Below are 57671 nucleotides of genomic sequence, written 5' to 3' on the forward strand. Positions count from 1 at the left end.
CTTACAATCCCAGCAATCCCATCATCAGCCTCCCCAGCCTCTTTGCACAATGGGGCGCAGCGGATGGGCAACAAAACAATCTGAACGGAGCTTTATCTAATGCCAAACCCCTCATCAATGCCCGTCGCTTAGCGTTTGAGCCGCTCGACATACTCATCACCCGCACGTTGAATGCTCTCAAGGCTTCGAACGTGGACAAAGAAATTATTGCGGATGCCAAAGGATTGGCAGATAAAATCAGGGGACACAAAGTAGAGCATCCTCAACCCGAAAACCCGGAAAATCCCGAAAATCCAAACCCGGAATGGGTGAGCAACAGCCACTTGAGCTTCGTGCAGCGCGTCAATAATTTCCGTCAGTATATTGATTTGCTGCTCGCAACACCAAACTATATTCCCAACGAAAGCGACCTGATGACCAGCAGCCTCAACACACTTTACACCACGCTCAAAACCATGAACGATGATTTTGGTACGAATGTGGTGGTGCCGGTTGAAACAGTGCGCAACAGCCGTAACCATTTACTCTATGACCATGAAACCGGTGTGGTGGATGTTTCTTTGAAAGTTAAAGATTATATCAAAAGTATTTTTGGCGCTACGGCCAACGAGACACATCAGTTTACGAGTATTAAATTGACCAGAATCGGCAAAAACAATCAATAAGCAGGACATCATCTGATTTGAAAAATACGGCAGCCTTTCTGTATCAACAGAAGGGCTGTTTCTTTTTAGCGAATGGAGAAACGACTAAACCTTTCAGCAGTTTGGAAGGCGCAGTTGGCAGTTTGAAAGACCCAGCAGGCAATTTGAAAGCACAGGTAAGCAATTTGAGAGGTGCGGTAGGGAGTTTGATAGAATGTGTAAGCTATTTGATAAGTGTTGTTGTGAGTTTGATAGAACATGCAGGCTCTTTGATAAAACATGTAGCCTATTTAATAGATCATGTAGGCAGTTTGAACGGTGCAACCGCCAAAATGACAGGTTATGTTGCCTGTTTGAAAGAAAAACAGGGGGGGGCAGAAAAAAAGGGGACATTTTGGCAAGGAATGGGGGTATAGGGATATTGACGAACCAGCTCCGTCTTTTCCTCTGGAATGTGGCTCGTATTTGGTTTGATGATGAGTGGCTCAAACCTTACATCAAATCCTTCGACTTCATCCTCCTCCCCTGCTTTTTTTCGGAATGAAGTTTCTTGTTTTTGCGAATCCTTGCTTTCACCGCTTTGGGAACTTTGGTGGCGATGCGCTTCTTTTCTTTTTTGAGCGCTTTTTCAAGCAGCGTATAAAATTTGAGGATGGCTCTTTCTTTGTTGGTGGATTGGGAGCGGGTTTCGCTGTTGGTGAGGCGCAATTCGCCTTCGTCGTTGATATAGGTTTTCAGCTTTATGAAAACCTTTTCTTTTTCGGCATCGCTGAGCAAGGTGGTGGCTTGCACATCAAAAATCAACTCCACCTTGGTTTCGGTTTTGTTCACATGCTGTCCGCCCGCGCCGCCGCTGCGGCTGGTGCGAAAGCTAAATTCGGGAAGAAAGTTCCGGTTCTTCAAAAGCATGGTGCAAAAATAACAGATGCCAAATTTAATCTCGAACTTAAAACTTTATCCTTTAATCTCGTGCTGTGAAATATCTCACCCGCACCATTTGGGTTCTGTCGCTCGTCAGTTTGTTTAACGACGTTTCGAGCGAAATGCTGTATCCGGTGATGCCTTTGTTTTTGGCCAGCATTGGTTTCTCGTCGGTCATGATTGGTTTCTTAGAAGGTTTGGCCGAAGCCACCGCCGGATTGAGCAAAGGTTATTTCGGGCGTTGGAGCGATGCCAGCGGAAAACGATTGCCTTTTGTGCAGATTGGATATTTGATGAGTTCGGTATCTAAACCTATGATGGTGTTGTTTACAAATCCGCTATGGATTTTCAGCACCCGCACCACCGACCGCTTGGGCAAGGGCGTGCGCACCGCCGCCCGCGATGCTTTGTTGTCGGACGAAAGCAGCGCGGCAAACAAAGGCAAGGTGTTTGGTTTTCATCGCGCGTTGGATACCACCGGTGCAGCTATCGGCCCGGCTTTTGCCTTGGTGTTTCTGATTTATTTTCCCGGCCAATACAAATGGTTGTTTTTGCTGGCTTTTATTCCTGCGCTGCTCAGCGTGTCGCTCACTTTTTTTATCAAAGAAAAAAAGCGGGCGCCGAAACAGGTTTCTTCGTTTCGCTTATCGCAGGTGTATGATTATCTAAAAGAATCCTCCACCGATTACCGAAAGATGCTGACGGTATTGTTGCTGTTTGCACTCTTCAATAGCTCCGACTTGTTTCTGTTGATGAAACTAAAAGCCGGTGGACTGAGTGATAGCTACGTCATCACTTTTTACATTCTCTACAATCTGGTTTTCGCGCTTGCCGCTTTTCCGGTGGGTTATATTGCTGACCGGATAGGCTTGAAAAAAATGCTGGTAGTTGGTCTATTGATTTTTGTTCTGGTCTATGCGGGTTTCGGTTTCAACGAAACATTTATCGGATATATGGTCCTGATGTCTTTGTACGGAATCTATGCCGCTTGTACGGATGGCATATCAAAAGCGCTCATCAGCAATATGGTTCCCAAAAAAGAAACCGGTTCGGCCATAGGCACTTACTCTGGTTTAAGTTCGGTGATGATTTTGCTCGCCAGTTCCTTAGCCGGTTTAATCTGGCATTATGTCTCGCCACAGTTTATGTTTCTATTCAGTGCATCGGGAGTTTTATTGGTGGTGGCGCTCTTGATGTGGTTGAAGATTGAAATGAAGAACCACGCCGAGCCACCTCTGGAAACAGCAGGGAATAGATAAACTGCTTCCTGATTTAACCGCTATTTGTATTTTCATTCCTCATGCTTAAAATCTTTAAATCTTCCGCCGGTTCAGGAAAAACCTATACATTGGTTAAAGAATTTTTATTGCTGTCGCTAAAACAACCGGACAAATACAAGCATATCCTCGCCATCACCTTCACCAACAAGGCGGCCAATGAAATGAAAGAGCGCATCATCCTCGCGCTGGAGCAAATCAAGAACCGGCATGAAAAAGTAAAGAAGCTGACAGAAGAATTGGCGGAAGAATTGGCGATTGATAATGATGAAGTAGTGAAGCGAGCGGGCAATGTTCTGCGAAGCATCCTGCATAACTATTCCGATATTTCGGTGAGTACGATTGACAGCTTCACGCATCGCATCATCCGTTCTTTTGCACATGATCTGCACTTGCCCATGAATTTTGAGGTGGAGATGGATAGGGACAAACTGCTGAACGAAACTATCGAGATATTGATGGACCGGTTGAGCGAGGAAGATGACCAAGTGACAAATGCCATCGTCGAGTTTGCCGAATCGAATATTGAGGAGGGCAAGAGTTGGAATCTGGAACACAGTCTGGTTAATCTAGGCAAAGAGCTTTTTAATGAAGATGCCTATCCGCATTTGGAAAAGTTAGCGGGGGTAGAATTCAGCGAACTAAGGCAGCAGCGCGAAGCACTGAATAAGTTTATCGCATTGTTTGAAGCCAAACTTTTCGCTGAAGGGAAAAAAGCATTTGACCTGATATTGAATTCCGGTCTAACGTCCAAACATTTCTACTATGGCGACAAAGGCATCTTTGGTTTCTTCTCAAAATATGCCAATGGAGAATTTCCCAATGCTCCGGTTGGCAATTCTTATGTACTCAAAACTATTTCGGAAGATAAATGGACGGGCAGCAAATTAAGCGAAGCCGACCTGCAAATGGTGGAGGGCGTTAAAAGTGCGCTCACCATACATTATAACAACATTGCAGAGTCTTATAGTAAACAAGGCTCCGATTTTGAACTGGCGCGTTTGCTCTTGCGCAATTTCTATTCTTTCATCCTGCTAACAGACATTCAAAAGCTGATGAATGAATACAAGAAGGAGAACAACATCCTGCATATCTCCGAGTTTCAGAAAAAAATTCATGCTATTGTGAAAGAACAGGATGCGCCCATCATCTATGAGCGCATCGGCGAGTGGTATGACAATATCCTGATTGATGAACATCAAGACACTTCTGAACTTCAATGGCAAAATCTTCTGCCCTTGATCGAGAATTCGCAATTCAAAAGTGAAGACAGCCTCGTGGTGGGCGATGGCAAGCAAGCGATTTATCGTTTCCGTAATGGTAAAGTGGAACAGTTCGCAATGCTGCCAGACATCTATGGCAGCGATAAAGACATGCTTTTGAAAGAGCGTGAAGTGGCGATTCAAAACTATGGAACCGAATTGCATAATCTCGCTTTCAATTATCGCAGTCGAAAGGAGGTAGTGAATTTCAACAACCGCTTTTATGATACGCTCTCTGAATTGCCGGAACTGAAGAACAAGAGCATCTATTTAGACCATGCACAAAAGCAAGGTAGAAACGAGGAAGGCGGATATGTGAGTATTGAATTTCTGAATGAAGAAGAAAATGATTTGGATGAACAACGCTGTCGCCGCGTGGAGGAAATCATTGAATCATCAAAAAACAAAGGATATTCACTGAAGGATATTGCTGTGCTTACGCGCAGCAATATCCACGGAACCATCATCGCATCCTATTTGATTGAAAAAGGGATACCGGTGGTTTCTTCCGAGAGCTTGTTAATCAACAACTCGCCCAAAGTGCAATTGATTCTTTCTACGCTTAATTACTTCGACCAGAAAGAAAATCACATTGCCCGAGCTGAAATGGTTTACTATATCCATCTGCTGTTATTGAAGAAAGAATTCCGCTTTGAACAATTCAATTTTAAAAGCAGCGATACGGCTTTTGAGGAAAACATCTCGAAACTCTTGAGTAAGGAGTTTCACACTTATGATTTTATCAGCTATTCCTTGGTGGACCTGCTGCATGAACTATCGGTGTTTTATGGGCTGATGGAGGAAGACCCTTTTCTACAATTCTTTTTGGATGAAGCAATGGTTTTTGCTTCGCGCAATCGCAGCAATATCCGCGAGTTTCTCGGCTGGTGGAACGAAGTGAAATATAACCGTAGTATCATTTATCCCGAAACGCTCGATGCTGTTAAGATTATGACGTTGCATAAATCAAAGGGTTTGCAGTTTCCGGTGGTTATTATGGCCGATGCCGACTGGCCACAGAAAAATTCTAAGAAAAACTTCTGGATAAATATTGACAAGCCTTGGCTCAAAGGTTTTCATACCGGTATTCTTCCAGTGAGTAAGGATGTGCTTGAAACAGAATACGCCACTTTGTATGAAGAGGAAGATGCCAATTCTTTTCTGGACTTGCTTAACCTGGTTTATGTTGGCACCACCCGACCGGAGGACATGCTTTACATCCTTTCTACCGAACCGAAAAAGGAACCGGAGAAAAATAATTCTGTCACCGCCCTGCTTATCAATTTTCTAAAGTTAAATGGAAGTTGGGATGGATACAAGGTGTATGAGTTCGGTGATGTGAATAGCGTCAAAGTGCAAAAAGACAAAAAGGGAAGCGAATTAAGTATTTATGAAAAGCAAAAAGTAAAGAGTGCGTCGCGCGAAGCGAAACAGATAAGCATCCGAAAAAATTCCCAGCTACTTTGGAATGAAGAAAAGGTAGAGAAGATAAACCGAGGCACCCTGATGCACGAAGTTTTGAAACAGGTGAAATATGCAGCAGATGTCCCCAAGGTATTAAACAAGATGTTCAACGAGGGCTTGATGAATGAAAAAGAGCGAAAAGAAATGAGTGATGATATAATCGCCCTAATGAATCAGGATTTAATCCGCATTTATTTCCAACCTCCTTTCAAGGTGATTAATGAACGAGGATTTCTCTCTCCAAAGTTTACTAGGATTCCCGACCGGGTGGTAATTGATGGAGAACAGGCTATTGTGATTGATTATAAAACCGGAAAGAAAAAGAATGAGCATATCCAACAGTTAAATGATTATGCTTCGGAGTTGATGAAGTTCGGTTTCAAATGGGTGAAGAAGTTTTTGGTCTATACGGAAGATAAAACGGTAGAAGAAGTCTGATGGAAAAGTTTCTGGCCAAAACAGCCAAGTATATTCTTTCGAAGCATGGAAACAATCTGAGCGGCGTCACTGTTCTGATGCCTAATCATCGTTCTTGTGTTTATTTCCGTCAGGCATTGAAAGATGCTTCTGGAGAAACTATTTGGGCTCCTGATATTACCACCTTGCAAGATTGGGTATATGACAAGAGTGAACTGGCACTCATTGAGTCTTTAGAACAAACAACGGAGTTGTTTGAAGTTTATCGCGCCAAAGGTGGTGAAGAAACATTGGATGAATTTATTCCTACTGCGCAAGTAATGCTCAGTGACTTTAATGAAGTGGATTTGCAATTAGCAGAGGCTAAGCCTTTCTTTAATTATCTCGAAAAGCTGCAATCGCTGAAAGTATATGAACCAGCGACGGAACTTTCCGAGTATTCACTGCGTTACAAAAAATTCTGGCATACTTTCCGTGAACTTTATTTCGCTTTGCGCGAAAGACTGCTGGAACAGAAGAAAGGATATTCGGGTATGATTTACCGCGATGTGGCAGATAAAATGGAGTCCATGTCCATCGGCATGGAAGAAAGAATTTATCTCGTAGGTTTCAGCGGTATGAATAAGAGCGATGAAAAAATAATCAAAGTCCTGCTCGATAAAGGTATCGCTGAAATCATCTGGGATTCGGATAAGTATTATGTAGATGATGAGTTTCAGGAAGCTGGTTCTTTTTTTAGGAAGTATAAAAAGCAATTTAGAATAGACGATAGTGGCTGGAAAAATAATTTGATTGCTTCTGCTCCCAAAAACATCCATATCGTCGGTGTGGCGAAAAACATCGGTCAAACAAAAGTGACGGCTGATATTCTCGTCAACAAGCTCAAATTAAATGAAGAGACGGAAAAGGAAACAGCGGTGATTGTGTTGGACAATAAATTACTGAATCCACTTCTCTCTGCCATTCCTGAAAATATTTCGGCTTTGAATATTTCTATGGGTTTTCCCTTGCAGGAATCTTCCATAGCTGAGTTACTAAAGTCTATCTTCTCGCTTCATGAAAACATAGAGCGCTTCAAGGCCTCCGGTCGGCAGCTTCGCTATTATTATCGCGACATTTTTGATTTACTCCATCATCCTTACGTGTCTTATCTCATTCCCGATAAAAAAGCAGTGAGCATTTTTGTTCAACGCATCCGGGAATTTAACCGCATGGTGGTGAGCCATAAAGAACTGGCAGATGTTTTTAAGGATAGTGAGTTTGAAAGAGTATTCTGGTTTACGGAAAATTCGCAGGAATATCTCGTAAAGCTTTTAGAACTTGTTGATTCCCTGAGAATTCATTTTCTGAAAGCCACCCGTTCACAGAAGAGAGATTTGAGTGTGGATGTGGAGTTGCTGTTTCATATCAACAACACGCTGAAGAATCTTCAAAACATTTTGCAGGAAAACAAATCAGAACTAAATACAAAATCACTCCGCAAACTCCTGATGGAAAATATCCGTTCGGTCCGCGTTCCTTTTGACGGCGAACCGATACGAGGTTTGCAGATTATGGGTATGCAGGAAACCCGCTGTCTGGATTTTAAAAACATCATTATTCTGTCCATGAATGAGGGGATTTTCCCTTCTGGCAAAAAGCAACACACTTATATTCCCTACGAAATGCGCAGGGAATTCCTCACGACACATCAGGAAGCGGATGCTGTTTCCGCTTATTTGTTTTATCGCCTCTTGCAACGAGCAGAAAATGTTTACCTGCTCTACAACACCGAAAGCGATGAAATGGGCGGGGGAGAAAAAAGTAGGTTCCTTCTGCAATTACAACATGAATTGAAAGAAGCCAATCCAAAAGCCATTATTAATGATTTGGTTTATTCCGTTGACCCACCGCCTCATATACCGGATGACAAGATTTCCATCGTGAAAGATGAAGTCCTGCTGAAATCATTGCTTTCAAATCTTTCATCGCGGGGCATTTCACCTTCTGCTATCAATACCTATATCAATTGTTCGCTGCAATACTACCTCCGTTACATCGCAGGGTTGCGGGAACAAGATGAAATCGAAGAAAGCATTGAGGCCGCCACGCTGGGTTCGGCGGTGCATGATGTTTTGGAGAAACTTTATCAGGATGTTTTGGGCAAAGAACTTTCGGTTGACTTCGTGAAAAACATTGCCAGTCAGAAAGAAATCATAGACCAACTCTTGCGCCAATCTTTTGCCGAGCGCTTTGATGATGAATCTTTAAAGCGTGGCAAGAACTATCTGCTCTACCGGGTTTGCTTAAAGCTAATCCGGGAATTTCTAAAGCAGGAACAAAGCAATCTCCAGATGCTGGATGATTCCGGCAGTTCAATGAAATTGCTTTTGCTGGAAAGCGATATGGAACAGGTGCTGACCGTTAGTGGTCACCAAGTAAAAGTGAAAGGCAAGGTGGACCGGGTGGAAGAAAGCAGCGGCATTGTCAGCGTAGCCGATTATAAAACCGGCGGTCAAAAAGGTATCAGCATCACCAGTGATAATTTTCCTTTGTTGGCCACCGATCCCAAATATGCCAAAGGAGTTCAGTTAATGACTTATGCCTGGCTTTACTGGAAAAGCAAAGGTTCGCCCGACGTCCGCCTTCGCTCCGGTATTTACTGGTTGAGAAATTCTCCTGGTGGATTTGATTCCTGGAAGATTGACAAAAATGATATTCTGAATAGGGAAATCTTAGGGAGCTTTGAAGAACTACTTCAAAGTGTTTTATCCGAATTGTTAAATCCCGAAATCCCTTTTACCAAAACACCAGATATTAAGCGCTGCGAATACTGCGAGTTTGCACGCATTTGCCGGAGGGACTAAATTCTTTTACTAAAAATTGACGTAAGTGCTGAAAATGCGGATAGCGATAGCCAGAAGCAACACGCCAAATAATTTTTTTACCGCTGCCAATATCGCGTCACCCAGCTTTTCCTCTATCCAGTCGCTGGCACACAGCACAATAAAGACAATCGCCAGATTAATGACAATGCCTGCCAGAATTTCAAAAGGATTATAAACGGAACGAAGCGAGAGAATAGTAGTAAGCGTACCAGAACCGGCGATAAGGGGAAAGGCGAGTGGCACAATATTTCCTGATCGCGCATCTTCGGGGTTAGCGCGGAAAATATTTATGCCCAAAATCATTTCCATAGCTAAAACAAAGAGCACAATAGAGCCCGCCAATGCGAAAGAGCGGACATCTATACCCATAAAGCCAAGAAAAGTCTCCCCCACAAAAAGGAAAAATACCATCAGTACTCCCGACGCTACGGTAACCAATAAAGGACGGAAGTGGGGAACATGTTTTTTGACAGAAATAATTATCGGCAAACTGCCGATAATATCCACAACGGCAAATAAAGTAAGAGTAACCGTCAGGATACCTTTAAAAGTAAGCATTGGGGCGAAAATAGAAAACTAAAAGCCTTATGTGCCGGAGTTTTTCAGTATGCTCGAGGTAACTTCCCAAGGATATTGCGACAGAAATTTTTCGCGTTTTACACGGATGCGCTCCTGCCTCCAAGCATGAAACCCATCCACAAATTTCTGAGGATTGCTCGTTCCTTCCAGTTTGCAGAGTTTGCGCAAAACAGGTACATCTATCTGATCCGTGTAAGTCTGCAACATATAATCCAAAAACTCTGCATCGTCCACCGGAATGCTTAAGGCAAGAGAATAGTCCTTTAAGTTGTCATGAGGTAGCCACTTTTTAATGTATTCGGGCGTACGTTCGCGCACCATAACCCCGAAGTATCCGGGGTGTTCATGGTTACCTAAGAAGTGAGCATATTGTATTCCATCCTCATCCAGATTCTGCAACATATCCTGAAGTTCTTCCCTGTTCATATCTCAAAGTTTTTTGGTTAATGAAGTTTAAATGTAGGTCTTTCTATCAAATGAATGAAAATCTATTTATAAACATATTAACTCCTCGGGTCTGTATTGGCTATTTTCTGTTTTTTAAACCTTGGCCCCTAGCAAAAAAGATGATGCAAAATAGGCGAGTAACTCAATAGACTTCCTTCATCATTCAAAGATAAGGGCACACAGAAGTCATGAGATGTTTATAGCAAATAAGGTAACAGTAAAGGACAGCCAAGAAGTTGTTACAAATTATCGAGTTTCGAGTATTAGCAGGTTTATGTATTAAAATATCGCATCGGACATTTCGTCATAGATATTGACAAATTGTTTATAAAAAATTTCTTAGCATGGTAATTGTGGTTACCATTGCTCATTAAAATAAAAGATAAAGAACATGATGGGGATTTATGTAATTGTAATTGTTTTCATGGTGTTGAGTTGGCTGGTAGGCTGGAGGCTGAAGAGCAAGTTCAAACAGTACTCCGAGGTGACTTTTCGCGGCGGGATGACAGGTGCGGAGGTGGCTGCCAAGATGTTGGCAGATAACAATATCGCGGATGTCAAGGTTATATCGGTAGAAGGTCAGTTAACGGATCATTATAACCCATTAGATAAGACGGTGAACCTCTCGCCAGAAGTTTATAATGGGCGGAGTGTAGCAGCGGCGGCGGTGGCAGCGCACGAGTGCGGCCATGCAGTGCAACACGCCCGGGCTTATGCTTGGCTGGGTTTACGTTCTAAGTTGGTTCCATCGGTCAGTTTTGCTTCTAAGTATATGCAGTGGATTTTGTTAGCAGGAATTTTAATGGTTCAGTTTACTCCGATACCACTTATTATAGGTATTGCATTGTTTACGATGATTACAGCTTTTTCGTTCGTCACGTTGCCCGTTGAATTTGATGCTTCGAATCGCGCACTAGCTTGGTTAGACTCATCTGGCATTACTACTTCGCAGGAGCATGAAATGGCAAAAGATGCGCTGTGGTGGGCTGCCATGACTTACGTGGTCGCTGCACTGTCTGCTCTGGCAACACTACTATATTACATATCCATCTTGCTGGGAAGGAGAAGGGATTAGAAAATGGAGGATTGCAGAGTTCGGATTGCATTAGGTCTGAAATTCACCGTGCTAAATCCGCAGTAGAAAAAAATCTATGCCATTTTGAGCCTGCTTCGTAATGGTTTATGAATGCAGCACGAAAATATTCTTTCCAAATACTTGCAAACTATGGAGCAGAAAGCTACATTTGCGCTCCTTTTTAAAAACAATAAATAGAAATTCAATATGAAATCACGCAGCTATAGCACCGTAACGGTGGCTGAAAAAGACGTGAAGCGCGAATGGTTCATCGTGGACGCCGAGGGCAAGACACTAGGAAGAATGACTTCCAAGATTGCTTCGGTACTTCGCGGGAAACACAAGCCCACTTTTACTCCAAACAATGATTGTGGTGACTATGTCATCATCATCAATTCAGCCAAGGTAAGAATGACCGGAAAGAAAATGACGGATCGTCCGCTGGTGCGCTATACCGGTCATCCGGGAGGACAGCGTCATGCCACTCCGCAAGAGATTATTGAAAAGAAACCTAACATGCTAATTGAACATGCTGTGAAAGGTATGTTGCCTAAAAGCCCGCTGGGAAACAGAATGTTTAAGAAACTTTTTGTTTATCCTAATGCCGAGCATCCGCACGCTGCACAAAAACCAAAATCATTATAAACCATGGAAAAAATTACCGTAGGAAGAAGAAAGGCCTCAGTAGCCCGCGCTTTGGTGAAGGCCGGCAAAGGCGTTATTACCATTAACAAGAAAGACCATCAGGATTTTTTCCCATTGGAGTATCTACAGAACAAAGTGGAATCTCCGATAAAATTGTCGGAAAGCGAAGGTAAGTTTGATATTGCCATCACAGTGTTTGGTGGTGGAACAAAAGGTCAGGCAGAAGCTATTTCTCTGGCTATTGCCCGTGCTTTGATCATTGATAATCCAGAGAAGAGACCCGTTTTGAAAAAAGCGAAATTGCTTCGCCGCGATGCCCGTAAAGTGGAGCGGAAAAAGACTGGTTTGCGCAAAGCCCGTAAGCAAGAACAGTATTCTAAGCGTTAATTATTGTTTCAAAAAAATAATCAGAAATATATCATGGAAAGAATTGACCATAAAGATTTATTGGAAGCTCAGGTTCACTTCGGTCACCTCAGAAGGAAGTGGAACCCCAAAATGCTGCCTTTTATCTTCGGCGAAAAGAAGGGGATTCATATCATTGACCTGAACCGTACTTCGGACAAGTTGGAAGAGGCAGCCTTAGCAGCTAAATCCATCGCGAAGAGCGGAAGAAAGATTCTTTTTGTTGCGACAAAAAAGCAAGCAAAGGAAGTGGTGAAACAAGCGGCTCTCCGTGTAGGAATGCCCTTTGTTACTGAAAGATGGCTGGGAGGTATGTTGACCAATTTCATGACCATTCGTAAGTCTGTAAAGAAAATGCAGAGCATTGAAAAAATGCTGGCCGATGGAACATTGGAAAGCGTTACCAAAAAAGAGAAGTTGGTATTGACCCGCGAAAAAGAGAAAATGGAAAAAGTATTGGGTGGTGTGGCTGCAATGGCCCGCGTACCGGCTGCTTTATTTCTGGTGGACATCATGCACGAGAATATTGCTTTGAAAGAAGCTCAGCGCTTAAACGTGAATACTATTGGAATCGTAGATACAAATTCTGATCCTACGAAAGTTGATTTTGCAATTCCCGGTAATGACGATGCAGCAAAGTCTATTGCAATATTGACCAACTATATCGCCGATGCAATTGCAGAAGGTTTGGCAGAACGTGCCGCTTCACAAGAAGGGATGGATGGTGCGGATTCAGAAGATGAAAACGCAGATTCACAATACGATGCAGACGGTGGTCTTGAAGAAGATGGCGGCAGCGATGCAGACAAGAAAGCAGCACCTAAGAAGCGTGCGGCTGGTACCGGTGGTCAAGGCAGAAGTCGGATTACTAGGGGCGCGCCAGGAGCGAAGAAGGTATAACATCAACAAGCTTAATGAAATGAGATGTGAGACTTCTTCAGTCAACATCTCATTTTTTTTTATAAAAACAGTAATTATTCAAATCATAAAAACAAGATAACATGGCAACAACGATCACAGCATCACAAGTAAATGAATTAAGAACCCTGACCGGTGCAGGTTTAATGGATTGTAAGAAAGCATTGACCGAAGCCAATGGAGATGTGCAGGCAGCGATTGACTATTTGCGTAAGAAAGGAGCTAAGGTGGCTGAACTTCGCGCAGGTCGTGCAGCGGCAGAAGGGGTGGTTATAGCAAAAACATCTGCTGACAACAAAAAAGGTGTAGCAGTATACCTTTCCTGCGAAACTGATTTCGTAGGAAAGAATGAGGAGTTTGTAAAGTTCGCAACCGCGATTGCAGACTTGGCACTTGCTAAGGCCCCTAAGACTCTGGAAGAATTGCTGGAACTTGATTTAAACGGCTCCACCGTCAAAGCACAAGTACAAGAGAAAGTTTCTGCTATTGGTGAGTTGATTAACGTATCGGCTTATGAAACCATTGAAGGAGAAAGCATCATCCCTTATAACCACATGGGAAATAAAATTGGAGTTCTGGTCGCTTTGAACAAGGGGCTGAATGATAATGTTAGTGCCGTTGGGAAGGATATAGCAATGCAAATTGCCGCTATGAATCCAATTGCATTGGATGCCAGCGCAGTTCCTGCAGATGTTTTAGCAAGAGAAAAGGCGGTGGCTCGTGAAAAGGCTGTAGCTGCCGGAAAACCGGAGAGTATTCTAGATAAAATTTCCGAGGGTGCGGCGAATACCTATATCAAGGAAAATACCTTGTTAACTCAGCCCTTTGTAAAGGATGGCAGCAAAACCGTTCAGCAAGTTCTTACTTCAGCTGAAGGCGGATTGACTGTAACGGCCTTCAAAAGAGTTGAAAGGGGAGCGGTAAAATAGTTCCAAAGATTGAACGAAATAAATCAATGCCGGAGAGAATCTCTTCGGCATTTTTATTTACGCCTGTTTGTTTTCAAATTCTTTAATGGCATCCACTAATATATCCACGCCATCTTCCGGCATGGCGTTATAAATCGAAGCCCGAAAGCCACCAACGGTGCGATAACCTTTAATACCAACAATTCCTCTTTCGGAGGTAAACTTCAGGAATTTTTCCTCTAAGGATTTATCCTTGATGGTGAAGCAAACATTCATCAGCGATTGATCCTCATCGTCTGCGGTTCCTTCAAAGATTTTGCTGGAGTCAATCACTTCATAAAGTTTTCTGGCTTTCCGTATGTTTCTTTCTTCTATTGCTTTTAATCCTTGTTGCTTAATCCATTTCAGAGTGAGATAAGAAATATAAACGGCAAAAGAAGATGGCGTGTTATACATAGAATCTCTCTCAATATGTAAACGATAATCCAGCATTTTAGGAATGGGTCTGTCCACTGTTCCTAAAATATTTTTGTTCACTACTACAATGGTGATTCCTGCTGCGCCAACATTCTTTTGAGCACTGGCGTAAATCAAATCGAACTGATTGAAATCCATCTGACGGGAAAAGATATCTGAACTCATGTCAGCCACAAGCCAAGAGCTTTGAGCTGCGAGCTGCGAGATAAAACTTGTCGTTAGTTGGGTTCCATAGATGGTATTATTGGTAGTCAGGTGCAAATACTTTGAAGAATCGGGCAGTGAGATATTCTTCGGTATGAAACGATAGTTCTCTTCTTTGGAGGAGCAAGCAATGTGAGCTTTTCCAAAAGTCAACGCTTCTTCCATTGCCAGATGCGCCCATTGTCCGGTTTCTAAAAAACAGGCCGTTTCGTCCTTACCTAAAAGATTCATTGGGACCATATAAAACTGAGAAGAAGCACCTCCTTGTAGAAATAACACTTCGTGGTCTTTATCCAAATCCATCAATTCTCTCACTAGATTTCGCGCTTCTTCCATCACCTGAATAAACTCCTTGCTGCGGTGTGAAATCTCCAGAATACTCAATCCCGTTCCGGCAAAATTCTGAATGGCTTCACCTGCCTTAACCACCACTTCAGGAGGAAGAATAGCAGGACCAGAATAGAAATTTATCTTTTTCATCCGACGAAATAGCTTCATCAATCTATCTCCACTACTTCCTGCTTAAAAACCGAGGCAATCTGGAAGGAGTTGGAAGTGAATAATATTTTCGGATTGGCATTTCGTTCTACATGATAATACATCCGGTTGAGCAACTGCGTAAGAATTTGAATTTGTTCATCATCCAATTTCTCGGAAAGTCCCTTAGCAAACTTCAACTCTTCTCCTTCTAATTTCTCAGAATGTCCACTGACGCAGATTAGCAAACACTCCCGAAGGAAGAACAGCGCATATCTGATAAATATCTTTTGATTTTCGCGACCCCATTTAGCTGCCTCCTCAATAAACTCGAATAAGTTTTCTGTATTGGCAGCAGAGGGTTTCATTTTCAGATTATAACAATAGCCCAACCATTTGCGCAAACTGGTATCGTTCGCATTTTCATGACCATCGGCCATAGAAAGTGCCGCATTAAAATTGCCATCCGCCATGCGCGCAATGCGTTGAGCAGCCTCATCAGATATTTCAAACTTTTGCAACAAGGCATTTTTGATAGAAGCATCGTCTATCCCATTCACCTTAATGATTTGGGTGCGAGAGAGAATGGTATTCAATATCATCTCTACATTTTCTACTACCAATATGAAGATAGTATCCGCAGGCGGCTCTTCAATCACTTTCAAGAGTGTGTTGCCGGTTTCTCTTAGATATTCCGCTAGCCAGATAATCTGAATTTTATAATCAGATTCATAAGTTTTCAAGCTCATCCGGCGGATGATTTCGTGACATTCTCGGACGGTGATATTTCCCTGCTGGTTTTCTGCGCCTATCTGTTTCAACCATTCATTGGCATTCATATATGGGTTCGATGTCAGAGCGTTGCGCCATTCGCTGATATAGTCGCTGCTGATAGGTCTTTCCGTCGGCTTCTTGGTGATGACCGGAAAGGTGAAATGTAAATCGGGATGAATGAATTTCTGATTCTTGATACACGAAGGACAATTGCCGCAGGAATCTTCCTCCTGTTTGTTTTCACAATGAATATATTGGGACAGTGCCAGCGCCAAAGCCAGTCCGCCGTTTCCTTCAGGCCCGGCCAACATCATTGCGTGAGGAATTCTTTCTCCACGCACTAATTTCATCAGGCGGTTTTTTATTTCCTCCTGTCCAACAACTTCTTTAAAGTGCATCTTGTTTTTCTATGGCGTGTAAAATCTCTTCCGACACGGGGCTCACCGCGTGTGAAAACACGCCAATTAGTTTTCCGTTTTCATCACAGAGATATTTCTGGAAATTCCACTTGACCTCACTATCTGCAAAGCCATTGAGTTTCTTCTGTGTCAAATACTGATACAGCGGATGCGATTCATGCCCCAATATTTTGATTTTAGAAGATTGGGGAAAGGTGACGCCATAGTTCAGCTCGCAAAATTGCTCCAGTTCCGCTTCGCTTCTCGGCTCCTGTCCGCCAAAATCGTTGCAGGGAAATCCAACCACTTCCACTTTGTCTTTAAAGTTTTGATGCAGTTCTTCTAGTTGGGCGTATTGCGGGGTATAGCCACATTCCGAAGCAGTATTAACCAATAAGATTTTCTTTCCCCTAAAAGCAGACAACTTTAGTTTGGCTCCTTTAATGTCCTTTAATTCGAAATCATAAACAGTTTTATTCATAGGGACAAAAATAGGGAATGATTTGAGGTGGGAAACTGGTACTGCAGTCAGCACCTTTACAAAATAGTGGAGGGGGGGGGGGGGGAAAGAAAAAAGTTCTCTTTTGTTGGGATAAGGGGAGGGAGGCAGAATCTTTCTTTTTGAACACTAAACAGCCTACTTGGGGGGCGTGTCCAACGTAATATCATCAGTACCTTCGTTGCGTTCATAAACCCTTTCGACCGTTCTCAAAACATCTTCTATCTCTTCAAGATTGGCACCCCGCTCTTCCGCACGTAACAAAGTCTGCGTTACGGTATCCCTGTCTATTCTTTGAGCAGCATTCTGATGGTGCTAAAGTCCCGGTCTGCCAGTTTCACGATATAGACTCCTTTGGAAAGATTTTCAATGCTGACCAGATTCCGATTTTCATTTAATTCCGATTGCAGCACCAACTCGCCGACGACATTAAATATTTGTAATTGACTATTTCCAACATTATTCAACACAACATTGAAATAGGATTTCGCCGGATTGGGATAAATGTCCATTTGATTATTTCCCCTCTTTTCTAAATCCAAGACAAGAGCCGTATCCTGAATCAAACGAATGGAGCTGCCATTTTGTAAAGGCCAAGGAGACCTGTAAATATCCTCATGATAGGTACACAAATGACGAAGCCAAGCGGTGGAATCATTCTGTAATGTAGAACTCCAAAATTGAGCGTTGCCGGTAGGCGCTTGAAAAGACGTGTAATGCCCTCCGGCGTTTAAATAGATTCGGTAGCCACTCCCCAGCGCTGAAAATCCACTTGAATTAGTCCCCTTGTTTTTTGAGAGTCCGGGGGCGGGGCAGCAATCCAAAGTCCAGTAAGTGGTTGTATCTGCCAGCTTCAGGGCATTTGCTTCTTTGGTACCTCTATAGTCCGCAAGGTTAGCTACCTGTGGAGGCATGCCCAAGAATATCTCCAGCTTTTTCCATTCAGCATCAGAAGGAATATGCCAGCCTTGAGGTGCAATGTTTCGCGGGTCGTTGACGACATACCAGTTATAAAGCCTTCCGTAAATATCTCCGTTTGCGGGCAGATTTTCATTATTACACCAAGCGCCCGTCTTTTGTGCCACCCATAAAACCGAGTCCTGAACTTCGGGTATTGCGTCGCCATTGCGGTAATGCGTCGCTTTTAAATTTTCCTTTAGCCACGTCTGAGTTCCGATTCGGACTGTCTGATAAACGTTGCCATCAATATCAGTAACCGTTTGAGAATATGCCAGCGTGCTGCAAAGGATAGCCACAGCAATCAGAATAGTTACGATCAACCTGTTCATCGGGATAGATTTAAACTTACATTCCGGCTTGTGCTCATTGTATTGGCTTGTCTGTAATCAAAAATAGCTCAATCTTTCTCAATTCTTTCTTTTTAGCGCGCCTTTACAAACGAACATCATCGGGATAAAAGAAACTCAATCCTTTACACAACGCACCGAATGTCCTCTTTCGAAGATCATTGAAGTTCTAGTGAAGTTATTCGCAGCGCTGAAAGCTCCCCAGTAATAAGCTTGCGAAGCATTATTCTCATTTATTGTACAACTCCAAAAGTTACCATTACTGCCCAAAACCCTATAATATGGTCCAGAAATTGGAGATATACCCATATAGCCACCTGGTAATGCGGAAAAGCCGCTACTGTTAGTAGCACCGTAATTTGGAGCATCCCATTCAGGAGATATAGCTTTAGCCTTGCCTCCTGCAACTAAATCGCCACCCAAATAATCCACCAGTTCCACAAACTCTGCATCAGAGGGCACATGCCAACCAACTGGGCAAACACCGGTAACACCGCTAGGGTTAGCTGCGGAGGTAGTGCCATTGGTCACTTCATCCCAGGAATATAGCCTGCCGTAGATAGCTCCATTAACCTGATCATCCTCATAAATATGGCCTGCTCCAGCCCAGTTGAGGTTCTTAGCCATCCACTTCTGTTCACCGATGCAAACCGTGGGATATTTTTGCCCATCACGGCTATCGGTGAGGGTATCGCTGCAATCACCATAGGCGTAGTTGTCGTCATAAAAGTGCTTTAAATGAAACTTTCCTAGGCTAGGTTGAACAGGTGCAGGTCTAAAAACCAAGCCGCCTCGCTGTGCCAGTATCGGAGATTCAAGGCTGCCGATTACAGCCCTTGCCACATTGATTTCTGTGTTGTTTTTAAGGTGAGCAATGCCTGTTGAATCACCATATCGGCACAGGTTAGCAATCAGCGAATCTTCCATTGCCTGAGCAGATTCTTCTTCAACGGGATTGGATGAACCACCTATTTCATATCCATATCCATAATAGCTTATCACTCCTTTGCTGCGCCATGCTTCGGGCATATTATTTACAGAGGGACCATCCGCTGTACAAGCGCTGTAGCAGTAGTTGCCAAAAACTACTGCACCATCCATTCTAAAGGAAGCATTGCGGATAAATTTATCGGTTACCAAATATATTGCTACTTTATCCCTAACCGTATAACCGTCCACTTCAATAGTAATATTGAACACCAATTCGCCATTTTCAAATTTTTCCAATGGAACACCCCCCTGGGTCTTGAGATAACCCAACACTTCTTCGCGCGTAAAGTGATGAGGTGGGGAACTACCCGATATAGTAAACAGCTTTCGAAGACAAAAGCCATTTCCGAGTCCATGTGTGTTCAAAATAACCAAGCCATAATTACCGAAAGTGCTGAGCAGATTATAGTTGACGGAATCGTCATTGAATATATGTACATCCAATTCCTCTGGCCCTCCCTCAAATTGCGCGGCCTTGTTATAGCCCCCGCGATACATGAATTGGGCAAAGGGATTCAGCACCATCACTTTTTTATTCTTTATTTTCTCCGTGTTTATTGCATCCCGAAATTGAAACTTTCTAAGCGCGTTGCCTTCGCCGCCACCCCTATAAAGATTGTGCCCTGTGGCATCTACCTGCACAAAAAGCATCGAACCTATCAGGCCATTGATAAAATGAATGTCTAACAAAACCGTTGAGCGAAAAAATACTTTGTCCACTTCCTGCTGCGTCAGCAGCCACTGGGCAGCAGCATTAAGCGCAGCGATCGAATCGTGCGTGGCAGAAAGAGTATCGCCGTACACGATGGCTGCATTATTTTCAATCGTAGCAATTGTGGCCAGTTTATCCACCGTATCGGTTTCTTCTTTCTTCTTACATCCAACAAACAAGAGCAACAACAGCAGGGCAGGTAGTAGTTTTCTCATTGGTTATATTTTTAAGGCATCACAAAAATATTCGCAGTAAAACAGGATGAATATAGAAAATATAGATGAGGTAAACACAGCCTACGGTTTAAACACAGCCCACGGTTTAAACCGTGGGCTATGTTTAAACCAGCCCATGTTTTGACCGTGGGCTACAATCCATCTTTCTCTATCACGTGCAATTTCAGGAATTCGTCGAACTCCATTTCAAATGTTCTTTTGGAATGATGCGGTTTTTGGTTTTTAATATATTGATAAACCCGCTCAAGAACCGATTCGCTTACTGAATAGGAAGCATAGCCGGTTTGCCATGAAAATTTTTCAGGAATAAGATTGTTTTTGCTGATGAAATGTGAGCTGCTGCCTTTCACCTGTTTTATTACCTCAGCTATTGATTTCTGCGGATTTAATAAAAACAAACAATGCACGTGGTCCGGCATACCATTAATAATACGAACCGGGCACCCTGATTCAATGAATTGTTGTTTCAGATAATCATAAATTTTTACCTCGGCGTATGAATGAATGAACGGCTGTCGTTCTTTGGTGGACCATATTGCGTGTATCCAGATTTTGTTATACGAATGCGGCATTACAAATATTTTTCCTCAAAATTAAACCGTTAAAACGGTTTTGCGATGTTGACGATGCACCATAGCCCACGGTTTAAACCCAGCCCACGGTTTAAACCCAGCCCACGGTTTAAACCCAGCCCACGGTTTAAACCGTGGGCTATACGGCGACGTTATTTTTGTCATAATGGATTTATCCATTTCTATTATTGCTATGCATTGAGTCATAAAGCGCACCTTTACAAACTGTTGAGGAAAAAGGAACCCAAGGCGTATGAAAATTTATTTCTTTTATGTTTGAAATAAAAAAGAGTCTATGAAAACCGTCCCCGACATTTACCTTTATAATGATATTGATGTTTCGCTCAAACTCAATCCATTTATTTCAAAGATTATTAAGCTATTGGTCAGCAAAAAGAAATTAAAGCATGGCACGACTAAAGAGCTGCTTGCATTTATTGGAGAAGATGATTTTTTTGAGCTTTACGCTGAACCGGAAGAGATTTTTGACTTTGATGCCTCGATGTTGCCGGATGGATTGGATACGCTGGTGCTATTCAAGCCGAGAATTGATAAACACTTCGACGCCTGTGGACTGGCTCGAAGGAAAAATAACCTTTGCTTTTCCCTGTGGATTTCAGAAGAGGAAGAATTGAAATACGCTTCAGTGCTTAATCCTATCCGGCTGCTAAATGAAATGCACAAGAGAAGCAACGAGTACGGATTTCTAGCCGACAATTGGTTTAATCTTGAAGAATCATTGAACATCAGGTTTCATTACGTCGTTCCTGCCAAGGGTAACATGCTACTTCACTTCAACAAAGCGGAGGCTTCTTTGCAAAAGTTATATAGCCGAATCAGAAAACAGCTTATCAAAGAAGCGCAAAGCATTAAAAAATAGGGGTACGGTTAGCGAGGCTTAAACATAGCCCACGGTTTAAACCGTGGGCTATGTTTAAACCGTGGGTTATAGGGCATAGTTATTTTTGTTGTAATAGATTTATCCATTTCTACTGTTGATATGCATTGTGTCATACAGAAAAATAGGGAATGATTTGAGGTAGAAAACCCAATCCCTACCTCTTCTTTCTTTTGTTAGGACTGCTTTTTCCAAGACTTATAACGAGCAATAATATCTTTAACCATTACCATTATTACGTCAAGGCACTTGACTCCTCCATAAGCTAGATCTGTTTTAATCATACCTTTTCTTTTATAGTAAAAGTATCCGAGGTGGGAGAATATAAGAAAGGCAAAAATACCTACGCTGAATACCAATGTCATGGTGTTGTTCCCTTGTTCTGTGTTTAGCGTATCCATCTCTCCCCAAAAATAATCCCTCTCCCCCCCAAAATTTGCACATCTCCCATCCTTTTCCCAAATTTGATACTGCGTTTCGACAAGTTCAGCGCCCGATACACAGGTGCTTGCTGCGCTAAAGGACGCAAGACCATTAACCAACAAAAAAAACTTATCGTATGAATCTAAAGCCCTACGAAACTCTTCAATCTATTGAAGACCTTGTTTTTTCCTGCAAAGGCGACCGAAGCCTCCACCGGTTCACGGATATTCAGGAGCGGTTCGACCTGAAGCGCGACCCGATGCACCAACACCTGAACGAAGCAAACTGCGACCTGCGCCGGTTCTATCCTTGGTGCTACACCAAGTTGGGCGCGCTGTGGCTGCGCAACGGAACCTGCGACACGGTGAGCGAAGTGATGAAAAAGCTGAACTATTCCGACGACCGGTTCTATCCCACCTTCAAATATTACTATGGTGCCACACCGGGTTTTATCAAACGGTGTTCACTTCGCCCGAAAATGTGGCAGCGCAGTACGTACTTTGTGCGGGGGTATGGTACCATATATGCCGCCAGTGCGGGACAATGAAGCGGTTGTAGTGCGGGGTGGGGTCGGGCCTACCTTTGTTTCGCAAAAACAATGAAGCCGTGAGCCGCCCCTACCAATTTTCTTTCGCCCTGTTTCAAACCTTCGCGCGCCCATATCTATTGCTCGCCAAAAGGTATGTACTGCCTGCCAAATGGTCTGTAGATTTTGCCGAAGGGTCTGAATCTCTCACCAAAAAGTATGTATCTCCGGCTAAAAGCTATGTACTCCCTGCCGAAAAGTATGTACTCTTTGGCGAAAGGTATGTACTCCGTGCCAAAAAGTATGTACTTCCCGCCAAAAGGTATGTATCCTCAGCCGAAAGATATGTAGCGCTGGCCAAAAGATATGTATCTCTGGCTGAAAGATATATAGCGCCAGCCAAAAGATATGTAGCGCTGGCTAAAAGATATGTATCCCCAGCCGAAAGATATGTAGCGCTGCTAAAAGATATGTATCTCTGGCCGAAAGATATGTAGCGCCAGCCAAAAGATATGTATTATTTGAGAAACACTACATATTATTTAGGCATTTTGAAATAGCCACTTGCTCACATCAGGCTATTTTTTTGTTAAAACCCTTAGAAGTCATCATTTTTAAGGCATTTCAATCCCGAACACCGCAATTTCATCATAAACCATTTTTAAACTTAAACCAAACAACATGTTAAACATTTTAATTGTAGTGCTTATAGCACTGAAACTAGCAAAGAAAACCCTGCTCGAAAAAATTGCTCTGGGCAGGCATATCGTTACGTCACTGATGGGCAATTCGAATTATCCCTCGCCTAACCCTACGCTGGCCGACCTCACCCTCGCCATTGACGCCGCCGAACAAGCGGCCAATGATTTGGTGGCGGCAAAAGAGGCCGTCATCACCGCCACCGATACGCTGGACCTACGCGAGAAGGAACTTTCGGAGATGCTGACGCAAGAGGCATTCCATGTTCAGGAAAAAAGCGGGGGCAATAAGGATATGATTATCTCGGGCGGAATGCCGGTGAAGGGCGACAAAACCAATAGCCCCCTCCCTACAACGGTGGAAGGTTTCACCATGAATGTTGATCCGGCTGCGGGCTGGGCTTTTGGAACTTGGACGGGACTGCCGAAGTCGTATAACGTCCAGTCGTACCAAATGCGGGTGAAAGTGGCAGGAGGCGAATGGGTGCTGGTGCCGGAGGTGACCAAAAAGACTAAACTACGTTTTGAAGTTCCGGCACCGGGCGCATCTGGGGCCAGGTGCGTGCCCACAACGCCGCCGGTGCCGGTCCCACTTGGAGCGACCCGGCTACAGTCATCATCAATCCCGAAGTGGAGATTTAATTTTTCATATTGCGGTGAAACGAAAACGCTCCTGATAAAATCGGGGGCGTTTTTTGTTTGGGGGGGTCGGATATTTTCTCATTTTGGGATAAGTTTATTTGTATCCCAAATTTAGAAAAAGATTTTTTTTGAAAACGAGATGGTTAGCTTATTTTCAAAAAATGAATGAAGCCCCTTCAACTGAAAAGTATATCTCATACAAAGATAACGTTAGAGAGCTCGGGCTAACTCTGGAAAAAGCAATATCCATATCTCAATCTTTTTCGAATCAAAACGTAGGCCCTAAAGTATACTGGCTAAGCATTTTAATGATACGTTATATCAATATAGGCGTAGCTATAAATCGGCTTGTTCCAACAGAAGGGAAATCGCCATCATCGTCTCATTCTTGGGATTATGGGGCAATCGCAACTTTAACTCGAACTTTCATTGAGACATTTCACGCATTCTACTATATCGGAGTAGAGGACGTAGAAGAGGAAGAATGGTCGTTGCGGATTAGTGTCTTTCACCTTCATGATTACTCACGACGAGAAGAAATTTTTAAATTAATGGGAGATCATTCCCAGAAAGACTCTTATCAAAAAATTAAAGAAGAGTTACTTGAACAGATTAGCAGGAACACTAAATTTATAATGCTACATAAAGATGTTCAAACAAAAATTAGAAAGTGCCAAATAGCATTCTTGGTTGACAAAAATGAAATCGCAAAAAAAATTGACCCGGAGAACAGCCTTTTTCATTTTGCCTACAAATTTTTATCGATTCAAACCCATAGTTTGCCAATGTCATATTTCCGCACTACTAGAGAAGGTCGGGGGACAGGAGTTGAAAACAAGATTGATAAAGAGTATATCAATATGGCTTTATGTTGGGTTGTGAATTATCTTAAGAAAGGAAATCAATACATGGAGGTTATTAGCCAGAAGTTAAAACCTCCCGTATAGATTTTTCTCACAAGATAGAGTCTCTTTTCTAACTCTACCCACTCGCGCAAGAAAGAGGCGGGAGAAAGAAAATGGGAGGAAGGTTGTTGTTGGCGCGTGTAATTATATTTTTATGGGAGCTAAACATTAACAATTGCCATAAATTTTACAGAATGGATGAATTTAAACTCTCAGGACAGGAGGTATATCAAATATTGAAGAAAAAAGGTGTGCGCTATATGCACCATTCTAATACCGTTGCAACCTCAATTACGTTTATACAAAATCGAGCATTATTAACGAGGCATTTTGTAGAATCAGAGGGGCTTTACCAAACGCCGCAAAAATCTGATCCTGAGGACAAAAAATTTGATGTGTGGGACTCCGTATTTCTTGATGGGGAAGATTTGCACAATCGATATTCCCGAGCAAATAAATATGGGCCTGTCTTATTCAAGTTTAAATTAGAATTGTTGGTCTCGCCTTCAATAAAAGAGGTTTACATTACTAAAACCAATCCCTGGTATTGGAAAAACACAACATCTTTAGAGAATAAATACTATAAATCAACTGTTGACTTAAACAGAGATTATTTGACTGGGAGAAGCTTGGATTCGCAAATTATGTTTACGGTAAGATCTCCAGGTACGGAAATTAAACTGAATAAATTTCTCCACTCTATAGTCCTTGATATTCCGAAACTGTTAATTAAAACAAGAAGTAGGGAGGAGATGTTGGTCGGTGATTATGGATTTAAAGCAATACAAAATACTCTTAGTTCTCACGGGTTAGGACATGTTCCACTTATTAAACGGCACGATGGAAGGCTTGCGCTTTGCCGTTGTATTACTGAGTACAACTATTTACACAGCTTCAATAAACAAGAATTGAAAAAAAGATTTGCCATGGCTGATATTCCCCCGGATTGCGCCAGTTTGTAACTGGTGCGAAATGAGAAACAGCAAATCATGAATAAAGAAAAAACAGAGCCGATATTTAATTGCCGGAGGCATCAGGATATCACACTCGCGGGACGCGAGCGAGGGCGGTGTCTATTTGTATCCCAAAATTTAGAAAAAGATTTTTTTTGAATGGAATTTGCATTTCCTACGCGGCAAAGGGGGAAACCGGATTTGTGCGCCGAAAACTACAAAAGTCTTAAAGACTTTTGTAGTTTAAATCACGGCTAAAGCCAATACAAACCTTCCAAATTCTTATCCATAAATGGCGGAGTTATAACACCGCGCTTTAGCATGGTGAGAATCTGGCTCTTACTAAATGGCTTTAGCCATGACAATTTCTCTATCGGTTGGTGTCTCGCCAACCCCAATAGATTGTCTTTGCGAAGAAAATTCGTTTGAAAATGGGCGAGGATTTTCTACGGCCCCGCCTGACCGCTTCAGTGTCGAAGGCATGGACTCCCATCGGGCAGGAATCTTCTAAGAAGGCTCACCACAAAAATCACACGAGTGTGAAAGGTGGTACCGTAAAAGTCAAGAAGTAGAAATTAAACGGTTTCTTAACGCGCAACTTCCCGGAGGTGAAATACTTTCGGGAAGTTTTTTTTTAGCCAATCCCGGCTATCGCATTTTAGCGAAGCGTTATTATTTAATAGTTCTATCAGCAACCATCACCACTTTACCACAACGCACAGAAACTTGTTTGGAATATTTTTCCATACTGAAAAAACCGGAACAAGTATCGCCCATAAACCAACAGAGATGACCTTAGCCTAACTGAACGGTTTTTCGGTTGCCTCTTAACATTCTTCGCACTCCTCTCGCTTTTTATAGATTTGTCGCTCTATGAAGATTTCCTACAACTGGCTGAAGAATTATGTAGATTTCAATCTCTCTCCCGAAGACCTCGCGGATGTATTGACCGGCACCGGTTTGGAGGTGGAAAGTATTACTGCTTATGAAACAATTCAAGGCGGTTTGGACGGGGTGATGATTGGCGAGGTGAAAGAGTGTGGCAAGCATCCCGATGCCGATAAACTATCCATCACCAAAGTGGATATAGGAACGGGAGCATTGCTTCAGATTGTTTGTGGCGCGCCCAATGTAGCCACCGGCCAGAAGGTGGTGGTGGCGACGGTCGGCAGCACCTTGTATCCGGTAAGCGGCGATCCACTGGCGATTAAGAAAGCTAAGATTCGTGGTGTAGAAAGCTTCGGTATGATTTGCGCTGAAGACGAAATTGGTTTGAGCGAAAGTCATGCAGGGGTGATGGTGCTGAATGGCGATGCGCAGATAGGAACCAAAGCGGCAGATTATTTCAAGATAGAGAAAGATTATGTGCTGGAAATTGGATTGACCCCCAACCGTGGCGATGCCAATTCGCATATAGGCGTAGCTCGCGATGTGGCGGCGGCCTTAAACGTGGCGTATAAAAGCAAAGTGCATTTTACCAAGCCAGACCTATCAAAATTTAAAGTTGAAAATTCAAAACTAAAGATTGAAGTTCAAGTGGTAGATAGCGAAGCCTGTCCTCGATATTCGGGCATCACTGTTTCTAATGTAACGGTAAAAGATTCACCAGACTGGTTGAAGAACCGGTTGAAGGCGATTGGGGTGAAACCGATTAACAACCTGGTGGACATCACCAATTTTGTGCTTCATGAATACGGACAACCGCTACATGCTTTTGATGCAGATAAAATAAGTGGTCAGAAGATAATCGTAAAAAAACTTCCTGCGGAAACAGCGTTCAAAACATTAGATAATCAAGACATCAAACTTCACGCAAATGACTTAATGATTTGCGATGCCGAAGGAGGTATGTGTATAGCCGGAGTTTATGGCGGATTGAATAGTGGAGTGACGAGCGAAACGAAAAATGTCTTTTTGGAAAGCGCCTATTTTTCACCCGTCGGAATTCGCCAAACTTCATCGCGCCATCAATTGCGCACCGATGCAGCAACGCATTTTGAAAAAGGCTGCGACCCGAATATTACCGTAGCCGCTTTGAAGCGAGCGGCTTTACTTATTTTGGAAATAGCCGGAGGAGAAGTATCCGGCGACATCGTAGATATTTATCCAAACAAAATAGAAGGTTGGCGCTTCGTGGTGTCCTACCACAAGATGTTGCATCTCGCCGGTTTCAGCATAGAAATAGATACCATTCGCGAAATTCTGGAACGGTTAGAGATAGTAATTGAAAAGGAAGAAGGCGATATGCTTCATTTGCTTGTGCCGGCTTTCAAAACAGATGTGAAACGCCCCGCCGATGTGGTGGAAGAAATCATTCGCATCTACGGATACAACAGTTTCACTCTGCCCAAAACCTTAAAGACTCCGCTGAACTTTAGTCCTAAGATTGATGCACAGAAGTTAGAAAATGTAGTGGCCGATATGCTGACCGGAGCAGGCTTTAATGAAATCTGGACCAACTCGGTAACGCAATCGAAATTTGAAGAAAGCGAAGTGTTAAAACCTCAGCAGGTCAAAATGCTGAATAGTGAGAACGCCGAACTGGATTCTATTCGCACCTCGATGCTTTATGGTGGGCTGGAGGTGATTGCTCATAATCAGAACCGAAAAAGCAGCAATCTTCGTTTGTATGAGTTTGGAAGCACCTATCATAAAAGTGCAGCAGGATATAGTCAGCAGAAGCATCTTTCCATTTTCCTAACAGGCAAAACAACCGATCATAATTGGCTGGAACAAGGAAACGGATATAGCTTCTATCATCTGAAATCGTTCGTAATGAATGTCCTTCGTCGCTTGGGTTATGTGAACTTTGAAAAGTTGATCGCTGAAAAAAGTCCTTATTCTTTTAGCCTATCTTTAAAAAACGAAGGGGAGGAAGTAGCAAGTTTTGGAAGCATAGATTCTACAGTCCTCAAAAAGTTTGATATACGTCAGGAGGTGTTCTACGCTGATTTAAACTGGGAATATCTGCTGGACAAATCACAATTCACCAAGGTTTCCTTTTCAGAGTTAGCCAAATTCCCTTCAGTGCGCCGCGACTTGGCTATGATTGTGAACGAGAACACTTCTTTTGAAGCAATCGAAAAAATAGCATCAGGGGAATCAAAGAAATTGCTCAAAGAGGTGTCGCTTTTCGATGTATATAAAGGAGACAAGATCGAGCAAGGCAAAAAGAGCTATGCCGTCAGTTTTCTGTTCCAACATCCCGATAAAACCTTGACCGATACCGAAATCGAAAAAACCATGAGTCGGTTGATGAGCAAATTAGAGAGCGAAATAGGCGCTTTGATTAGAAAGGCTTGAGTTCCCCGCCCCATATTTTCACCTGCTGTTGGAATTATTATTTTTGAAAGGTATAAACCCCATGAACGAACTCGTAACCAAAACGGAGGCTTTGATTAAAAAAGCCAAGAAGTTATCTGAAAGATACCAAGCCTCTGAAGAAGCGAATCGCCAATTGAAAATGGAGATTGAAGCGTTGAAAAATTCTATAGAAGCAGAAAAGGGGAAAGCGGATGGATTAAAAAACGAATTGAAAATAGTTAAATTAGCGCGCAGTATTCAGCCGGGAACGCCCGATGAGGATGCAAATATTACAGAATTGAAAAGGAAAATAAACGAATATATCAGAGAAATAGACAGTTGTATAGCGATGTTAAATGACTGATATGGAGGAGAAAGATGATACGGTGAGTATGAATGTGATGATTGCCGAGCGGGTATATCCGCTACGGGTAATGTTGGGTGATGAAGAAAAAGTGAAGAATGCCGTCAAACTGGTGAATGATAACATCAAAGAATACCAGCGGCAGTACGAGGGAAAAGACAAACAAGACTATATGGCTATGTGTCTGCTAAATCTCGCCACTGAAAAAGTAAAACTTCTCACCGACGTTCAGAACAGCCGCAGTTTGGTAGAGGAAAAAATGAAGGATTTGGAAGCTGCGCTTTCCATTGCCTGATTGTACCATACCTTCCCATCTTTCCCACTTCGATTTATTTTAGTTAGAACAATGAAGGGCTGATGCCCGCGTAGAATGATTTATTTATTAACCGAAAACAATTGCTCATCATAAAATAAACCCTAATGGAATCAGAAATACTCTTAATAGGCATCACAGTGGCAGCCACCATTATATCTGCCATCGCCGGAATCTTTTTCGGCAGACGGATGACTACCAAAACAAATGCAGATATCGAAGCGAAGGCAGAGGGAGAAGCAAAGAAAAAGCTAGATGAAGCGCAATCCAGCGCCGAAAAAATTATAGCCGATGCTAAAAGGAACTCGGAAAACCTGAATAAATCCAAGCAGTTGGAGGCAAAGGAGCATTTCCTACAGCTTAAAACAAAGCATGAACTGGAAGTGACCGAGCGCAACAAAAAAGTGATCGAAAAAGAAAATCACATCAAGCAACAGCAAAATGAATTTGCACTGCGCAATGCCGAGGTCTCGAAAAAAGAAAAGGAAGTTGACACTTTGAAGGCCAACCTGAACGGTCAGCTTGACATCGTGAATACCAAGAACGAACAGTTGAAGAAGAGCCATGAAATTTTTGTGGGTAAACTGGAGCAGATCAGCAGCCTTTCTAAGGAGGAAGCCAAGAAGGAATTGGTTACTAGCATGACGAAAGAGGCAGAGGCAGAGGCGCTGAGTCTTACTAAAACATTGATTGACGATGCCAAAAGCAAAGCCAATAAGGAAGCGAAGAAAATCATCATTCAGACCATCCAACGAACCGCCGCAGAGAATGCTATCGAAAACACGGTGTCGGTTTTTAACTTGGAAAGCGATGAGCAAAAGGGGCAGATTATTGGTCGGGAAGGCCGAAACATCCGGGCGCTGGAAGCAGCTACCGGTTGTGAATTTGTAGTAGATGATACCCCCGAAGCAATTGTCATTTCGGGTTATGATCCTATCCGCCGTGAAATTGCCCGACTGTCTTTGCAGCGATTGGTGACCGACGGACGTATTCACCCCGCTCGAATTGAAGAGGTGGTAGGAAAGATAAAAAAAGCAATTGCAGGATCACATTTTAGAAATAGGCGAACGCACCATCATTGATTTAGGTATTCAGGGAATCAACCAAGAACTGGTGCGCTACATTGGTCGAATGAGATTTCGCTCTTCATACGGTCAAAATTTATTGCAACACAGCCGCGAAGTAGCCAATCTTTGTGCTACGATGGCTGCTGAACTTGGACTGAATCCAAAACTGGCCAAACGTGCCGGACTGTTGCATGATATTGGTAAGGTTCCTGATGAAGAGAGCGAATTGTCGCATGCTTTGTTAGGCGCTAAGTTGTGCGAAAAATTTGGAGAGCATCCGTCTATCGTCAATGCTGTAGGCGCTCACCACGACGAAATGGAAATGAAGTATGTCATCTCTCCTATTGTGCAGGCTTGTGATGCTATTTCTGGTGCCCGTCCCGGTGCCCGTCGCGAAATCATGGAGGGTTACCTCTTGAGGATTAAAGATATGGAAGCCTTGGCACAGAACTTTGAAGGAGTAGAGAAAGCGTATGCCATACAGGCCGGTCGCGAACTCCGCGTCATTGTAGAAGCAGACAAAGTGGACGACAAAAAGAGCGAAGAAATATCCTTTGCCATTTCACAGAAAATTGAAAAGGAAATGACCTATCCCGGACAGGTAAAGGTGACGGTAATCCGCGAAAAGCGCAGCGTCAGCGTAGCCAGATAATACTTTGAATGATGGAAGAATTGGAAATCGAAAAGAAGAATTACGCAACTATTCAGTTGAAACCCAGAGGGCCGGTAACGATTACCGGAAGTTTTGAAGTGATACTGGAAGATGGTACCGTCTTAGAAAAGAGAGAAAAGATCTCTATTTGTCGTTGCGGTATGAGTCAGAAAATACCCATCTGCGACGGCGCCCATAAGGCACTGGCATCTATGCTATAGCAATAAACAAAACGAGTTTAAGGGAAGTACTTATTCGTCTTTCAGAGTCAGGATAACTTCCTTCCCTCCAACCACAGCGCGAATCAATCCGCCTTTTTCTACTCTAATATTTTCGTACTTGTTTTCAACCAGTACCTTCCCCTGCTTATTGATCATTCCCGCCAATCCATTCTTACGGGTAATGGCATAGAAACCATTGAAGCCGCCAATAGAACCATAGATATTATCTACAATTATTTTTCCGGTCATGTTGATCAATCCTACTAAACCCTGTCTGGTAGTATAGGCGATTCCATCTCTGCCAAAACGAGATATTTTGTCATACTGCGGCTTGATAACTTCTTTTCCTGCCTGCGTAATCAATCCGCATTTACCGTTTTTCCATACGATAGCGATTCCCTGATTGAACTTTTCAATCTTATCGTATTGAGGAGTCACCTCCTGTGCCAGTAAAAACAATGGAGCCAAAGCCAATATAAAACCAAATATCTTTTTCATGTTTAGGGAGTTTTGTGATCGAATAATTTATACGCACAAAAGTATAAACTTTCAAACAGGGTCATAGAAAATCAGGCATCCTCTGATGAAATCAAGCTACCAGTGGGCCATGTAACCAAAACAGAATGAACATGAAACCAGCGTAGATACGTTAATTATTAAAAAACTTTCACTAAGTGTTTGTATTACTGCTTCAATTCTTCATTTTCGGCAGATAATTATTATGGGAGAATATCAGCCAACACCGAGCGAAGAAAAGCTAAACACCGCCACTCATGGATTAGGGTTTTTAATTGGCCTAGTGCTTATTCCTTTGTTGATTATCCGTGCTTACGAATTTGCCAGCCCAGCCATGTTCTGGGGCACCGTGCTTTTTGGTTTTGGATGGCTAATGATGTACTTAGCCAGCACCCTATATCATGTTGTGAAGGAGGGGAAACTAAAACACATCTTTCGTATTTGGGATCATGTCAGCATTTTTGTTCTGACCGCAGCTACCTACACCCCTTTGGTCATCAAGTATGTAGAGACTACTACCGCTATCATTTTCCTCAGCATCATGTGGTTCATTGTTTTGTTGGGAGGGTTTTTGAAGATCTTCTATGTCGGGAGGTTTGAAATCATCTCCCTGATTTTGTATTTGTCCTTTGGATGGATGGCCGTGTTCATCATCAAACCCATAATGAACAACATGCCGCTTGAAATTTTCTGGTGGGTACTAAGCGGCGGAGTAGTTTACACCGCAGGCGTTGCCTTTTACGCTTGGGAAAAACTGCCCTATCATCATGGCATCTGGCACTGTTTTGTGTTGGGTGGAACCATTCTTCACTTTGTTGCTATTTATAAAAGTCTGCTTTTGAAGATTGTCATTTATTAAAAGCTACTGTTTAGTTTTCAAAAACAATAGCAAAGCAAGCACCACCAATACCAAAGGCATGGATCGCCACAAGCAATGTTTAAGAAGATGTTGTTGGTGAGGCTCATAGGCTCATTACATTTATTTCAATGGATGAATTAGATGCCAACTACGGCACACGAATTTTTTAAATTACAGAAGGCTTAAACCTCAAAAAGCGTCCTTTTCATCAAAAAACAGGCAATCATGTCTGTTTTCCGTTTTTTATAGACTCTTATTTTCAATTTAAACGTCCTTATCTTCGAGATATTGAACCTTATTCTCGGCATAAGCTTCCTTATGCGCCAATTAAACGTCAATATTTGTGGCATAAGCTTCAATATGGCGCGCATAAGCTTCTTTATCTCAGCCATATTGAAGTTGATTGCCCGAATAAGGAAGAAGATGGGCGAAATAAGGAAGTAGATGGCTGGTTTAAAGAAGCTTATCTCTGGCGTAAGGAAGTAGATTTTGGAGGGAATTGGGGACGATAAGATTATAAAAGCCTTGCGGAAGCGGGACTTTTTTTGTGCTGGATAAAAGCTAATTATTAATGGATGGAGGAAAATAGATTATGCGCAGATGAGTTGGGTTTTCTTCAGCTATAAGCTGAATGCTTGTGAGGGTGTAGGCACAGCCTACACACAGATGGGGAATAATTTTGCATCTGAATCCTGGAGGTAAGGATAAGGCCGATGCCATCTTAATAAAGTAAGAATTTTTCTACGCCCTTGATTGGTGTTTAGTTCTCGAAAGTAATTACAAAGCAAACGTCACCAACAATCAACAGAAATACACAGTGGAAGATTGCTTCTTCTGGTACTTGTTTATAATTAATGGAATCGAAATCGCAAAGACATCTGTTTGATTACCACCTCCGTTTCCCCTACTGGTGATTGTCTCGCTCACCAAAATTAAAACAAAAACGCCCCTGCTCATAAGTGAGCAGAGGCGCCTAGAAACCTATTTACAAATTTAATGGCTGCCGATGTTGCCCTGGGCAAGTACGTTGGCCATGTTTGCCGCAGATTCGTGAATGGCAAGGTAGCCTGCATATAGCAGCACGTTGTCATAAGTGATAGGGGTGGCATTGTCGAGAGCGCGAAGAGTGTTGGAGCTCTTGCCGGTGGATGCGTCAATAGGGTTGAGGGTTTTGGAAACCGGACCTCCGCCTACCGTAGCGACTGAACCGACATGAATGGCAGGCACATAGGCCGAGCCGGCAATGACATTGGCGAGTGTAACGACGACTAATGAATTTCCGTTCTTACGCTTTGTGAATGTTACGTCGCCGGAGATGCCGGATGCGTTGACGGCATCAAGAGTGTAGGATTTAGAAGTGGTGGTGAGTTCGTTACCGCCTATATCGCCTTGGGCAATAATGGTTCCAAGCGCCGCGCTGCTTTCATGAACATTCAAATATCCATCGTAGTTGACGAGATCGGTGTAGTTGACGAGCGTACCGTCATCCCGCTTGGTGACCAGCGTGATACTTTGACCAGCGACCACCGGGTTCAGGGTGATAGAAATGCCTCCTGTTTCGAGAGCCGAATTGAGATGAATGTGCGCTGGATGGCTAGTGGCGCTGGCTCCGGTCAGGTTGATGCTAACAGTCGTGACGGTGTTGCTGGTTTCGGTGAAAGATACGGTGCCGGTAATGCCTACTTGATCCACCGTATTGAGGGTGTAGGTGGTTTGATTTAGCACAACTTTATCTTCTTTTTTACAACCGATAAGAGTCATCGTCAACATTACGGCGAATACCGCAAGGGTTGTCATTATTTTGTTTTTTGTTGTTTTCATTTTAATCTGTTTTTTGTTTTTATGTAAAATAATTTTCACGGTGCGAAGTTACTCCGATTATGTCGGAATGCGTTGCATAATTCTGTGAAAGAGTTACATAATTCACACATTCAGTAGCAGAGGAAAGATAATTTGGTTGCATCAAGACACAGAGCATTTCACTTCCCCCAACTGGGCGCAGGCTATGTCAAGAAGGGGATTAGGGTGCCGCCCAAATTATCTATTTATGAAACTGCCTCGGCGTAACTTTCTATCGGCGGAAAGACGGATTAATGTGGAGGAATAATTAGTTGTTCTTGGAGCTATGAATTAGTCCGAAACTTTTCAACCCATGCAAAAAACAAAGCCGGAGCCTTGCTGGTGGCGGCATAGAAAAGTGCTAAGGGAGCAAAACAGAACATCCCGCGCTTAAAAGAACTTTCCATTAGGGAAGCGATAGGCGCTTGTTGTACTTTTTCATCTACTATATAGAAAAGAAGAAAATAGAGCATGAAGGAAACTGCCAAGAATGATAATGCATACATTCTATCAGACAATATTTTCTTCCAACCGAATTTATAGATCAAGATCAGATTGATAATCAGTACTAAAAAGAAAAGAACAAAGGTCATTCCATAAAGTTGCCCTCCATCTACATTGCCATGATGCCCACCAAAAAGAAATGCTTTGGCATAGTCGGTCATCAAAGCCATCCGTTCAGCATCATAGCCTATGCCCAGATTGATTTTGCCGGAGGGGATATTGCCTATTTTAAATTTGAGGTAGAGGTTCCAAATGATAAATGGAGCGATGACGATTGCTGAATAGATTGAACTTAGTTTCCAGTTTTTGCTTTTTAAAAAACCTAGTCCTACAATAAAAATTGCTGCGAACGTAAAAGCTATGGTATCCGTCCTAATCCAAACTACAAAGGCCATCAGTATGGCTCCTAACCAGAAATATTTTCGTTCTTTAGTTTCTAACCAAATGGCCGTTGCCAGTCCGCCCCCACAGACATAAGCCGCAGTGGGCATGTTGCCAAGTGTTAGCGCGGCGTGGCTGAATAATTCCGGCGTAAGCATCAGAATAAAAGTAAAGAGCATGGCTGCTGTGGCATCTACATATTTTCTGACCAAGCTATAAAAAGTAGAGAGCAGCGAAACAAAGAACAGCGTGGTAATTATCTTGGCTGTTTCTGCTCCGAAAAGATATACATAGGCAAAGCTGCTGTGAAATAGTGGCGGATAGATTCCTCCTGCGCCTTGCAAATCCCATTGAAAAAGGCTGATCTTTAGCTTGCCTTCAATAGCCATCACTCTTCCCAATTTATCGAAGGAGCCAATGGTATCGTGTTCGGTCGAAGGCCAGAAAAGATTTTTTACGGTGACGGCATACAAAAGATAAATCAGCACACAGAAGATAAATACCGCAACTGGGTTGATACTCTTCAACGTTATCTCCGGTTTCTTCCATTCACTTTTCAGGGCCAATAGGTTTTTGTAATTCGCCGCATTGATAGCAGCAATACAGATCACGTTTACACCAATCAAAAGCGAAGGAGTGTATCTGATGTTTAGAACATCCAATAAGAAGAGGAATACCGTCTCAAAACCGATGCCCAGCAAGAAGGAATATCCGACCAATTCTGCCATCGTATATTTTCTACTGATGAGCAACATCAGTGAAACACCGAGCAAATAACACAGAATAATAGCGAAGGTGAGCATAGGTTATTGCGCAGGGTTTTGTGTCGGCGGTTGGTCAATGGGCAAAACAGTTTCGGAAACCCTCCTGTCTACCGGCACCTCATATCTCAACCGGTCGTAGCCTATCCCATTTATAATAAGTACATGGGTGATTCTTTTGGCAAGGTCAGGAAATCTTTTTTCATCGCGTGGAGAAATGCAAAGGCGTGGATAGATAAAATATTCGGTCCATTCCGGCTCACCAATAAAATTCCATTTAGAATCATTTCCAATCGAATCCATGTGTGGCAGCAAGATGACAGCATCTTTAGGCGTATTGTTATTGATGTATTGCAACAGACTATAATTCCCTACTCGCTGTGCCATCTTATCTTCATAGCTCATGGGTTTCATCTGTCCCCCTGCTATTTTATCTTTCAATTCATTTATGTACTTCAAGTTTCCCAATGCCATGTCATGAATAGCCCATTGATAACCCCTTGTCAATTTTTTGAGATAGGAAGTATCATTTTGGATTTCCATAATCTCATTATAGAGCTCCTCCATCCTTTGCTTATCGCCTCCGGATTGTCTCAGTTGCTGAAACTCCTGATAATACTCCTGTAAGTAGCTTTGCTTTTCATTGAGTCTATAAATGAAGAAAAATACAAAGCCAGTTACGGCTATGATTAAAAAATTACGCAGAAGGTATGTCAAACTATCACCCCCAGAAGAAGCGCTTGTTTTCTTGGTTGGTGATGCAGTTTGCTTATGATGATGTTTGGACACTTCCTTTGATTATGTACTACTCGATGGAAACAAAACTAAAATAATATGGCAATTCATTTTTTATATCAACCACCCCAATCTTCACGATCCAAACTGCGAAACTGAATAGCCTCAGCCAAATGTTCCGTTTTTATCTCAGGACTGTCTGCTAAGTCTGCAATGGTTCTGGAAACTTTCAGAATCCGATCATAAGCCCGCGCGGAGAGATTTAGTTTTTTCATAGCTCTGTTCAGTAGCGTACTACCGGCTTCTGAAATTTTGCAAATGTCCTGAGCCATTTGCGCCTCCATCTGAGCATTATTATATATCCCATTCTGTCCGGCAAATCTTATGGCTTGTACTTCTCGAGCACGAATCACCCTCTCGCGGATATATTCACTTCGCTCTGTTTTCCTTTCGCTTGATAATTCACTAAACGAAACGGGAGTTACCTCTACGTGTAGGTCAATACGATCCAAAAGCGGACCGGAGATTTTGTTGAGATACTTTTGAACCACGCCGGGCGCACAGACACATTCCTTTTCAGGATGATTGAAATAGCCGCAAGGACAAGGATTCATGGAAGCCATCAGCATAAAACTGGCAGGAAAAGTGACGGAAAGTTTAGAACGCGAAATCGTCACCTTCCGGTCTTCCATTGGTTGACGCATGACTTCAAGCACGGTTCGCTTAAATTCAGGCAATTCATCGAGAAATAAAACGCCGTTGTGTGAGAGAGAGATTTCGCCGGGCTGTGGGTTGCTGCCACCACCGACCAATGCTACGTCGCTTATTGTATGGTGGGGCGAACGAAAAGGACGTTGATAGATAAGTGAAGAGTTTTTAGGAAGCTTACCTGCCACCGAATGAACTTTAGTGGTCTCCAATGCCTCTGCTAATGTTAGGGGCGGCAATATCGTCGGAAATCTTTTGGCCAACATGGTTTTGCCTGCGCCCGGCGGTCCGATTAGGATTACATTATGTCCTCCAGCCGCAGCTATTTCTAATGCCCGTTTTATATTTTCTTGACCCTTCACATCAGAAAAGTCGAGCGAAGACTGATGGGCATTATAGGCAAACTCCTCACGAGTATCTACCACCGTCGGCGGAATGTTCTTTTCCCCTTTCAGCAAACCGACGACATCATTCAAATGCTCTACCCCGATAACTTCCAGTTGGTTTACAATAGCCGCTTCCCGAGCGTTTTGTTTAGGCAAAATAAACCCTTGAAATTTTTCCTTTCGTGCTTGTACCGCTATAGGCAGTGCTCCTCTTATCGGCAGAATAGTACCATCTAATTGCAATTCACCCATGATGATATACTTCTCCAGCATATCGGTTTTAATTTGGCCCGAAGCGACCAAAATCCCCAAGGCCATAGGTAGGTCATAAGAGGTGCCTTCTTTACGAATATCTGCCGGAGACAAATTGATAACGATTTTTCTTCTAGGCATTTCATAACCAATCTGTCGGATGGCCGTTTCAATGCGATGCCAAGATTCTTTAACGGCATTATCCGGCAACCCCACCATGTAGTAATTTACCTTGCCACTGGTTACACTTACTTCCACCGTTATGGTGGCAGCATCTACTCCATAAACTGTACTGCCAAATGTTTTGACTAACATGAGTAATCTAATCGGTGCAAAATAAGGAAATGGAAAAACTATTTGCCTACAGAGGTCAAACGCGCACTATTTCAGCGCCCAGTTTGTTTAAGCGCTCATCTATCTTTTGGTAACCTCGATCAATCTGTTCAATGTTATTGATAGTTGATTTTCCTTCCGCACTCATCGCCGCAATCAGCAGGGCTACGCCAGCACGAATATCAGGCGAAGTCATCGTGATGCCGCGAAGTTTATAGGCGCGGTCAATCCCAATGACGGTGGCCCGATGTGGATCACATAGAATGATCTGTGCTCCCATGTCAATCAGTTTATCTACAAAGAACAATCGGCTTTCAAACATCTTTTGATGAATCAACACACTCCCCTTTGCTTGCGTGGCAATCACCAATACAATGGAAACAAGATCAGGAGTGAAAAGAGGCCAGGGGCCATCGGCTACTGTCAAAATAGAACCGTCAATAAAGCGGTTGATTTCATATCGCTCTTGTGCAGGCACGTAAATATCATCGCCACGAAATTCTATTTGAATGCCGAGCTTTTGAAACACCGGGATTATATTTCCCAGCATATCTATCCGACAATTCTTTATAGTCAATTCACTTTGAGTCATGGCTGCCAGACCGATGAAACTTCCAATTTCTATCATGTCCGGTAACATGCGATGCTCTGTCCCTTTCAAATATTCGACCCCTTCAATGTATAGCAAGTTGGATCCCACTCCGGTGATTTTGGCACCCATGCGGTTCAACATTTCGCACAGTTGCTGTAGATAGGGTTCACAAGCAGCATTGAAAATGGTGGTCTTCCCTTTCGCCATAACCGCCGTCATGACAATATTAGCTGTTCCGGTTACCGATGGCTCATCCAGCAACATCATAGCGCCTTTCAAATGAGCAGCTTCTACACTATAGAAACTTTCATTGCTATCATAATTGAATTTAGCTCCCAGTTTTTCAAAACCAAAGAAGTGAGTATCTAATCTTCTTCTTCCTATTTTGTCTCCGCCTGGTTTTGGAATGAATGCTTTTTTAAAGCGGGTTAACAATGGGCCAAGGGTCATGATAGAGCCTCGCAAAGCCGCACCTTTCTTTTTATAAGCATCTGATTTAAGGTAATCGAGATTGATATTATCAGCCTGAAAAGTGTAGGTGTCTTCATTCAACTGCTCCACCTTCACCCCCAGGTCTTTGAGTATTTCTATCAAAGCCAACACATCCCGAATGGCGGGAATATTGCTAATCGTAACTTTCTCGGGGGTAAGCAAAACAGCGCAGAGAATCTGCAATGCTTCATTCTTGGCACCCTGCGGGGTGATTTCGCCTTTGAGTTTTTTACCGCCGGTAACTACAAATGAACCTGACATAACTTCAATTTGATGACACAGGATTATTCCTGCTACATCAAATTACCGGATAATATTCCCGGAACGGAAACAAAATACCGAAAAGCTAATAACAGCTTGGTGTGGAAAGAAGTAAATGATGCTTTATCTCTTCTTCTTGAAAAACTTCTGTTTGCGGTTTTTGCCTCCGCCCTTTCTCTGAAACTTACTGTCTTTGTGTATTTCCTTCTGTCTGTTGGCACGAGAGAGGGCACCCAAATCCTGCCCATCCACTACCGCCAACTCTCCTTTGGAAAGTAGGCGCAGGTCATTCTTGATTGTATCGTCATTAATATCATCATGGCTCCAGTTATCATAAACTAGCTTCATGAAGTTACCGATACAGTTAATGAACTCCGTCTTCTTCTCAGGGTCTTCTGTTTTAATTGCCTTTGCAATCAATGATTCTACATGCTTGCCGTAGTGCTTGTATTTGATTTTCGTCTGAGGATAAGGCAATCTTTCAGGCCTTTTCTCAATCTCTTCCCGACCTTTAATAGGATAGGGAGAATCCACATCCAATTTATAATCGCTCATGATAAAAAGATGATCCCACAACTTGTGTCGGAAATCTTCCACGTTGCGCAGGTGAGGATTGAGTTGCCCCATCAGTTCAATAATTTCTTTTGCAAAAGTATTTCGCTTTTCGCGGTCCTTTTCTTGCACACAGTTCTCGACAATACGTTGCACATAGCGTCCGTATTCCTTCATCACTAATTTGTCCCTACTTGAATTGTAATCCATGCTTGTTTTGATTTAATAAAATGAATGGCTGCTTAAAACGATCAGGTGATTTGAAAATTTGAAACCAAGTGAACAGGAAGGAGCGTTCATGCTTTCAAATTAAATACCTCTTGTAAGTATTTTCAGCCGCGCAAACTTGAGCATAATTTTCTTAACCCCATAACTATTGAAGAAAATACCTGCAATTCGGTTGACGCCGGCCCCCTCCATGCTGACCACCTTTCCTTCACCAAACTTCTCGTGCATCACCTCCATACCCACCTGCAAACTGTTGGCATCATCCGGTATAAAGGGTTCGGAAGAAACAGAATCAGGAACCTTGGCTATCGGTTTGGGCCCCGGTGGACTGATCACTCTCGAAAAAGTAGTTCGCTCTTGTTGTTGATGAACCTTCGCCTTTTTCATTTCGCCATGATGCGATACCACACTTTCGGGTATCTCATCCAAAAAGCGGCTGGGTTCGCAATAGTTCAACTGACCGAACTTATATCGAGTGTTGGCATAAGTCAAAAACAACTTGCGCTCCGCACGGGTAATCGCCACATAGAACAAGCGCCGTTCCTCTTCCAAATCTTCCATGCTATAGAGCGACTGCGAACCGGGGAACAGGTTTTCTTCCATTCCTACCACATACACCACCGGAAATTCAAGACCCTTTGCCGAGTGGATGGTCATCATCTTCACGGTATCCATATTCTCCGCATCTTTTTCATTACCGGTCAGCAGTGTGACGCTTTGCAAAAAGGCACCAAGCGACTTTTCCGTTCCCAATACTTCATCGCCGCGAACTTCATCTTCTTCTACAAATTCCTTAATAGAGTTGAGCAACTCCTGTATGTTTTCGTAGCGACTGATGCCTTCTACGGTCTTGTCGTTATACAGTTCTGAGATGAGTTTCGTCGTCTTCCCGATATGCGTAGCCAAATCAAAAGCAGTCATTTTGAGCGACTGAGCAGCGAAGCTTTTAATCATCATCACAAACTCTTCAATCGTGCCTTTGGCTCGTGGCGTAATTTCAAATTCGCGAATATTATCCAGCACATCCCATACCCGTTGACCAGTTTGGTGGCATGAATAAATATTTTATCCAAAGTAGTTTGACCAATTCCGCGCGCCGGATAATTAATCACTCTCTTCAACGCTTCCTCGTCATAATGATTCACCGTCAGCTTCATGTAGGCCAGCAAATCTTTCACCTCCCTGCGCTGATAAAAGCTCAAACCGCCATAAATCTTATACGGAATATTATGTCTTCTCAAGGCCTCTTCAAAAGCGCGGCTCTGTGCGTTGGTGCGATAAAGAATAGCGATTTCGTGGTTCTTGAAATGATCGCGTATCTTCACCTCCATCATCGAATCGGCCACCCATCTTCCTTCTTCATTATCGCTGGCGGTGCGAACAACCTTAATCGGTTCGCCCTGTCCGTTCTCTGTCCAGATTTCTTTTTTCAGTTGATTCTTGTTCCGGTGAATCAACTCGTTGGCCGCCTTCACAATGTTTTGAGTAGAGCGATAATTCTGTTCCAGTTTAAAAACTTTTAAATCTGGAAAGTCCTTTTCAAAATTCAGGATGTTATCAATCGTCGCGCCGCGGAAAGCATAAATACTTTGCGCATCATCTCCCACCACCGTGATGTTCTGAAATACATCCGCAATCTTTTTCACAATCGAATATTGAAGGAAGTTCGTGTCCTGAAACTCATCAATCAACACAAAGCGAAACTTATGCTGGTACTTATATAACACCTCGGGAAACTTCTGAAGAATGACATGCGTGTTCAACAACAAATCATCAAAATCCATAGCCCCGCTTCTGAAACAACGGTCGCAATAAATCTTATAAATCTTCGCCAGTTCCGGTCTGCGGGCGTTGCGGTCTTCGGTCAGCAATTCGCCATCGGCTTCATACATCTGCGGCGTAATCAGCGAATTCTTGGCAGAAGAAATTCGGTTATATACTTGGTTGGGTTTATAGATTTTATCATCCAGCCCCTGCTCCTTTACAATCGTTTTAATCAGCGATTTAGAATCTTCCGTATCATAAATCGTGAAGTTGGAAGGATAGCCAATCGCCGGTGCTTCTACCCGCAACACCCGCGCAAACACCGAGTGAAAGGTCCCCATATATAACCCGCGAGCATTCGTTCCGGCAATACTTTCTATGCGATGGCGCATGGCCTCCGCCGCTTTGTTGGTAAAAGTAAGGGCAAGAATTCCAAAAGGGTCGGCACCCTGTTGCAACAGGTGAGCAATGCGATAGGTCAGCACCCTCGTCTTTCCAGACCCCGGCCCCGCAATAATCAAAGTAGGCCCCTCGGTGTTCTCCACCGCCGCCCGTTGTATATCGTTCAGTTCATTCAAATAAGACATGGCGCAAAAATAAGAGGATGCGAAAAGAATTTGATGGAAGATTTGAACAAATCAGCCGAGAGGGGCAAAACAAAAACACCCCGAAGGATGGAACCTTTCGGGGTGTTTGATTTTGCGGTTTTGCAAAAATCAATTCGCCGCCATGACGCGGATAGGAGAGTTGATCGGACCCGCACCGGTGCTGTTCACGGCATACATCGCCACCCAGTAGTTGGTACCCGGATTCAAGTTTGGGAAAATCTTGTGGCGGTCGTTGCTGGAGTCCATCGCCACGCCGATAGAGCCTTCTGCTAACGTAATCACATTCCCATTCACTACCGGTGCTATCCAATTTCCAGCCATGATGATGCACACATAATTATTCACCCGCAGTTGTCTCATGCTATTGCAATTCACCTCAATGCTTGCCGGAAAAGGGCCGCGTTTAGCCGTCATGGCTTCAATTTCGGTTGGCAATGGCGGTGCAGTGCGCTCATCATCGGCGGTGTGAAAACCAGCATCGGTCATAATCACCGCATCGCCATTAGCTAAAACAGCCACCGAATTGGCCTGCTGTCGCATCAGGCCATCCAGTTCATTCTCTTTTGCCAACCAGATATTCTTGTTCGCTTCGTTTGGATTGTTCTTATAGGCTGTGTATGCAGCGACGGTCTCATCTGCTTTGAGCGCAATATCTGCATAAGCGATTTTAGGTGGATTGTAAATGGCTCGCGCGAGCATCTGTACGGTGGTGTCCCTTGAAAATTCGCATTTGTCATAGGTGCCGAGCTTTAAAAAACTGAGGCTGATGTGATTGATCATAGTTTTTTGTTTCTGTGGTTAAATTAATGAGGCAAAAAAACACAATCTCGCTGACCTAAATCGGACATTATCTGCCGCAAACCGGACATTTTTCATCCGCCTCATTTTTCAGCAGTTTTAGGAATGCTTCGCCCGGATTTTGCGCACAAAGCCCTGCATATTTTTCCATCCTTATCCCTTTGTACTCTTCAAACACCCCTTCGAGGCTTGCCCTCTTTTTATAACCTACAGACTCATGCAGTGTAGCCAAAATCAAATACGGATCACTTTTAATCAGCCGCACCGCCAGCCAAACCCTGGAGCGGATAATCACTTGCTGCATCGGTCGCCCCAGATATTCATGGCACTGCCGGTTCAGACTTCGGACATGCGTGTTGAACACATTTTGGGCCAGGTATTCTACCGTCAGCCAAGTCTTGTTGAGGTCCTTATCAAAAACTGCTTTCAGCTTTTGGATGAATTCTTTACGAAGTATGTCCATAAAGTTTGGTTTATGTTATTCCAAATGTCAAGATTTTAGATGAATTATGCAATACCGAGCCTTTTTTTACACAAAACGCCTCCGTTTGAGCCAGTGCAAACCCGAATAGCGTTAACTCAACCAAAATTAGCGCTAATCCGCCGCCGATTAGCGCTAATTCTTCGCCAATTGAAGCTAATTCTCCTCCGATTAGCGCTAACCAGAAGAAAAGTAACGCTAATTTCTTTCCGATTAAAGCTAACTCATCGCCGATTAGCGCTAATTCTCCTCCCATTAGCGCTAATCGAAACAATAGTGACGCTAATTTCTTTTCGATTGACGCTAATTTTCTGCCGACTAACGCTAATTGGGTTTCGACTAAGCTTAATCCAGCTTGAACCGCGCTTGTTTTCAGATAAACCGCGCTTGATTGAAGATAAACCGCGCGGCATTTGGAAAAAAGCAAGCTTGTTTTATTTGACTTTCCGCTTACCCAAATCAATTTCTCGTTTATCTTTACTTATATGAAGCGTATATTACTTCTGGTTATGGTGGTTGGCTTGGGATGGAGTGAGGGGTTTGGGCAGGCACCGTTGGTCAAACAATGGGATAAAAGATTTGGGGGGGATTCCACTGAGGTACTCAACACGTTTTTATATACCAAGGATGGAGGATATATGATGGGGGGCTGGACCCTTTCGGATAGTAGTGGGGATATTTCGCAGCCTTTAAGAGGAGAATATGACTTCTGGGTAGTTAAGACCGATGCTTCGGGAAACAAGAAGTGGGAAAAGCGTTATGGGGGAGTGAAGAGAGATATACTAACATCCATCCTTGAAACAAATGACGGTGGATATTTACTTGGGGGATACTCCAAATCAGGAATTGGCTGGGACAAGAGTCAACCAAATTTGGATTCCAGTTCCAATACAAGCGATTATTGGATTATAAAGATTGATTCAATCGGCAATAAGCTATGGGACAAAAGCTATGGCGGTGACAAATCCGATGAACTTACCCGAATGCTTCGAACGTATGATGGCGGGTATTTATTGGGTGGCAATACTTGGTATAAATCTACTGGAGATATATCTGAATACCAAAAAGGTTTTAGAGATATCTGGGTTATAAAAATTGATTCTGTTGGTGTGAAACAGTGGAACAGACGTTTAGGTGGAAACTATTTTACTGCTCTGACTGCCATGCAGCCCACCTATGATGCCGGGTACATTCTTGGTGCAGAACTTTTTTCTTCCAAAGGCGGAGATGCATCCGAGGAGGAAAGAGGATACACTGATTATTGGGTTTTAAAACTTGATTTTGAAGGACGTATGGAGTGGGAAAGGCGATTTGGGGGAGCGGCTGAGGACTATTTATCACAAATTTTACCGACAGAAGATGGATATTTATTAGGCGGCTCTTCTGCTTCTGGAGTCAGTTGGGATAAAACGGTGGCAAACATAGATACCTGTTGGAACCCATTGGACTTTTGGATTGTAAAAATTGATTTTTGGGGAAATAAGCAATGGGATAAAAGTTTTGGTGGATTGGATAATGACGATGAGATCGCAACTCTTTCTTATGCACGAGATTCAGGTTATTTAATAGCAGGAACCTCTTATTCCATGGGCAACGGAAGTAAATCCGAAGACAATCTTGGATTGGAGCAGGCGTGGATTGTTAAAATAGATGTTTCAGGAAATATAATTTGGGACAAAACAATTTTGACAGACGGTCATGATGAAGGTGGTTATCTCGTATTAACTCCCGATGGTGGGTATGTGATAGCAACTTCAACAAATTCAGGAATAGCAGGATACCAAACACAAAAAAGCCGGGGACGCTTAGACTTTTGGCTTATCAAGTTTATAGATACTTTAAACGATTGTAATTTAAATGTTAGCATAATTAAGGATGGCAACACCCTGTCCTCCTTCGGCGCCTCCTCATACCAATGGTATCTCAATGGCAGCAAAATAAACGGAGCAACACAAGCGGTTTATATTGCCAATGAACCCGGCAGCTATGCTGTGGAAATAACAGACGGCAATGGATGCACGGCCTTATCAACTCCTATATTCATTACCGGTGTGAATGAAATAGAAAGCGAAGCGGTGAGCATTTATCCCAATCCATCTGCAATGAACAATTTGCAAATAACAATGACCAATAGTTTAGTGGGAAGTAACATGGAAGTGTATGATACCAATGGGAAGATGGTGTTTCAAACAACTATCAACCAACAACAAACAACTCTCTCTCCGGCTTTATCTGCCGGAGTGTATTTCATCCGCATTCATTCAGAGAGGGTGAGTATTGTAAAAAAGTGGGTGCGTTTGTAAATAGCTTTTCTCCATTTACCTCTGTGTATTCTCTGCGCAACTCTGCGTAGTAATTCCTGCTTGAAATACACAGAGATGCACAGAGTTTTGACTGAGTTCACTAAGAGTGCCCTAGCTGACCATTCCCTATTGTCAACTTGAATGCTATCTTCGCGCGCTTTTACAAGCAGCTAATAAGTTTCAAAACAGTTTATGAGGAATCAGAACATTCGCAACATCGCCATTATTGCCCACGTAGATCACGGGAAAACCACCCTGGTTGATAAGATTTTACACCAGTGCTCGCTCTTCCGCGACAATCAGCAGACCGGGGAATTGATTCTCGACAACAACGATTTGGAAAGAGAACGGGGAATCACCATTCTGGCGAAGAACGTTTCGGTAGAATATAAAGACATCAAGATTAACATCATTGATACACCCGGCCACGCCGACTTTGGTGGCGAGGTAGAGCGTGTGTTGAACATGGCCGACGGAGTGCTTTTGTTGGTAGATGCCTTTGAAGGCCCTATGCCACAGACCCGCTATGTATTGTCGAAGGCTTTGGCTTTGGGCAAGAAGCCGATTCTGGTGATTAATAAAGTAGATAAAGAAAACTGCCGCCCGGACGAGGTGCATGAGTCTGTTTTTGACTTGATGTTTCACTTGGAAGGCACTGAAGAGCAGTTGAATTTCCCTACTGTTTATGGTTCTGCCAAGAGAGGCTGGATGGGTGCCGATTGGAAACATCCGGCAGAGGACGTAACTTTCTTGTTGGATACTATCATCGGACATATTCCGGCTCCGCAGATTGCAGAAGGAACGGTGCAAATGCAAATCACTTCGTTGGATTACTCTTCTTATTTAGGTCGGGTAGCTATCGGAAGAATTACACGTGGAAACCTGACCTCTGGTCAGAACGTGATGCTGATGAAGCGCGACGGAACAAAGGTGAAGTCGAAAATAAAGGAGTTGTATGTGTTCAGTGGTTTAGGAAAAGTGAAGGTGGACAAAGTAGAATGTGGTGATATTTGCGCCATCATGGGAGTGGAAGGTTTTGATATTGGCGACACGATTGCCGATATTGAAAATCCGGAAGCTATGCCGCCGATTCACATTGACGAGCCAACGATGAGCATGGTGTTCACGACAAATACCTCGCCCTTCTTTGGTAAGGAAGGAAAGTTTGTGACCTCGCAGAAAATCCGCGAGCGTTTATATAAAGAGTTGGAAAAGAACTTGGCGCTGCGAGTAGAAGATACAGAGTCTGCCGAGAAGTTTAACGTTTTCGGAAGAGGCATCCTTCACCTTTCTGTATTGATTGAAACCATGCGCCGCGAAGGCTATGAGTTGTCTATCGGCAATCCGCGTGTATTGACCAAAGTGATTGATGGCGTAAAGCATGAGCCGATAGAAATCCTGACCATTGATGCACCGGAAACAGTAGCCGGAAAGTGTATCGAATTGGTGACTCAAAGAAAAGGCGACCTGCTGGTGATGGAGCCGAAGGGCGACATGATGCACATAGAATTTGAAGTGCCGTCCAGAGGATTGATTGGTTTGAGAACGTTGATTCTGAACAGCACCGCCGGCGAAGCCGTGATGGCGCATCGCTTCAAAGCCTATATGCCTTGGAAAGGTGATATCCCATCTCGTATCAACGGTACTATCATTGCTAAAGAGGCAGGAAGAGCAACTGCTTATGCGATGGATAAACTAACAGACCGCGGCAAGTTTTTCATTGACCCGAGTGTGGAAGTATATGAAGGGCAAATCATTGGTGAATATTCCAAGAGCGGAGATTTAGTGGTGAATGTGGTTCAAGCAAAACAGTTGACCAACTTCCGCGCTGCGGGAACCGATGATAAATCTACTCTTCCTCCTCCTATCCGCCATAGTCTCGAAGAGAGCATGGAGTATATTCAGGAAGATGAGTACGTGGAGATCACTCCTAAGTCCATTCGTTTAAGGAAGATTTTCTTGAGCGAAAACGAACGGAAGAGAGCGTCAAAGTAGGTCGAAACCCTCCCTCAAATATTTATTTAGTTTTGCGCGCCCTAAAATAAAGGGGTGCGAAAATTTTATTACGTGCAACCCGTCAACTATTGACCTGAATGAAGAACAAGGAAACCCTCATAGGCTGGCTGCTGATTGCCGTATTGATGATAGGATTTATTTTCTATCAGAATAAGAAGTTTGAAGAAGAGCAGTTAAAGAAGAAAGAACTGCAAAAAACGGAGCAAGCCGAGAAGACCGCGCCTACTACTCCAACCACAACAACCCTTATATCTGGAGATACTACTGTTGAGCAAAGTATTGCTTCATCAGAAGCTATTCCCGTGGACAGCGCACAAAGAGAAAGCAAGTATGGCGCATTTTCTGCCGCAGCAGGTGGCGAGGAAAAGTTATTCGTACTTGAAAACGATGTGGTGAAAATCATTCTGACCAACAAGGGTGGGCAGATAAAAAGTATTGAGCTCAAAAAATTTAAGACCTCAGATAAACGACCACTGATACTTTTCACCGACAAAACAAATTCGGTCAGCTACCAGTTTCCGATTGATGAAAACCGGGTGATTGATACGAAGGATTTCTATTTTGAACCGATAGGCGAAGGCTTTAGAGTAAGTGGAAACGATTCGAGCTCATTTTCTCTTCGCCTTCAGGCCGGAGAGGGGAAATATCTTGAACAAAAATATACCCTCAAAGGAAACTCCTATCTCTTCGATTATCAAGTGATTTTGAATGGTTTGAATTCCATCATTCCATCCAATACTACTTTTATCAATGGCCATTGGGAGAATACGCTTAGTAATCTGGAGCAGAATATTGATTTGGAGAGAAGATACTCTGCTCTTTATTACCGGTATAATCAAAGTGATGTTGCCCATCTGAGCGAGGACAAAGAAACCGACGAGCATGTATTCGATACCCCGCTGGAGTGGATTTCTTATAAGCAGCAGTTTTTTAATTCAACGATGTTCAGCAAAGGGCTTTTTCAACGGGGGAAGTTGAAGACCTTTTTTAGTAAAGAGCATCATGAATACGTCAAGAAGTATGATACCCGCTTTGTCTTGCCTTATCAGTCAGGATCACAAACCAAGTATGACTTTCAATATTACATAGGTCCGAACAACTATAACACCCTCGCCTCAATGGATAAAAAGGTGGAGGAGGTGATCAAGTTAAGTCCCGACTTCTGGCTCTTTTCCTGGATGCGCTATATCACCCGTTTCATCATTTGGGTGTTTAGCTGGTTTGATAGTGTGCATTTGAACTACGGAATCATCATTTTGTTGATGACCATTATATTGAAGATCGCTCTTCACCCTCTTACAGCCAAATCAATAGAAAGCGCCGCCAAGATGAAAATTCTTGCTCCGGAGATTGCCGCGTTGAAAGAGAAGTATGGCGATGACCAGTCTAAGATTGGTGCAGAACAGATGAAGTTGTATCAAAAGGCAGGAGTGAGTCCATTAGGCGGCTGTCTGCCTTTGTTGCTTCAGATGCCTATCCTGATGGCCATGTATTATTTCTTCCCGGCTTCTATTGAGTTGCGTCAACAGTCCTTTCTTTGGGCTAGTGATTTATCCAGTTATGATGCGATTGTAACATTCTCTACCGCCATTCCGCTAATCGGGAATCACATCAGTCTGTTTACGGTCTTGATGACCATTACTTCCATTGGTCAAGCTGTGATGAATAACCAGATGAACGCGATGACAAACCAACAACCGGGCATGAAGTATATGCCTTATTTTATGCCGTTGTTGCTAATGTTTATGTTCAATAGTTTCCCTGCGGCGTTGACTTATTATTACCTGCTGCAAAATCTGCTTGGCATGGGTCATCAGTGGATTATTCAGAAGTTCTTCATCAATGAAGCAAAGCTGCGTCATAAAATTGAGGAGAATAAAAAGAACCCTAAGCCTGCATCTTCTTGGCAAAAGAAACTAGAAAACATGCAGCGCGAAACACAGAAAAAGAAGAAGGAAAAATAGCCGCTAACTCTAGCTCATTTTCAACCAGAAATCCTTGGTATTACCTCTCCATTTGGGAGAATTGTCACAATAGTGTAAAAAAATCGTCTTGCCGAAGTGCGATTCAAAAATTCAATTACTTTTGACCACCATTTTTAAAACCAAAATAAAAAAACAAAGAATGAAAAAGCTTTTACTATGGTCTGCCATGGCAATTACCGGCTTATGTGCAAACGCACAAGAGAAAATGTATCGGGATACTCGTTTAGAACAGTCGCTTATGGAAGAAAGACCTGTTGTATTACAGAAGGATTATAATTCTATTGACCACCCACGAAAAAACCGAGCTCAACGCTCTATAACATCAGGGACTAAATTAATCTCGGACACTTTGGGGAGTGCTGGTAACCTGTTGACCGTGCTTAATAACGAGTGTAACCAGATTGATGTCAATGACTCACTGAATATCGTAACGTTTATTCACAGAAATGATGACCGGAAATTTCTTAATACCAACGTGGCACAATATCGCTTTGACATTTCAAAAAACCGGGGAGTTCCTGGATCTTGGACTAAAGATATTGGCCCTATTACCAATGACGTAAACATAGATAACGTTTCTGTCAATGGTCGTTTCCCTCAGGCTGGCGTTTACAATCCTGCTGGGAATACCATTGTGGACAGTGCTTACCTAGTTTATTCTGGCACTTGGCACAACGGTGATGCCGGCGGTTGGACCGGACAAATGCGCGGCAGAGGACAACTTTCTGGCGACCTGAACTCTTTCGACGTCCATATTGATACCATCAATAATGGAAACGTAGAGATTGCTTCAGGGTTCTGCCAAAGTGCACCTGGAATATTTTGGAATTTGAATCTCGACCGTACCGGCGGGTTCAATGGTAACGCGAATCACATTGTTAGTGGCTTTATTTTAGAGAAAGGAATATGGAATTCTACCACCAAACAAGTAGATTGGACAGAGCATCGGATTAATCAAAACTTTGCCTATACCACCTCGAATAGCTACAATAGCTCAGTCATTACTGGTTGGAACATGGATTTTGACCCGACTGGTCAATACGGATGGATTGTTTGTTTAGGTGATATCACCCAAGACAATGACAATGTGTACAATCCGATTTTTTGGAAAACAACGGACGGGGGTAATAACTGGACAGGTCCCATCGCCGTTGAACTGGATAATTTTACTGACTTGGTTAATCGTTTAGACCCAAGTTCTTCTGGAACTGCTACTACTACTTTTGAAAATGATTTAGTAGTGGATTACTTAGGCAATCCTCACCTACTGGTGGTTGTTTCAAAGGGATCTAGTTATAGTATCAGTGTTTCCGGTTTGAATATTTATGATATTACTTACGATGCCAACACGCCATCTTGCATATTAGGTAGTGTAAACGGATGGAGAGCGGTTCATATTAGCAATGTAGAGACCTTTAGAGGAGTTATTTCTAATGACAATCCTGCGCCATTGACACAAGATAACCGTCCTTTGGCTTCAAAAAGCAAAGACGGAAAAAAACTTTTTTTCTTCTGGGTTGACTCGGATAGCGAATTTCTTGGTTCCGCAGAAAATAATCTCCCTAATCTGATGACCAGAGGCTATGATTTAGAACATTTCGTGTCAACTCCAGTTATAAATCTTACAGAAGGCGATGAACTTTGGGGTGGTGAAACCAGCCGTGCTCCAGGTGGCCTGTTTGGTGGCGCCACTTTTGGTACGGCATCATTAAATGCACTGCAAAACAACAAAACATACAATGTTCCTTTTGTTTTTACTCAGATAGATTACCCTCACGATCCGGCTTCTGGTCTTGGCTCTTATCTTCAGCCTTGCGCCTTCTGGTATGTCAGCAATATTGATTTCGATCCTTATGATTTTTCTGTAGGATTAGCAGCTTCTATTCAATTGAACGGAGCAGATACCACGATTGTTGTTACCGGTAATACCTATACCGAAGATGGTGCGACGATTAGTTACGATACTGCTTGTTATAAGAGTGGCGATTTGAATTTGGTCGTTGACAATTCTAATGTAAACACCAATATTCCTGGCTCCTACTTTGTTTATTATACTGCCGAAGATTCTGCCGGAAATGTTTATGCCGCAAAAACTAAGGTGGTACTGGTTGGCTCCGCTCCGGTTGCTGATTTTAACTGGGCTTTCCCTTCTTTCAAGTATCGTGCCGTATTTACCGATTTATCTACCAACGAGCCAAATAAATGGAAATGGAATTTTGGTGATTCACAGGGTTCCAGCATCAAGAACCCCGTTCATAATTACGCCACCAACGACACCTTTGAAGTTTGTCTCGAAACCACCAATCTTTTCGGAACATCAGCATCCACTTGTAAATCAGTCGCAATCATAGGTGTGGGCATTGAAGACCTTCGTTTTGAAGCCAACATCAACGTGTTCCCCAATCCTTCCAATGGCAACTTCAGAATCAACTTTGCCGAAGGGATAAGTTCAGATGTTACAGTAAGCGTGTACAATATTTTGGGCGAAACTGTTTCTGCTCCTGCTCGTTACAAAGCAGGCATCACAAATGTAGACATGAATCTTTCATCGGTTGCAAACGGGATTTATTTGGTAAAAATTACCAACGATAAGGGTACTGCTGTAAGGCAAATCACCGTATCACACAAATAACTTCAGGTTTTAATAATCAAAAAAGGCTCCCGCTTCGCGGGAGCCTTTTTTGATTATACTACTTGACGACCCCACTTAATTTCCCATATTTATAATACAGGTCAATAATGGTCTTCGTAATTTCATAATCCGAATGATATTTCAGAAAATCTAATGGCAAATTGCAATAGTTGATAAACTCCTCATAGTTTTCTTCAGGCAGGTCAATCAGACCATTTTCGTTATAGTAGTTAAGCAGTTCTTTAAATACGCGCCTCCGGTCATCTTCTGCAATTTGTTGTTTCAGTTTCTTGCGTTCTTGAGCGCGCGCACTGAGCATCTCATACAGCGCACTGATAGGACTTGTAAAAGAAATCTCTGGCCTTTCCAATTCTTTCGGAGTGATTCCCAGTTTCTTTCTTTCCTCTTCAATCTGTTCCAGTGTTTTGGGAGCTTTAATTATTACGGCTTGGTTAAGCCCGATACTCAAAGGCTCCATCACAAAGCGAAGGGCATATTCACTGCGCACTATAGAGTCAACCACCGAAAACTTAGTCGTGCGATAACCCGGATAAAAAAGAAACAGTGTATCGCGTCGCCCAATAGTCTCCTCCACATACCCCCGGCCATCTGTCGCCATCGTGACACTTGGTTTTGGATTGATAAGACTCACACCACCCAATGGCCGCAGCGTATAACTATCCAGTATCGTTACTTTGATAAGCGCCGTATCGGACTGTGCATCACTTTGAATTGGAGTAAAAAAAACAACAAAAGCCACCGCCCTGCACCAAATCCTCATGCCGCAAATGTAAACAAGTACTTATCTCATCAAGACTTTATGAATGATGGCGGCTACGGTCAATGCCTCTATGTTCAGGAGAAAGTAAGATAATAACGATGGTTGTTTATCAGGGCACTTTCATCATTCCGCAATAAATTATAACTAAAATCCTTTTTTAACATTTAATCCAAAGTCTGCCTGCATTTTAAAAACCGCATCAAATTCTTAAGAAAAACAGGACAGCCACTTTCAGGCTAATCAGATATGGAATTTAGCGGGAAACCCCGGACAGTTTTCGGCTTGGATGTGGTATGCTTGCCAAACAAGGTTACGATTCGAATATTGGCAGCGCATCAAATTTATTTTTTACCAAAGCGTCTATATGACGCAAGTCGTCCTTAAAAATTACAAATGGAATTACTTATCTTTGCCGTCGTTGAGAAATCAGTTTAATAAATTGTTCCGTTCTGAAAGATGCTCGCACCTCGTAGCCAATTCAGCGGTTATTTTAGTCTTACTTAAAAATCATTACAATTAACATGGTACCTATTCTTGTTTTCTTTTTCGCACATCATTATCTGTCGCTTTTCTCTCAAAGTTTCCTGATGCACCGCTATGCAGCGCACGGGGCATTTACCATGAATAAATTTTGGGAAAAATTTTTCTTCGTCTTTGCCTATGTAACGATGGGGTCTTCCTATCTCAGTGCTTGGTCTTATGGCGTGATGCACCGTATGCACCATGCCTTTGCAGACACACCGAAAGACCCTCATTCACCAAAATATTTCAATAACCTGTTTGCCATGATGATGCACACCGAGAAGATCTATGGCGGCATCGGAAAAGGCACTATTGAAGTAGAAGAAAAGTTTAAGAAAAACGTTCCTAGTTGGCATTCATTTGATCTTTGGGCACGCTCATGGCCATCTAGAATCATGTGGGGCTTCGTTTATTTTGCTTTCTACTTTTATTTCGCTCCTTCTATCTGGTGGTATCTGTTACTGCCCATTCACTTCTTTATGGGACCGGTTCACGGAGCCATTATCAACTGGTTCGCTCACAAATATGGTTATGTAAACTTTAAATCAAGCAATACATCTAAAAACCTGATGCCTTTGGATATTTTCATGTTAGGCGAGGGCTATCATAACGACCACCACAAATTCCCTTCCCGCATCAATTTCGGTGTAAAATGGTATGAGATTGACCCCCTTTATCCGGTCATTTTATTTTTGAACTTTGTAGGAATTGTAAAGGTGAAGCAGAAGGCCTTTGGCAAAGTGGAAGCAGAATTCTAAACGCTCGATTTCAAATCTGAAATAAAAAAAGCGCCAACTCAAATGAGTTGGCGCTTTTTTTATTTCACCAATTTATGGTGCCAAATAACTTCTCCCTCTTGGTTAGCCACCTCAACAAGATAAATTCCCGAACCATACTGAGTAAAATCAATCGCCCCTTTTCTACTTATCCTCTTCTGAATCAATTGTTGACCCAATGAATTATACAGTAGACCTCTTTCCAAAATCAAATAGGCTTAGTTAGTAAGTTAGCAATAGCCGCGATTAGGTTGAGCCGCAATTTGAACCTTCTTCTTCTGTTTCGATATTTTTCAGCCAGTATTCTGAATATTTTGAGTTTTCGGATGATATTCTCGATAGCCACCCTGCTGGAGGATATCCGTTGGTTTCTTTGTTTATCTGTTTTGGTAAGCGGATTTTTCTTGCTTCTTTTCTTTGGTATTTCGGTATTGGGATGTGCCTTTTGTAATCCTTGGTATCCGGTATCTACTTCTGCGGTTATGGTGGGATGGATGGGTGTTTGGCTTTGTTTATACAGCTTGTAATCATGCTTGCGTCCATTTCCCACTTCGGTGCAAACAATCTGTCGGGTATTTTGGTCTGCTATTATCTGTGATTTTAAGGTGTGTCTTTTCTTTTTACCTGAGTAATAACGCCGCTGTTTTTTTTAGGTCGCTCAATAGGGGTTTCCGTCACATCTATCCAGACTAGCTCAAACTTATTTTCCGGACGGGTAAGTACCTTTTTGCCGGGCAAATGAAACCGGGGATCGTTGATGAGCTTATGCTCCGTATCCATAATTATTTTGCAAACCGCCGATTCACTAATGTCATAGGTAACGCCAATATGGAACATCGTTCGATACTCCCTGTAATACATCAGGAGCATCAAAACCTTTGTCCTCTAAACTTAATTTGGAAGCCACTCCACGGCTTGGGTGCTTTCTTGCTTTTGCATTTGCCTCTTCTAGAGCCTGCACCATCAGATGAAACACCTCTCGGGTGACTCCTGTACTACGTTTAAACTGTGCCTTTGGCTGTTTTTGAATAATTGCCCATCGCATGAAGCAAAGAAATTATCAAACTTCTGTTTTTCCACAATTCAATCAACAGAACACATAGTCTAGTGTACTTATTTTTAGAATAAACCCATTTTGGAAAGAAGTCTAGTGTAATTCCATAAATAGCATCACTACTCAATTCAATATTCAATAGATTAGAAACACGGTTGGGGAAAACCTTTATTACCTCCGCCTGATTCATCGTGCGCCCATCAATCCCGTTGAAACCTACCAACGGAAGGGTGATATACGAAGTGTTGTTTACGTTGGTATAAACCGTATTAGATGCCACTACCGGATTCACCAAAGAATCCATGCTGTTTCCCGGATACATCACTCCACCGGTATTCATATTCCGGTTGAAGCGCGGATAATTGGACGACGTAACATCCACCCGAATTCTATGTCCTGCTAAAAAGGTAAGCGAAGTACACGGCAACTTCATCACACAATCATAATCCGTACCCGGAATCATCAGCATCGTATCTGCCGCATTGATACCATTGCGAAAGCGCATTCGCATCACACCATCATTCACTAGCATCGAGCGGCTATCCGGATATACATCCGTTAGCCGAATATCAAAGTCCGTATCTCTTCGATTGGAAGAAACTTTCAGATGAACCACCACATTGCCTCGCATCGCCATATTCTGCGTCAGTGTATTCGTGGTGAAGGTCAGTATATCATTCCGGCTTTCCACCAAGATTGCTTGGTCATAAGGTCCCTGAACTAAGTCTGCACGTAGCGTAGGGCCTCCAATCGTTGGAGAAGGATCCGTCGGGTCATAATTAAAAGTCAAACTATCCGCATTACTGGTTGGTACCGAAACATCCAGCAATCCGTCTTTATGCAAATAGAAATTCGTATTCACACCACCGGCTGGCGGCCAAGACGGACTGTTCTGCCACACATCCTCTCCCATCTGAAAATACTGAACCTTCGGGCTTTGATCCCAACCGTTTGCCTCATTTCTTAAATAAAAATCAAAGAATCGCAACGCCAGCGAATCATTCCAATGAGCCGATGCCGGATAATTCAACTCGCCCTGCGGCACGCTACCCACCTGCGCCATGCCGCTACCACCATGCACCCAAGGACCCATAAGCAACCGGTGCTGATCA

At 42.9% G+C, this 57671-nt stretch carries 50 protein-coding genes and 3 pseudogenes (2 of these 53 cut by a window edge); 29 read left to right on the forward strand and 24 right to left on the reverse strand.

The genetic code is table 11. From position 1 onward, the window contains the following. Window positions 1-665, forward strand: partial view of a hypothetical protein gene (locus tag IPP77_11170; protein MBL0310205.1) — the 3' portion only. Its footprint begins 85 nt before the window's first position; the window shows 665 of its 750 coding nt (coding positions 86-750); its start codon lies beyond the left edge, outside the window; its stop codon occupies window positions 663-665. A 17-nt stretch (window positions 666-682) separates the two neighbouring features. After that, on the forward strand, window positions 683-1060 hold the full coding sequence (locus IPP77_11175; GenBank protein ID MBL0310206.1) for a hypothetical protein: 378 nt from the start codon (window positions 683-685) through the stop codon (window positions 1058-1060). Between the two features lie 76 nt (window positions 1061-1136). Here the strand turns inward: IPP77_11175 and arfB are convergent, their stop codons facing one another. Further along, a complete protein-coding gene (gene arfB / locus IPP77_11180; protein MBL0310207.1) occupies window positions 1137-1553 on the reverse strand; it encodes an aminoacyl-tRNA hydrolase in 417 nt (138 codons plus the stop codon). Between the two features lie 65 nt (window positions 1554-1618). Here arfB and IPP77_11185 point away from each other — a divergent pair, with 65 nt between their 5' ends. Genes IPP77_11185 through IPP77_11195 form a run of 3 tightly spaced genes read left to right on the forward strand, consistent with a single transcriptional unit; the run spans window position 1619 to window position 8831 of the window. Then, complete coding sequence (locus IPP77_11185) at window positions 1619-2824, forward strand: MFS transporter (protein ID MBL0310208.1); 1206 nt, start codon at window positions 1619-1621, stop codon at window positions 2822-2824. Between the two features lie 41 nt (window positions 2825-2865). Then, window positions 2866-6006: a UvrD-helicase domain-containing protein gene (locus tag IPP77_11190; GenBank protein ID MBL0310209.1), complete on the forward strand. Its 3141-nt coding sequence runs from the start codon at window positions 2866-2868 to the stop codon at window positions 6004-6006. Then, window positions 6006-8831 (forward strand): PD-(D/E)XK nuclease family protein, encoded by a 2826-nt coding sequence (locus IPP77_11195; protein ID MBL0310210.1) that lies wholly within the window; start codon window positions 6006-6008, stop codon window positions 8829-8831. Before IPP77_11190 ends, IPP77_11195 begins: the two co-directional genes overlap by 1 nt. Window positions 8832-8840: 9 nt before the next feature. Here IPP77_11195 and IPP77_11200 read toward each other — a convergent pair whose 3' ends face one another. Together IPP77_11200 and IPP77_11205 are read right to left on the reverse strand one after the other, a co-directional pair. Further along, window positions 8841-9410 (reverse strand): MarC family protein, encoded by a 570-nt coding sequence (locus tag IPP77_11200; protein ID MBL0310211.1) that lies wholly within the window; start codon window positions 9408-9410, stop codon window positions 8841-8843. Between the two features lie 27 nt (window positions 9411-9437). After that, a complete protein-coding gene (locus IPP77_11205; protein MBL0310212.1) occupies window positions 9438-9857 on the reverse strand; it encodes a hypothetical protein in 420 nt (139 codons plus the stop codon). 412 nt (window positions 9858-10269) lie between these two features. Between IPP77_11205 and IPP77_11210 the strand changes: the two genes are divergently transcribed. The 5 genes from IPP77_11210 to IPP77_11230 all read left to right on the forward strand — a co-directional run bounded on the left by IPP77_11210 (window position 10270) and on the right by IPP77_11230 (window position 13850). Continuing rightward, complete coding sequence (locus IPP77_11210; protein MBL0310213.1) at window positions 10270-10953, forward strand: zinc metallopeptidase; 684 nt, start codon at window positions 10270-10272, stop codon at window positions 10951-10953. 207 nt (window positions 10954-11160) lie between these two features. Continuing rightward, entirely contained in the window at window positions 11161-11598 is a 438-nt protein-coding gene (rplM, locus tag IPP77_11215; protein ID MBL0310214.1) for a 50S ribosomal protein L13, read from the forward strand. A 3-nt stretch (window positions 11599-11601) separates the two neighbouring features. Continuing rightward, entirely contained in the window at window positions 11602-11985 is a 384-nt protein-coding gene (gene rpsI / locus IPP77_11220; protein ID MBL0310215.1) for a 30S ribosomal protein S9, read from the forward strand. A gap of 33 nt (window positions 11986-12018) precedes the next feature. After that, a complete protein-coding gene (rpsB, locus tag IPP77_11225) occupies window positions 12019-12903 on the forward strand; it encodes a 30S ribosomal protein S2 (GenBank protein MBL0310216.1) in 885 nt (294 codons plus the stop codon). Between the two features lie 101 nt (window positions 12904-13004). Beyond that, window positions 13005-13850, forward strand: a complete 846-nt coding sequence (locus tag IPP77_11230; protein ID MBL0310217.1) for an elongation factor Ts — start codon at window positions 13005-13007, stop codon at window positions 13848-13850. Between the two features lie 57 nt (window positions 13851-13907). Here IPP77_11230 and serC read toward each other — a convergent pair whose 3' ends face one another. The 6 genes from serC to tnpA form a co-directional block, all read right to left on the reverse strand. Further along, window positions 13908-14990 carry a 3-phosphoserine/phosphohydroxythreonine transaminase gene (gene serC, locus IPP77_11235; GenBank protein ID MBL0310218.1) on the reverse strand — a complete coding sequence of 361 codons (1083 nt, stop codon included), beginning with the start codon at window positions 14988-14990 and terminating at the stop codon, window positions 13908-13910. A gap of 17 nt (window positions 14991-15007) precedes the next feature. Beyond that, window positions 15008-16111, reverse strand: coding sequence for a hypothetical protein (locus tag IPP77_11240; protein MBL0310219.1), 1104 nt, complete (start codon window positions 16109-16111; stop codon window positions 15008-15010). Window positions 16112-16148: 37 nt separating this feature from the next. Then, window positions 16149-16640 carry a redoxin domain-containing protein gene (locus tag IPP77_11245; protein MBL0310220.1) on the reverse strand — a complete coding sequence of 164 codons (492 nt, stop codon included), beginning with the start codon at window positions 16638-16640 and terminating at the stop codon, window positions 16149-16151. 305 nt (window positions 16641-16945) lie between these two features. Further along, the gene (locus IPP77_11250; protein MBL0310221.1) at window positions 16946-17947 is read right to left on the reverse strand and encodes a T9SS type A sorting domain-containing protein; all 1002 of its coding nucleotides are present in this window, start codon (window positions 17945-17947) and stop codon (window positions 16946-16948) included. A 135-nt stretch (window positions 17948-18082) separates the two neighbouring features. Continuing rightward, window positions 18083-19882, reverse strand: coding sequence for a hypothetical protein (locus IPP77_11255; protein ID MBL0310222.1), 1800 nt, complete (start codon window positions 19880-19882; stop codon window positions 18083-18085). Between the two features lie 152 nt (window positions 19883-20034). Then, window positions 20035-20475: an IS200/IS605 family transposase gene (tnpA, locus tag IPP77_11260; protein ID MBL0310223.1), complete on the reverse strand. Its 441-nt coding sequence runs from the start codon at window positions 20473-20475 to the stop codon at window positions 20035-20037. Window positions 20476-20770: 295 nt separating this feature from the next. Between tnpA and IPP77_11265 the strand changes: the two genes are divergently transcribed. From IPP77_11265 to IPP77_11320, 12 genes and pseudogenes are all read left to right on the forward strand, one after another. Further along, window positions 20771-21355 carry a hypothetical protein gene (locus IPP77_11265; GenBank protein ID MBL0310224.1) on the forward strand — a complete coding sequence of 195 codons (585 nt, stop codon included), beginning with the start codon at window positions 20771-20773 and terminating at the stop codon, window positions 21353-21355. 577 nt (window positions 21356-21932) lie between these two features. Next, window positions 21933-22343, forward strand: a complete 411-nt coding sequence (locus IPP77_11270; protein ID MBL0310225.1) for a hypothetical protein — start codon at window positions 21933-21935, stop codon at window positions 22341-22343. Window positions 22344-22402: 59 nt separating this feature from the next. After that, the gene (locus IPP77_11275; protein MBL0310226.1) at window positions 22403-22819 is read left to right on the forward strand and encodes a hypothetical protein; all 417 of its coding nucleotides are present in this window, start codon (window positions 22403-22405) and stop codon (window positions 22817-22819) included. A 184-nt stretch (window positions 22820-23003) separates the two neighbouring features. Next, window positions 23004-23777, forward strand: a complete 774-nt coding sequence (locus IPP77_11280) for a hypothetical protein (protein MBL0310227.1) — start codon at window positions 23004-23006, stop codon at window positions 23775-23777. A gap of 46 nt (window positions 23778-23823) precedes the next feature. Continuing rightward, complete coding sequence (locus IPP77_11285) at window positions 23824-24609, forward strand: hypothetical protein (GenBank protein MBL0310228.1); 786 nt, start codon at window positions 23824-23826, stop codon at window positions 24607-24609. 152 nt (window positions 24610-24761) lie between these two features. Then, window positions 24762-25529: a hypothetical protein gene (locus tag IPP77_11290; GenBank protein MBL0310229.1), complete on the forward strand. Its 768-nt coding sequence runs from the start codon at window positions 24762-24764 to the stop codon at window positions 25527-25529. Between the two features lie 422 nt (window positions 25530-25951). Continuing rightward, on the forward strand, window positions 25952-26092 hold the full coding sequence (locus IPP77_11295) for a hypothetical protein (protein ID MBL0310230.1): 141 nt from the start codon (window positions 25952-25954) through the stop codon (window positions 26090-26092). A gap of 301 nt (window positions 26093-26393) precedes the next feature. After that, window positions 26394-28823: a phenylalanine--tRNA ligase subunit beta gene (locus IPP77_11300; protein ID MBL0310231.1), complete on the forward strand. Its 2430-nt coding sequence runs from the start codon at window positions 26394-26396 to the stop codon at window positions 28821-28823. 61 nt (window positions 28824-28884) lie between these two features. Then, the gene (locus IPP77_11305) at window positions 28885-29187 is read left to right on the forward strand and encodes a hypothetical protein (GenBank protein MBL0310232.1); all 303 of its coding nucleotides are present in this window, start codon (window positions 28885-28887) and stop codon (window positions 29185-29187) included. Window position 29188: 1 nt separating this feature from the next. After that, window positions 29189-29482, forward strand: a complete 294-nt coding sequence (locus tag IPP77_11310; GenBank protein MBL0310233.1) for a cell division protein ZapA — start codon at window positions 29189-29191, stop codon at window positions 29480-29482. 125 nt (window positions 29483-29607) lie between these two features. After that, window positions 29608-31219, forward strand: a pseudogene (rny, locus tag IPP77_11315) (ribonuclease Y). A gap of 11 nt (window positions 31220-31230) precedes the next feature. Beyond that, window positions 31231-31440: a CDGSH iron-sulfur domain-containing protein gene (locus IPP77_11320; protein ID MBL0310234.1), complete on the forward strand. Its 210-nt coding sequence runs from the start codon at window positions 31231-31233 to the stop codon at window positions 31438-31440. Between the two features lie 30 nt (window positions 31441-31470). Here IPP77_11320 and IPP77_11325 read toward each other — a convergent pair whose 3' ends face one another. Beyond that, the gene (locus tag IPP77_11325; GenBank protein MBL0310235.1) at window positions 31471-31938 is read right to left on the reverse strand and encodes a WG repeat-containing protein; all 468 of its coding nucleotides are present in this window, start codon (window positions 31936-31938) and stop codon (window positions 31471-31473) included. A gap of 223 nt (window positions 31939-32161) precedes the next feature. Between IPP77_11325 and IPP77_11330 the strand changes: the two genes are divergently transcribed. Next, window positions 32162-32815, forward strand: coding sequence for a hemolysin III family protein (locus IPP77_11330; protein MBL0310236.1), 654 nt, complete (start codon window positions 32162-32164; stop codon window positions 32813-32815). A 341-nt stretch (window positions 32816-33156) separates the two neighbouring features. Then, on the forward strand, window positions 33157-33327 hold the full coding sequence (locus IPP77_11335; GenBank protein ID MBL0310237.1) for a hypothetical protein: 171 nt from the start codon (window positions 33157-33159) through the stop codon (window positions 33325-33327). Between the two features lie 481 nt (window positions 33328-33808). Here IPP77_11335 and IPP77_11340 read toward each other — a convergent pair whose 3' ends face one another. From IPP77_11340 to IPP77_11385, 10 genes and pseudogenes are all read right to left on the reverse strand, one after another. Then, the gene (locus tag IPP77_11340; GenBank protein MBL0310238.1) at window positions 33809-34636 is read right to left on the reverse strand and encodes a CHRD domain-containing protein; all 828 of its coding nucleotides are present in this window, start codon (window positions 34634-34636) and stop codon (window positions 33809-33811) included. A 302-nt stretch (window positions 34637-34938) separates the two neighbouring features. Then, window positions 34939-36342: a hypothetical protein gene (locus IPP77_11345; protein MBL0310239.1), complete on the reverse strand. Its 1404-nt coding sequence runs from the start codon at window positions 36340-36342 to the stop codon at window positions 34939-34941. A gap of 3 nt (window positions 36343-36345) precedes the next feature. After that, window positions 36346-36843, reverse strand: coding sequence for a hypothetical protein (locus IPP77_11350; protein ID MBL0310240.1), 498 nt, complete (start codon window positions 36841-36843; stop codon window positions 36346-36348). Between the two features lie 311 nt (window positions 36844-37154). Next, window positions 37155-38696 carry a YifB family Mg chelatase-like AAA ATPase gene (locus IPP77_11355; protein MBL0310241.1) on the reverse strand — a complete coding sequence of 514 codons (1542 nt, stop codon included), beginning with the start codon at window positions 38694-38696 and terminating at the stop codon, window positions 37155-37157. Between the two features lie 55 nt (window positions 38697-38751). Then, window positions 38752-40059, reverse strand: a complete 1308-nt coding sequence (gene murA / locus IPP77_11360) for a UDP-N-acetylglucosamine 1-carboxyvinyltransferase (protein MBL0310242.1) — start codon at window positions 40057-40059, stop codon at window positions 38752-38754. A gap of 123 nt (window positions 40060-40182) precedes the next feature. Beyond that, window positions 40183-40821: a DUF4290 domain-containing protein gene (locus IPP77_11365; GenBank protein MBL0310243.1), complete on the reverse strand. Its 639-nt coding sequence runs from the start codon at window positions 40819-40821 to the stop codon at window positions 40183-40185. Between the two features lie 99 nt (window positions 40822-40920). Further along, window positions 40921-43190, reverse strand: a pseudogene (locus IPP77_11370) (UvrD-helicase domain-containing protein). A gap of 129 nt (window positions 43191-43319) precedes the next feature. Further along, window positions 43320-43991, reverse strand: coding sequence for a fibronectin type III domain-containing protein (locus tag IPP77_11375; GenBank protein MBL0310244.1), 672 nt, complete (start codon window positions 43989-43991; stop codon window positions 43320-43322). Window positions 43992-44058: 67 nt separating this feature from the next. After that, a complete protein-coding gene (locus IPP77_11380; protein MBL0310245.1) occupies window positions 44059-44472 on the reverse strand; it encodes a hypothetical protein in 414 nt (137 codons plus the stop codon). A 10-nt stretch (window positions 44473-44482) separates the two neighbouring features. Further along, entirely contained in the window at window positions 44483-44953 is a 471-nt protein-coding gene (locus tag IPP77_11385; protein ID MBL0310246.1) for a hypothetical protein, read from the reverse strand. 22 nt (window positions 44954-44975) lie between these two features. On the opposite strand from IPP77_11385, the gene IPP77_11390 reads away from it, so the two are divergent. The 4 genes from IPP77_11390 (at window position 44976) to IPP77_11405 (ending at window position 53426) form a co-directional block, all read left to right on the forward strand. Continuing rightward, window positions 44976-46793, forward strand: a complete 1818-nt coding sequence (locus IPP77_11390; protein ID MBL0310247.1) for a T9SS type A sorting domain-containing protein — start codon at window positions 44976-44978, stop codon at window positions 46791-46793. Between the two features lie 192 nt (window positions 46794-46985). Continuing rightward, the gene (gene typA / locus IPP77_11395) at window positions 46986-48788 is read left to right on the forward strand and encodes a translational GTPase TypA (protein MBL0310248.1); all 1803 of its coding nucleotides are present in this window, start codon (window positions 46986-46988) and stop codon (window positions 48786-48788) included. 98 nt (window positions 48789-48886) lie between these two features. Beyond that, window positions 48887-50773 (forward strand): membrane protein insertase YidC, encoded by a 1887-nt coding sequence (gene yidC, locus IPP77_11400; protein ID MBL0310249.1) that lies wholly within the window; start codon window positions 48887-48889, stop codon window positions 50771-50773. 160 nt (window positions 50774-50933) lie between these two features. Continuing rightward, window positions 50934-53426, forward strand: coding sequence for a T9SS type A sorting domain-containing protein (locus tag IPP77_11405; protein ID MBL0310250.1), 2493 nt, complete (start codon window positions 50934-50936; stop codon window positions 53424-53426). Between the two features lie 58 nt (window positions 53427-53484). Here the strand turns inward: IPP77_11405 and IPP77_11410 are convergent, their stop codons facing one another. Then, the gene (locus IPP77_11410; GenBank protein MBL0310251.1) at window positions 53485-54207 is read right to left on the reverse strand and encodes a hypothetical protein; all 723 of its coding nucleotides are present in this window, start codon (window positions 54205-54207) and stop codon (window positions 53485-53487) included. A gap of 521 nt (window positions 54208-54728) precedes the next feature. Here IPP77_11410 and IPP77_11415 point away from each other — a divergent pair. Then, window positions 54729-55487 carry an acyl-CoA desaturase gene (locus tag IPP77_11415; protein ID MBL0310252.1) on the forward strand — a complete coding sequence of 253 codons (759 nt, stop codon included), beginning with the start codon at window positions 54729-54731 and terminating at the stop codon, window positions 55485-55487. 59 nt (window positions 55488-55546) lie between these two features. Here the strand turns inward: IPP77_11415 and IPP77_11420 are convergent, their stop codons facing one another. From IPP77_11420 to IPP77_11430, 3 genes and pseudogenes are all read right to left on the reverse strand, one after another. Then, window positions 55547-55711, reverse strand: coding sequence for a T9SS type A sorting domain-containing protein (locus tag IPP77_11420; GenBank protein MBL0310253.1), 165 nt, complete (start codon window positions 55709-55711; stop codon window positions 55547-55549). A gap of 2 nt (window positions 55712-55713) precedes the next feature. After that, window positions 55714-56550 (reverse strand): annotated as a pseudogene (locus tag IPP77_11425) (IS5 family transposase). Beyond that, window positions 56507-57671: the 3' portion of a CocE/NonD family hydrolase gene (locus tag IPP77_11430; protein ID MBL0310254.1), read on the reverse strand. The gene runs 752 nt beyond the window's last position; only the last 1165 of its 1917 coding nucleotides appear in the window; its start codon lies off the right edge, out of view — the gene reads right to left on this strand; the stop codon is at window positions 56507-56509. The pseudogene IPP77_11425 and the gene IPP77_11430 overlap by 44 nt, the downstream one beginning before the upstream one ends.

It is taken from the genome of Bacteroidota bacterium, assembly GCA_016722375.1.
Classification (GTDB): domain Bacteria; phylum Bacteroidota; class Bacteroidia; order Chitinophagales; family LD1; genus Bog-950.

Coding starts and splice junctions, on each gene's coding strand:
- IPP77_11195 (MBL0310210.1), top strand. CDS start 6,006: ATGGAAAAGTTTCTGGCCAAAACAGCCAAGTATATTCTTTCGAAGCAT.
- IPP77_11415 (MBL0310252.1), top strand. CDS start 54,729: ATGGTACCTATTCTTGTTTTCTTTTTCGCACATCATTATCTGTCGCTT.
- murA (MBL0310242.1), bottom strand. CDS start 40,059: ATGTCAGGTTCATTTGTAGTTACCGGCGGTAAAAAACTCAAAGGCGAA.
- IPP77_11390 (MBL0310247.1), top strand. CDS start 44,976: ATGAAGCGTATATTACTTCTGGTTATGGTGGTTGGCTTGGGATGGAGT.
- IPP77_11310 (MBL0310233.1), top strand. CDS start 29,189: ATGGAGGAGAAAGATGATACGGTGAGTATGAATGTGATGATTGCCGAG.
- rpsB (MBL0310216.1), top strand. CDS start 12,019: ATGGAAAGAATTGACCATAAAGATTTATTGGAAGCTCAGGTTCACTTC.
- IPP77_11205 (MBL0310212.1), bottom strand. CDS start 9,857: ATGAACAGGGAAGAACTTCAGGATATGTTGCAGAATCTGGATGAGGAT.
- IPP77_11330 (MBL0310236.1), top strand. CDS start 32,162: ATGGGAGAATATCAGCCAACACCGAGCGAAGAAAAGCTAAACACCGCC.
- IPP77_11380 (MBL0310245.1), bottom strand. CDS start 44,472: ATGGACATACTTCGTAAAGAATTCATCCAAAAGCTGAAAGCAGTTTTT.
- IPP77_11265 (MBL0310224.1), top strand. CDS start 20,771: ATGAAAACCGTCCCCGACATTTACCTTTATAATGATATTGATGTTTCG.
- IPP77_11295 (MBL0310230.1), top strand. CDS start 25,952: ATGGGCGAGGATTTTCTACGGCCCCGCCTGACCGCTTCAGTGTCGAAG.
- IPP77_11285 (MBL0310228.1), top strand. CDS start 23,824: ATGAATGAAGCCCCTTCAACTGAAAAGTATATCTCATACAAAGATAAC.
- serC (MBL0310218.1), bottom strand. CDS start 14,990: ATGAAAAAGATAAATTTCTATTCTGGTCCTGCTATTCTTCCTCCTGAA.
- IPP77_11280 (MBL0310227.1), top strand. CDS start 23,004: ATGTTAAACATTTTAATTGTAGTGCTTATAGCACTGAAACTAGCAAAG.
- IPP77_11230 (MBL0310217.1), top strand. CDS start 13,005: ATGGCAACAACGATCACAGCATCACAAGTAAATGAATTAAGAACCCTG.
- IPP77_11350 (MBL0310240.1), bottom strand. CDS start 36,843: ATGGAAATCCAAAATGATACTTCCTATCTCAAAAAATTGACAAGGGGT.
- IPP77_11210 (MBL0310213.1), top strand. CDS start 10,270: ATGATGGGGATTTATGTAATTGTAATTGTTTTCATGGTGTTGAGTTGG.
- rpsI (MBL0310215.1), top strand. CDS start 11,602: ATGGAAAAAATTACCGTAGGAAGAAGAAAGGCCTCAGTAGCCCGCGCT.
- IPP77_11320 (MBL0310234.1), top strand. CDS start 31,231: ATGGAAGAATTGGAAATCGAAAAGAAGAATTACGCAACTATTCAGTTG.
- tnpA (MBL0310223.1), bottom strand. CDS start 20,475: ATGCCGCATTCGTATAACAAAATCTGGATACACGCAATATGGTCCACC.
- IPP77_11340 (MBL0310238.1), bottom strand. CDS start 34,636: ATGAAAACAACAAAAAACAAAATAATGACAACCCTTGCGGTATTCGCC.
- IPP77_11410 (MBL0310251.1), bottom strand. CDS start 54,207: ATGAGGATTTGGTGCAGGGCGGTGGCTTTTGTTGTTTTTTTTACTCCA.
- IPP77_11255 (MBL0310222.1), bottom strand. CDS start 19,882: ATGAGAAAACTACTACCTGCCCTGCTGTTGTTGCTCTTGTTTGTTGGA.
- IPP77_11375 (MBL0310244.1), bottom strand. CDS start 43,991: ATGATCAATCACATCAGCCTCAGTTTTTTAAAGCTCGGCACCTATGAC.
- IPP77_11290 (MBL0310229.1), top strand. CDS start 24,762: ATGGATGAATTTAAACTCTCAGGACAGGAGGTATATCAAATATTGAAG.
- IPP77_11325 (MBL0310235.1), bottom strand. CDS start 31,938: ATGAAAAAGATATTTGGTTTTATATTGGCTTTGGCTCCATTGTTTTTA.
- IPP77_11300 (MBL0310231.1), top strand. CDS start 26,394: ATGAAGATTTCCTACAACTGGCTGAAGAATTATGTAGATTTCAATCTC.
- IPP77_11365 (MBL0310243.1), bottom strand. CDS start 40,821: ATGGATTACAATTCAAGTAGGGACAAATTAGTGATGAAGGAATACGGA.
- typA (MBL0310248.1), top strand. CDS start 46,986: ATGAGGAATCAGAACATTCGCAACATCGCCATTATTGCCCACGTAGAT.
- yidC (MBL0310249.1), top strand. CDS start 48,887: ATGAAGAACAAGGAAACCCTCATAGGCTGGCTGCTGATTGCCGTATTG.
- IPP77_11270 (MBL0310225.1), top strand. CDS start 21,933: ATGAATCTAAAGCCCTACGAAACTCTTCAATCTATTGAAGACCTTGTT.
- IPP77_11200 (MBL0310211.1), bottom strand. CDS start 9,410: ATGCTTACTTTTAAAGGTATCCTGACGGTTACTCTTACTTTATTTGCC.
- IPP77_11345 (MBL0310239.1), bottom strand. CDS start 36,342: ATGCTCACCTTCGCTATTATTCTGTGTTATTTGCTCGGTGTTTCACTG.
- IPP77_11245 (MBL0310220.1), bottom strand. CDS start 16,640: ATGAATAAAACTGTTTATGATTTCGAATTAAAGGACATTAAAGGAGCC.
- rplM (MBL0310214.1), top strand. CDS start 11,161: ATGAAATCACGCAGCTATAGCACCGTAACGGTGGCTGAAAAAGACGTG.
- arfB (MBL0310207.1), bottom strand. CDS start 1,553: ATGCTTTTGAAGAACCGGAACTTTCTTCCCGAATTTAGCTTTCGCACC.
- IPP77_11190 (MBL0310209.1), top strand. CDS start 2,866: ATGCTTAAAATCTTTAAATCTTCCGCCGGTTCAGGAAAAACCTATACA.
- IPP77_11405 (MBL0310250.1), top strand. CDS start 50,934: ATGAAAAAGCTTTTACTATGGTCTGCCATGGCAATTACCGGCTTATGT.
- IPP77_11355 (MBL0310241.1), bottom strand. CDS start 38,696: ATGTTAGTCAAAACATTTGGCAGTACAGTTTATGGAGTAGATGCTGCC.
- IPP77_11250 (MBL0310221.1), bottom strand. CDS start 17,947: ATGAACAGGTTGATCGTAACTATTCTGATTGCTGTGGCTATCCTTTGC.
- IPP77_11305 (MBL0310232.1), top strand. CDS start 28,885: ATGAACGAACTCGTAACCAAAACGGAGGCTTTGATTAAAAAAGCCAAG.
- IPP77_11240 (MBL0310219.1), bottom strand. CDS start 16,111: ATGAAATTAGTGCGTGGAGAAAGAATTCCTCACGCAATGATGTTGGCC.